Origin of the sequence: Cronobacter dublinensis subsp. dublinensis LMG 23823 (genome assembly GCF_001277235.1) — a bacterium.
GTDB classification, from domain to species: Bacteria; Pseudomonadota; Gammaproteobacteria; order Enterobacterales; family Enterobacteriaceae; genus Cronobacter; species Cronobacter dublinensis.
The window spans coordinates 1,147,725-1,204,814 of the sequence record NZ_CP012266.1 but is presented as its reverse complement, the minus strand read 5'-3'; the positions used below and the strand labels follow the sequence as shown (position 1 = coordinate 1,204,814).

Annotated in this window: 51 protein-coding genes and 1 other annotated feature (2 of these 52 running past the window's edge); of the genes, 25 read left to right on the top strand and 26 right to left on the bottom strand. The window is 60.3% G+C overall.

Going from position 1 to position 57,090, the window contains the following annotated elements:
- The 4 genes from sfbB to ybbA all read right to left on the bottom strand — a co-directional run.
- Window positions 1-660: the 5' portion of a virulence-associated ABC transporter ATP-binding protein SfbB gene (gene sfbB / locus AFK67_RS05495; protein ID WP_007710291.1), read on the bottom strand. The gene continues 354 nt to the left of window position 1, outside the view; 660 of the gene's 1,014 nt are visible here — the first part of the coding sequence; its start codon is at window positions 658-660; its stop codon lies off the left edge, out of view.
- A 63-nt stretch (window positions 661-723) separates the two neighbouring features.
- Complete coding sequence (locus tag AFK67_RS05490; RefSeq protein WP_007710289.1) at window positions 724-1,554, bottom strand: MetQ/NlpA family ABC transporter substrate-binding protein; 831 nt, start codon at window positions 1,552-1,554, stop codon at window positions 724-726.
- Window positions 1,555-1,801: 247 nt separating this feature from the next.
- Window positions 1,802-4,216, bottom strand: coding sequence for a putative ABC transporter permease subunit YbbP (ybbP, locus tag AFK67_RS05485; protein ID WP_038884048.1), 2,415 nt, complete (start codon window positions 4,214-4,216; stop codon window positions 1,802-1,804).
- Window positions 4,213-4,899, bottom strand: a complete 687-nt coding sequence (ybbA, locus tag AFK67_RS05480; protein WP_032967364.1) for a putative ABC transporter ATP-binding protein YbbA — start codon at window positions 4,897-4,899, stop codon at window positions 4,213-4,215. Before ybbA ends, ybbP begins: the two co-directional genes overlap by 4 nt.
- Here ybbA and tesA point away from each other — a divergent pair.
- The 7 genes from tesA (at window position 4,867) to AFK67_RS05445 (ending at window position 11,622) form a co-directional block, all read left to right on the top strand.
- The gene (gene tesA / locus AFK67_RS05475; RefSeq protein WP_038884127.1) at window positions 4,867-5,496 is read left to right on the top strand and encodes a multifunctional acyl-CoA thioesterase I/protease I/lysophospholipase L1; all 630 of its coding nucleotides are present in this window, start codon (window positions 4,867-4,869) and stop codon (window positions 5,494-5,496) included. The genes ybbA and tesA overlap by 33 nt on opposite strands.
- Before the next feature lie 28 nt (window positions 5,497-5,524).
- Window positions 5,525-6,295: an SDR family oxidoreductase gene (locus AFK67_RS05470; protein ID WP_007724746.1), complete on the top strand. Its 771-nt coding sequence runs from the start codon at window positions 5,525-5,527 to the stop codon at window positions 6,293-6,295.
- 58 nt (window positions 6,296-6,353) lie between these two features.
- Window positions 6,354-7,208 carry a co-chaperone YbbN gene (locus AFK67_RS05465; protein ID WP_007755764.1) on the top strand — a complete coding sequence of 285 codons (855 nt, stop codon included), beginning with the start codon at window positions 6,354-6,356 and terminating at the stop codon, window positions 7,206-7,208.
- Between the two features lie 110 nt (window positions 7,209-7,318).
- Entirely contained in the window at window positions 7,319-8,236 is a 918-nt protein-coding gene (locus AFK67_RS05460; protein ID WP_007724736.1) for an SPFH domain-containing protein, read from the top strand.
- Window positions 8,233-8,688 carry an NfeD family protein gene (locus AFK67_RS05455; RefSeq protein WP_007724733.1) on the top strand — a complete coding sequence of 152 codons (456 nt, stop codon included), beginning with the start codon at window positions 8,233-8,235 and terminating at the stop codon, window positions 8,686-8,688. The genes AFK67_RS05460 and AFK67_RS05455 overlap by 4 nt, the downstream gene beginning before the upstream one ends.
- 91 nt (window positions 8,689-8,779) lie before the next feature.
- A complete protein-coding gene (locus AFK67_RS05450) occupies window positions 8,780-10,933 on the top strand; it encodes a PA5441 family protein (RefSeq protein ID WP_038884050.1) in 2,154 nt (717 codons plus the stop codon).
- The gene (locus AFK67_RS05445) at window positions 10,903-11,622 is read left to right on the top strand and encodes a DUF3142 domain-containing protein (RefSeq protein ID WP_007724725.1); all 720 of its coding nucleotides are present in this window, start codon (window positions 10,903-10,905) and stop codon (window positions 11,620-11,622) included. The genes AFK67_RS05450 and AFK67_RS05445 overlap by 31 nt, the downstream gene beginning before the upstream one ends.
- Before the next feature lie 3 nt (window positions 11,623-11,625).
- Here the strand turns inward: AFK67_RS05445 and cueR are convergent, their stop codons facing one another.
- Window positions 11,626-12,036, bottom strand: coding sequence for a Cu(I)-responsive transcriptional regulator (gene cueR / locus AFK67_RS05440; RefSeq protein ID WP_038873705.1), 411 nt, complete (start codon window positions 12,034-12,036; stop codon window positions 11,626-11,628).
- A 173-nt stretch (window positions 12,037-12,209) separates the two neighbouring features.
- The gene (locus tag AFK67_RS05435) at window positions 12,210-12,437 is read right to left on the bottom strand and encodes a hypothetical protein (RefSeq protein ID WP_032967362.1); all 228 of its coding nucleotides are present in this window, start codon (window positions 12,435-12,437) and stop codon (window positions 12,210-12,212) included.
- Window positions 12,438-12,738: 301 nt separating this feature from the next.
- On the opposite strand from AFK67_RS05435, the gene copA reads away from it, so the two are divergent.
- From copA to ybaK, 3 genes are all read left to right on the top strand, one after another.
- Window positions 12,739-15,246 (top strand): copper-exporting P-type ATPase CopA, encoded by a 2,508-nt coding sequence (copA, locus tag AFK67_RS05430; RefSeq protein ID WP_007724717.1) that lies wholly within the window; start codon window positions 12,739-12,741, stop codon window positions 15,244-15,246.
- Window positions 15,247-15,373: 127 nt separating this feature from the next.
- Entirely contained in the window at window positions 15,374-16,171 is a 798-nt protein-coding gene (locus tag AFK67_RS05425) for a TraB/GumN family protein (protein ID WP_007724709.1), read from the top strand.
- 201 nt (window positions 16,172-16,372) lie between these two features.
- Window positions 16,373-16,852, top strand: coding sequence for a Cys-tRNA(Pro)/Cys-tRNA(Cys) deacylase YbaK (gene ybaK, locus AFK67_RS05420; RefSeq protein ID WP_007724706.1), 480 nt, complete (start codon window positions 16,373-16,375; stop codon window positions 16,850-16,852).
- Window position 16,853: 1 nt separating this feature from the next.
- Here the strand turns inward: ybaK and ushA are convergent, their stop codons facing one another.
- Window positions 16,854-18,506, bottom strand: coding sequence for a bifunctional UDP-sugar hydrolase/5'-nucleotidase UshA (gene ushA / locus AFK67_RS05415; protein WP_038884053.1), 1,653 nt, complete (start codon window positions 18,504-18,506; stop codon window positions 16,854-16,856).
- Between the two features lie 522 nt (window positions 18,507-19,028).
- On the opposite strand from ushA, the gene ybaL reads away from it, so the two are divergent.
- A complete protein-coding gene (ybaL, locus tag AFK67_RS05410) occupies window positions 19,029-20,711 on the top strand; it encodes a YbaL family putative K(+) efflux transporter (RefSeq protein WP_007724694.1) in 1,683 nt (560 codons plus the stop codon).
- Window positions 20,712-20,826: 115 nt separating this feature from the next.
- On the opposite strand, the gene AFK67_RS05405 is transcribed toward ybaL, so the two are convergent.
- The 12 genes from AFK67_RS05405 to AFK67_RS05350 form a co-directional block, all read right to left on the bottom strand.
- Entirely contained in the window at window positions 20,827-22,131 is a 1,305-nt protein-coding gene (locus tag AFK67_RS05405; RefSeq protein ID WP_007713718.1) for an inosine/guanosine kinase, read from the bottom strand.
- Between the two features lie 63 nt (window positions 22,132-22,194).
- Window positions 22,195-23,157: a ferrochelatase gene (gene hemH / locus AFK67_RS05400; RefSeq protein WP_007713721.1), complete on the bottom strand. Its 963-nt coding sequence runs from the start codon at window positions 23,155-23,157 to the stop codon at window positions 22,195-22,197.
- Between the two features lie 120 nt (window positions 23,158-23,277).
- Window positions 23,278-24,432: a glycerate kinase gene (locus tag AFK67_RS05395; RefSeq protein ID WP_007713725.1), complete on the bottom strand. Its 1,155-nt coding sequence runs from the start codon at window positions 24,430-24,432 to the stop codon at window positions 23,278-23,280.
- A 10-nt stretch (window positions 24,433-24,442) separates the two neighbouring features.
- Complete coding sequence (locus tag AFK67_RS05390) at window positions 24,443-25,708, bottom strand: GntP family permease (protein ID WP_007713728.1); 1,266 nt, start codon at window positions 25,706-25,708, stop codon at window positions 24,443-24,445.
- 120 nt (window positions 25,709-25,828) lie between these two features.
- Window positions 25,829-26,962: a sugar diacid recognition domain-containing protein gene (locus AFK67_RS05385; protein WP_038884056.1), complete on the bottom strand. Its 1,134-nt coding sequence runs from the start codon at window positions 26,960-26,962 to the stop codon at window positions 25,829-25,831.
- A 146-nt stretch (window positions 26,963-27,108) separates the two neighbouring features.
- Complete coding sequence (adk, locus tag AFK67_RS05380) at window positions 27,109-27,753, bottom strand: adenylate kinase (RefSeq protein WP_007713731.1); 645 nt, start codon at window positions 27,751-27,753, stop codon at window positions 27,109-27,111.
- 311 nt (window positions 27,754-28,064) lie between these two features.
- Window positions 28,065-29,939 (bottom strand): molecular chaperone HtpG, encoded by a 1,875-nt coding sequence (htpG, locus tag AFK67_RS05375; RefSeq protein WP_038884058.1) that lies wholly within the window; start codon window positions 29,937-29,939, stop codon window positions 28,065-28,067.
- A 159-nt stretch (window positions 29,940-30,098) separates the two neighbouring features.
- Window positions 30,099-30,704, bottom strand: a complete 606-nt coding sequence (recR, locus tag AFK67_RS05370; RefSeq protein ID WP_007713735.1) for a recombination mediator RecR — start codon at window positions 30,702-30,704, stop codon at window positions 30,099-30,101.
- 177 nt (window positions 30,705-30,881) lie between these two features.
- Complete coding sequence (locus AFK67_RS05365; RefSeq protein WP_004386900.1) at window positions 30,882-31,214, bottom strand: YbaB/EbfC family nucleoid-associated protein; 333 nt, start codon at window positions 31,212-31,214, stop codon at window positions 30,882-30,884.
- An 81-nt stretch (window positions 31,215-31,295) separates the two neighbouring features.
- Window positions 31,296-33,281, bottom strand: a complete 1,986-nt coding sequence (gene dnaX / locus AFK67_RS05360; RefSeq protein WP_032966587.1) for a DNA polymerase III subunit gamma/tau — start codon at window positions 33,279-33,281, stop codon at window positions 31,296-31,298.
- Window positions 31,899-31,963: a sequence feature (DnaX frameshifting element), on the bottom strand. It overlaps the preceding gene by 65 nt.
- A gap of 89 nt (window positions 33,282-33,370) precedes the next feature.
- Window positions 33,371-33,922 carry an adenine phosphoribosyltransferase gene (gene apt, locus AFK67_RS05355; protein WP_007713738.1) on the bottom strand — a complete coding sequence of 184 codons (552 nt, stop codon included), beginning with the start codon at window positions 33,920-33,922 and terminating at the stop codon, window positions 33,371-33,373.
- Window positions 33,923-34,073: 151 nt separating this feature from the next.
- A complete protein-coding gene (locus AFK67_RS05350; RefSeq protein WP_007713740.1) occupies window positions 34,074-34,451 on the bottom strand; it encodes a DUF454 family protein in 378 nt (125 codons plus the stop codon).
- A gap of 66 nt (window positions 34,452-34,517) precedes the next feature.
- Here AFK67_RS05350 and priC point away from each other — a divergent pair, with 66 nt between their 5' ends.
- Window positions 34,518-35,033 (top strand): primosomal replication protein PriC, encoded by a 516-nt coding sequence (gene priC / locus AFK67_RS05345; RefSeq protein WP_007713742.1) that lies wholly within the window; start codon window positions 34,518-34,520, stop codon window positions 35,031-35,033.
- 27 nt (window positions 35,034-35,060) lie between these two features.
- Window positions 35,061-35,213 carry a pleiotropic regulatory protein RsmS gene (gene rsmS / locus AFK67_RS21580; RefSeq protein ID WP_007713744.1) on the top strand — a complete coding sequence of 51 codons (153 nt, stop codon included), beginning with the start codon at window positions 35,061-35,063 and terminating at the stop codon, window positions 35,211-35,213.
- Between the two features lie 40 nt (window positions 35,214-35,253).
- Here the strand turns inward: rsmS and mscK are convergent, their stop codons facing one another.
- Window positions 35,254-38,628: a mechanosensitive channel MscK gene (mscK, locus tag AFK67_RS05340; protein ID WP_193352262.1), complete on the bottom strand. Its 3,375-nt coding sequence runs from the start codon at window positions 38,626-38,628 to the stop codon at window positions 35,254-35,256.
- 116 nt (window positions 38,629-38,744) lie between these two features.
- Entirely contained in the window at window positions 38,745-39,410 is a 666-nt protein-coding gene (gene acrR / locus AFK67_RS05335; protein WP_007713747.1) for a multidrug efflux transporter transcriptional repressor AcrR, read from the bottom strand.
- 144 nt (window positions 39,411-39,554) lie between these two features.
- Between acrR and acrA the strand changes: the two genes are divergently transcribed.
- The 6 genes from acrA to AFK67_RS05305 all read left to right on the top strand — a co-directional run bounded on the left by acrA (window position 39,555) and on the right by AFK67_RS05305 (window position 46,466).
- On the top strand, window positions 39,555-40,757 hold the full coding sequence (gene acrA, locus AFK67_RS05330; RefSeq protein ID WP_007713748.1) for a multidrug efflux RND transporter periplasmic adaptor subunit AcrA: 1,203 nt from the start codon (window positions 39,555-39,557) through the stop codon (window positions 40,755-40,757).
- A gap of 21 nt (window positions 40,758-40,778) precedes the next feature.
- Window positions 40,779-43,928, top strand: coding sequence for a multidrug efflux RND transporter permease subunit AcrB (acrB, locus tag AFK67_RS05325; RefSeq protein ID WP_007713749.1), 3,150 nt, complete (start codon window positions 40,779-40,781; stop codon window positions 43,926-43,928).
- Window positions 43,929-44,446: 518 nt separating this feature from the next.
- Window positions 44,447-44,821: an Hha toxicity modulator TomB gene (tomB, locus tag AFK67_RS05320; RefSeq protein WP_007713750.1), complete on the top strand. Its 375-nt coding sequence runs from the start codon at window positions 44,447-44,449 to the stop codon at window positions 44,819-44,821.
- 26 nt (window positions 44,822-44,847) lie between these two features.
- The gene (locus tag AFK67_RS05315) at window positions 44,848-45,066 is read left to right on the top strand and encodes a hemolysin expression-modulating protein Hha (RefSeq protein ID WP_007713751.1); all 219 of its coding nucleotides are present in this window, start codon (window positions 44,848-44,850) and stop codon (window positions 45,064-45,066) included.
- Window positions 45,067-45,285: 219 nt separating this feature from the next.
- Entirely contained in the window at window positions 45,286-45,837 is a 552-nt protein-coding gene (maa, locus tag AFK67_RS05310; RefSeq protein ID WP_038884059.1) for a maltose O-acetyltransferase, read from the top strand.
- Between the two features lie 119 nt (window positions 45,838-45,956).
- The gene (locus AFK67_RS05305) at window positions 45,957-46,466 is read left to right on the top strand and encodes a YlaC family protein (RefSeq protein ID WP_007713753.1); all 510 of its coding nucleotides are present in this window, start codon (window positions 45,957-45,959) and stop codon (window positions 46,464-46,466) included.
- Between the two features lie 29 nt (window positions 46,467-46,495).
- Here AFK67_RS05305 and ykgO read toward each other — a convergent pair whose 3' ends face one another.
- From ykgO to AFK67_RS05295, 3 genes are all read right to left on the bottom strand, one after another.
- The gene (gene ykgO, locus AFK67_RS21575) at window positions 46,496-46,636 is read right to left on the bottom strand and encodes a type B 50S ribosomal protein L36 (RefSeq protein WP_007713754.1); all 141 of its coding nucleotides are present in this window, start codon (window positions 46,634-46,636) and stop codon (window positions 46,496-46,498) included.
- A gap of 3 nt (window positions 46,637-46,639) precedes the next feature.
- Entirely contained in the window at window positions 46,640-46,900 is a 261-nt protein-coding gene (locus AFK67_RS05300) for a type B 50S ribosomal protein L31 (protein WP_007713755.1), read from the bottom strand.
- A 141-nt stretch (window positions 46,901-47,041) separates the two neighbouring features.
- On the bottom strand, window positions 47,042-48,943 hold the full coding sequence (locus AFK67_RS05295) for a methyl-accepting chemotaxis protein (protein ID WP_007713756.1): 1,902 nt from the start codon (window positions 48,941-48,943) through the stop codon (window positions 47,042-47,044).
- Between the two features lie 355 nt (window positions 48,944-49,298).
- Between AFK67_RS05295 and AFK67_RS05290 the strand changes: the two genes are divergently transcribed.
- From AFK67_RS05290 to AFK67_RS05270, 5 genes are all read left to right on the top strand, one after another.
- Window positions 49,299-50,336, top strand: a complete 1,038-nt coding sequence (locus AFK67_RS05290; RefSeq protein ID WP_007713757.1) for an isopenicillin N synthase family dioxygenase — start codon at window positions 49,299-49,301, stop codon at window positions 50,334-50,336.
- Window positions 50,337-50,360: 24 nt separating this feature from the next.
- Window positions 50,361-51,164 (top strand): MetQ/NlpA family ABC transporter substrate-binding protein, encoded by an 804-nt coding sequence (locus AFK67_RS05285; RefSeq protein ID WP_007713758.1) that lies wholly within the window; start codon window positions 50,361-50,363, stop codon window positions 51,162-51,164.
- Window positions 51,161-51,952, top strand: coding sequence for a methionine ABC transporter ATP-binding protein (locus AFK67_RS05280; RefSeq protein ID WP_007713761.1), 792 nt, complete (start codon window positions 51,161-51,163; stop codon window positions 51,950-51,952). Before AFK67_RS05285 ends, AFK67_RS05280 begins: the two co-directional genes overlap by 4 nt.
- Entirely contained in the window at window positions 51,949-52,608 is a 660-nt protein-coding gene (locus AFK67_RS05275; protein WP_007713763.1) for a methionine ABC transporter permease, read from the top strand. The genes AFK67_RS05280 and AFK67_RS05275 overlap by 4 nt, the downstream gene beginning before the upstream one ends.
- A 162-nt stretch (window positions 52,609-52,770) precedes the next feature.
- Window positions 52,771-54,327 carry a cyclic di-3',5'-guanosine monophosphate phosphodiesterase PdeB gene (locus tag AFK67_RS05270; RefSeq protein ID WP_007713765.1) on the top strand — a complete coding sequence of 519 codons (1,557 nt, stop codon included), beginning with the start codon at window positions 52,771-52,773 and terminating at the stop codon, window positions 54,325-54,327.
- Here the strand turns inward: AFK67_RS05270 and AFK67_RS05265 are convergent.
- Together AFK67_RS05265 and yczE are read right to left on the bottom strand one after the other, a co-directional pair.
- A complete protein-coding gene (locus tag AFK67_RS05265; RefSeq protein ID WP_007713767.1) occupies window positions 54,320-55,147 on the bottom strand; it encodes a GNAT family N-acetyltransferase in 828 nt (275 codons plus the stop codon). The genes AFK67_RS05270 and AFK67_RS05265 overlap by 8 nt on opposite strands.
- Before the next feature lie 57 nt (window positions 55,148-55,204).
- The gene (gene yczE / locus AFK67_RS22500) at window positions 55,205-55,822 is read right to left on the bottom strand and encodes a membrane protein YczE (RefSeq protein WP_007713769.1); all 618 of its coding nucleotides are present in this window, start codon (window positions 55,820-55,822) and stop codon (window positions 55,205-55,207) included.
- An 86-nt stretch (window positions 55,823-55,908) separates the two neighbouring features.
- Between yczE and yczR the strand changes: the two genes are divergently transcribed.
- Window positions 55,909-57,090, top strand: the 5' portion of a protein-coding gene (gene yczR, locus AFK67_RS05255; RefSeq protein ID WP_007713770.1) for a MocR-like transcription factor YczR. The gene runs 243 nt beyond the window's last position; only the first 1,182 of its 1,425 coding nucleotides appear in the window; the start codon lies at window positions 55,909-55,911; its stop codon lies off the right edge, out of view.

The window sequence follows — 57,090 nt, the reverse complement described above, 5'->3', positions numbered from 1 at the left end:
CACCACCTTGCCGCCGGACATCACCGCCACGCGATCGCAAATCGTCTTGATAACGTTCATCTCGTGCGTGATCAGCACGACGGTGATCCCAAGGCGTGCGTTGATCTCCCGCAGCAGCGCCAGGATGGTGGCGGAGGTTTCCAGATCCAGCGCCGAGGTAGGCTCGTCGCACAGCAGCACATCCGGGTGGTTAGCGATGGCGCGGGCGATGCCGACGCGCTGCTTCTGCCCGCCGGACAGCTGCACCGGATAGCGGCTGGCTTTATCGCTAAGCCCCACCAGGTCGAGAATTTCCGCCACGCGCGGGCCTATTTTCGCCCGCTCCCAGCCCGCCGCCTTCAGGCTGAAAGCGACATTCTGCGCCACGGTGCGGGTATGCATCAGATTGAAGTGCTGGAAAATCATCCCGATACGCTGGCGCGCGGTGCGCAGCGCCGCGCCGGAAAGCGCGGAGATTTCTGTGCCAGCGACGGTGACGCGCCCCTGCGACGGTCGTTGCAGGGCGTTCAGGGTACGCAGCAGCGTGCTTTTCCCGGCGCCGCTGGTGCCGACTATCCCGAAAATCGTGCCGCGCGGGATTTGCAGGGTAACGTCGTCAACCGCCCGCGTGCGCTGGCCGCCCGTCGTGAAATCGACGCAGACGTGAGTGAGTGTAATCATGATAACCCTCTGAAAAACGCGCGCGGGCAGGCACCAGGCCCGCCCGCGCGGCAATACCGACCATTATTTTTGCGCCGCCGTCATCCAGTCAGGCTTCTGAAACGCGTTAAAAATATTTTTCGGATCGTTAATCACCGCGGCATAAGCCGGCGATTTCACCGCCGCCACGATATCCTTCGCAAAGGGCTTGTCGGCGTCTTCGCTGCGGACCGCGATGATGTTTTTCAGGTTTTCATCAAGCTGCTCCTGCTTTAACGCAGAAGAGAGGTCAAGGCCCGCCGCGATAGCGAAGTTGCCGTTAACCAGCGCCGCCGTCACGCTGTCGAGCGTGCGCGGCAGCTGCGCCGCTTCAAGCGGTTTAAACACCAGCCCTTTCGGGTTAGTGGCGATGTCGCGCTCGGACGCTTTGGTCGGGTCGATATTCGGCTTAATGGTGATTAAGCCCATCGACTGCAAAAAGCGCAGCCCGCGCGCCAGGTTGGTCGGGTCGTTAGAGAGCGTAATGATGTCGCCCTTTTTCAGCGCATCAATGCTTTTCACTTTGCGGGAATAGAGGCCCATCCCGGCGGTCGGCACGGTCAGCAGTTTCGTGAGCTTAAGACCCTTATCGGCGGTGAATTTTTCAAAATAGAGCGAGTGCTGGAACAGGTTAGCGTCGATGCTGCCGTTGGCGAGCGCCATGTTAGGCTGCACGTAATCGCTGAATTCGCGCACCACGACCTTATAACCCTTCTCTTTAAGCGACGGCGCGATAGCCTGTTTCACCATGTCGCCGTAAGGCCCCGGCGCCACGCCGAAGGTGATGGTTTGCGGGTCACCCGCCTGCGCGGCCTGCATGCCGCCTGCCAGAAGTAATGCGCCCGCAAGCGTGCGCCAGCCCTTAAGCAATCCCATGAGGATCTCCCTTTGATGAAGTGTGTCAGTGCGTAGCGGCGGTATACCGCCTGATTATTGTGATCGCGCGCACGCAGAGTGCGGCACGTTAAGATGGCATATTCGCAGGCGACGGGTAATTGAAAATATTTCATTCAGTGGCGTGCAGGAGTGCGCAGCGTGTCGCGCTAACGCTATGAAAGATAAAATTAAAAAAAAACGCCTCGGGCGATAAAACCCGAGGCGCATAAGACTATGCGAAAATTCGCTAAGCGCTGAACTGGCGAAACAGCGCCTTGCTGCGGAGCAGCCTTACGCCGAGCCAGCCGCCGCACAGTGACAACAGCAGCGCGCCGCACAGCGGCAGCGTCACCCACAGCCGCCAGTCGGGCTCCCACGGGAAGTCAAACACGCGGGTCTGCAACACGCCGAGCGCCACTTCCGCCCCAATGGCCGCCACAAGCCCGGCGACCAGCCCCAGCAGCGCAAACTCGCTCCAGAGCGTGGCGCGCAGCAGCGTTTTCTGCGCGCCGAGCGTGCGGTAGACCACCAGCTCCTGGCGGCGCTGATGCATCCCGACCTGCACCTGCGCCAGTAACAGCAGCACGCCGCAGGCGGTCACCAGCACCACCATCACTTGCAGCGCGCGGCTTACCTGTTCCAGCACCTGGCCAATCTGTTTCAGGATAGCCCCGATATCCAGCACGCTGACCGTCGGAAACGCGCGGTTCAGCTGCGTCAGCATCGTGTCGGCGTTATCGGCCCGAAAGCTGGTAAGGAAGCTTTGCGGCTGTCCGTCCAGCGCCCCCGGCGGGAAAATAAAGAAAAAGTTAGGCCGCAGGCTTTCCCAGTCCACTTTACGCAGGCTGGTCACTTTCGCGGTAAACGCCTGGGTGTCGCCGGTGAACGTCACGCTGTCGCCGGGGGCGATATTCAGCCGCTGCGCCAGCCCTTCTTCCATCGATACCTCGCCCGGCCCCGGCGGCCAGCTGCCTGCGGTGATCGGGTTATGCTCGGGGCGTTCGGCCTGCCAGGTGAGGTTAAGCTCGCGGTTAAGCGCCTCGTCCTCATTACCCGCCGTGGACTTGCCGTTCATCTGCGTCAGGCGCGCACGCACGATGGGGTAAAACGTCTGCGGGATAATCTGATGCTCCGCCAGGAACCCTTTCACCGCATCGCGCTGTTCCGGCGCGATATTAATCAGAAAGTAGTTCGGGCTTTCCGGCGGCAGTTGCTGCTGCCAGCGATCAAGCAGATCGCCCCTTAATACCAGCAGCAGCGCCAGCAGCATAAAGGAGAGCGAAAACGTCGCCAGCTGGCTCAGGGTTTGCCACGGCTGGCGCAAGAGGCGGTTCACCGCGAGGCGCAGCGCAAGCGAGCGCAGCGGCAGCCGCTTAAGCGCCCACAGCAGCGCCCAGCCCGCCACGCCGCACAGCGCGGCCAGCGCCGCCGCGCCCGCGAGCACCGCCCAGAGCAGCATCCGCCCGCCCATCAGGCCAGCCAGTAGCGCCACGACGATCAGCGCCATCACCGGCAGATAGATTTTTAGCGGCCAGAGGTTCGCCACCGCGTCGCGGCGCAATACGCGCAGGGGCTGCGTCGCCAGCAGCAGGCGATACGGACGCAGTCCCACCAGCAGGGAGATAACCACCATTGACCCCACGGCCCAGAGCCACGGCCAGAAGCTCGCCTCCGGCAGCGTGGCGGGCAGCACCGGTTTGAGCAACTGCATGAGCAGCGCCTCAAACACCAGCCCCGCCGCCCCGCCGGTAATGGCCGCGAGCGCCAGCACCATCAGCCACTGGCCAATAATCAGCTTACGCAGCGCCGCGCGCCCGGCGCCGAGGGTTTTCAGGATAGCCACCAGATCGTAACGGCTGCGGCAGTAGTGGCTCATCGCCACCGCCACGGCGGCCACCGCCAGCAGCAGGGTCAGGAGCGCAGAGAGCAGCAAAAACTGCTGCGAGCGCTGGAGCGATTTACCGAGCGCGCTCTCGTCCTGCTCAAGCCCGGTCCAGCGATGCTCAGGCTGAAGCTGCGGCAATAGCCAGCGCTCGTAACGCGAAAGCGATTCGGGAGCGCCGGCGAACTTATAGCGCCAGGTAAGACGACTGCCGGGCTGCACCGCGCCGGTGCGCTCCGCATCCGCGAGGTTCATCAGGAGCCGCGGCGCCATCTGGAACGGGTTAAAGCCGCTGTCCGGCTCCTGGATGACCTCACCTGCCACCTTAAGCGTCGTGTCGCCCACGTCCACGTTATCGCCCGGTTTCAGGCCAAGCAGCGCCATCAGCCGCGGCGCCAGCAGCGCAGTGCCCGGCGCGGGCGAGAGACCCGGCGGGCGCGTCTGCAACGTGCCGTAGAGCGGATAGCGATCGTCCACCGCCTTCACATTCGCCAGCTGCGGGCGGTCGTCGGCGAAGGTCATGGTGGTAAAACTTAACTGGCGGGAGACCGTCAGCCCGTCGCTGCGCGCTTTATTAAGCCACGCCTGCGGCACCGCGCGGGAGCTCCTGAGCGTGCGGTCGCCCGCCATAAATTCGCGCGTCTGCTGGCTTAAGCCTTTTTCCATACGGTCGCTTATCTTGCCAAGCGCCAGTACGCAGGCCACCGCCAGACTTAACGCCAGCCAGACGATTAATAGCGACGGCGAGCGCCATTCGCGCCAGAACCAGCGGGCCGTCATGCTTCCTCCCACAGCTTGCCGTCGCGCAGGCGCAGGGTGCGATCGCAGCGGGCCGCCAGGGCAGGATCGTGGGTCACCAGGATAAGCGTGGTGCCGCTGTCGCGGTTTAAGGAGAAGAGCAGATCGGCGATGCGATCGCCGGTCTGGCGATCGAGGTTGCCGGTGGGTTCGTCAGCGAACAGCACCGACGGACGGCCACTGAACGCGCGCGCCAGCGCCACGCGCTGCTGCTCGCCGCCGGAGAGTTGCGCGGGCAGGTGATCGAGGCGTTTGCCAAGCCCCAGTTGCTCCAGCAGCGCCTGCGCCTGCTGGCGGCTGGCTTTGCCGCTCTCGCCGCGCAGCATCGCGGGCAGTTCGACATTCTCCAGCGCGTTGAGGGTTGGGATCAGCATAAATGACTGGAACACGAAGCCGACATCGCGCGCGCGCAGCCGCGCCCGCGCTTCTTCGTCCATCTGATGCAGCGGCTCGCCCAGCAGGCGCACCTCGCCGTCGGTGCCGTCGTCAAGCCCGGCGAGTATTGCCAGCAGCGTCGACTTGCCGGACCCGGACTCGCCCACCAGCGCGATGCTCTGACCCGGTTTGACAACCAGTTCAACTCCGGTAAGGATGGAAAGTGCGTGTTCCCCCTGACCGACGGATTTATTAAGATGATGAACTTCAAGAATGTTTTCCGCTGGCATTTCCCTTTCCTGTTACTGGCGTTATTAAGCTTTCGCGCCGCCGCGGCGGACACGTTACTGGTGCTGGGCGACAGCCTGAGCGCCGGTTATCGCATGGCGGCGGACGCCGCCTGGCCTGCGCTGCTTAACGATAAATGGCAGCAGCGCGACGTGCGCGTGGTCAACGCCAGCATCAGCGGCGACACCGCGCAGCAGGGGCTCTCGCGCCTGCCGGCGCTGCTCAAACAGCATCAGCCGCGCTGGGTGTTGATTGAGCTTGGCGGCAACGACGGCCTGCGGGGGTTTCCACCGGCGACGATCTCAGCCACGCTGACGAAAATCATAGAACAGGTAAAAACGGCGGGCGCGCAGCCGATGCTGATGCAGATTCGACTGCCCGCCAACTACGGGCGACGTTACAATCAGGCGTTCGAGGCGATTTACCCGACGCTTGCACAATCATCTTCCATCCCTCTGCTGCCCTTTTTTATGGAAGAGGTTTACCTCAAACCGCAGTGGATGCAGGACGATGGTATTCATCCCAATCGCGACGCCCAGCCGTTTATCGCCGACTGGATGGCGCAGCGACTGGCCCCTTTAGTTAAACACGACTCATAACCCTGCGGGGCGCTGAGCGGGTAAAGTTATGCAAAAATCACTCTTAATTACAGGATGTTCCAGCGGTATTGGTCTTGCCTGCGCGCACGAGTTGCGCCGTCAGGGTTTTCAGATCCTCGCGGCCTGCCGCAAGCCGGAGGATGTGGCGCGCATGAACGCGCTGGGCTTTACCGGCATTGAACTCGATCTCGATTCGCCGCAGAGCGTAGAGACGGCCGCGCAGGAGGTGATCCGCCTGACGAATAACCGTCTGTACGGCATTTTTAATAATGGCGGCTATGGCGTGTACGGGCCGCTCTCCACCATCAGCCGCGCGCAGATGGAGCAGCAGTTCTCCACCAACTTTTTCGGCGCGCACCAGCTCACCATGCTGCTGCTGCCCGCCATGCTGCCCCACGGCGAAGGGCGCATCGTCAACACCAGTTCTGTGATGGGATTAATTTCAACGCCAGGGCGCGGCGCCTACGCGGCCAGCAAATACGCACTGGAGGCGTGGGCCGACGCGCTGCGCATGGAGCTGCGCTACAGCGGCGTCAAGGTGAGCCTGATTGAACCCGGCCCCATCCGCACGCGCTTTAGTGAAAACGTGAACCAGACGCAGTCGGACAAACCGGTGGAAAATCCCGACATCGCCGCGCGATTTACGCTCGGCCCGGAGGCGGTCGTCGCCAAAGTGCGCCATGCTTTTGAGAGCCCAAATCCGCGCATTCGCTATCCGGTGACGCTGGTCACCCACGCCGTCGCCTGGCTGAAACGGCTGCTGCCGACGCGAATGATGGACAAAATTTTACACGGGTAAGTTGAAGGCGCGCGCCCTGCCCCCATGTAAAAAGAAAATCGACAACAGAGAGTGACTCATGTCCGAACAGTATATTATCAACCTTAGCGAAGCGAACCTGCACCAGGTCCTGGAGCAATCCATGAACGTGCCGGTGCTGTTCTATTTCTGGTCCGATCGTAGCCAGCACTGCCAGCAACTGACGCCGGTGCTCGACAAACTGGCGAACCAGTATCAGGGCCAGTTTATTCTCGCGAAAGTGGACTGCGACAACGAGCAGGCTATCGCCGCGCAGTTTGGTCTGCGCGCCATTCCCACCGTCTACCTGTTCAGCCAGGGCCAGCCGGTGGACGGCTTCCAGGGCCCGCAGCCGGAAGAAGCTATCCGCGCGCTGCTCGATAAAGTCCTGCCGCGCGAAGAAGAGCTGAAAGCGCAGGAGGCGATGGCGCTGATGCAGGAAGGCAAACACGCCGAAGCCCTGCCGCTGCTGAAAGAAGCCTGGCAGATGTCGAATCAGGCGAGTGAAATCGGGCTTCTGCTGGCGCAGACGCAAATCGCGCTTAACCGCACTGATGACGCCGAAGCGGTGCTGAAAACCATTCCGTTGCAGGATCAGGACACCCGCTATCAGGGTCTGGTCGCGCAGATTGACCTGCTGAAGCAGGCGGCGGACACCCCGGAAATCCAGCAGCTACAACAGCAGGTGGAGCAAAACCCGGATGACGCGCAGCTCGCAAGCCAGCTCGCGCTGCAACTGCATCAGGTAGGCCGCAACGAAGAGGCGCTGGAGTTGCTTTTCGCACATCTGAGAAAAGATCTGGGCGCCGCTGACGGCCAGGCGCGTAAAATGTTCCAGGAAATCCTGGCCGCGCTGGGTACCGGTGACGCGCTGGCGTCGAAATACCGCCGTCAGCTCTACTCCCTGCTTTACTGATCGCTACGCGGCAAGGACGCCGTGACCTTCCCCTGCCAGATTCGGGCGCTGCGCCCGGCGCCGGCAGGCGGTACAATGGTCGCTATTACTCACAACAGGAGGTTGGTTTAATGCTGTTTATTATCCCCGTATTTATTTTCGTGGCGCTGGTTGTCGTTCTCGCCTGCGTCAAAATCGTGCCGCAGGGCTTCCAGTGGACCGTGGAGCGCTTTGGCCGCTATACCAAAACACTGCAACCGGGCCTGAACCTCGTCGTGCCGTTTATGGACCGTATCGGTCGTAAAATCAACATGATGGAGCAGGTGCTCGATATCCCGTCTCAGGAAGTTATCTCCAAAGACAACGCCAACGTCACCATCGACGCCGTCTGCTTTATTCAGGTGATCGACGCCCCGCGCGCCGCCTATGAGGTGAGCAACCTTGAGCTCGCTATCATCAACCTGACTATGACCAACATCCGTACCGTGCTGGGCTCGATGGAACTCGACGAAATGCTCTCGCAGCGTGACAGCATCAATACCCGCCTGCTGCACATCGTCGATGAAGCCACCAACCCGTGGGGCATTAAGGTCACGCGTATCGAAATCCGCGACGTGCGCCCGCCCGCCGAGCTTATCGCCTCGATGAACGCCCAGATGAAAGCCGAACGTACTAAACGCGCCTATATTCTTGAGGCCGAAGGCGTGCGCCAGGCGGAAATCCTCAAAGCCGAGGGTGAAAAGCAGTCGCAGATCCTCAAAGCCGAAGGCGATCGCCAGTCGGCGTTCTTACAGGCGGAAGCCCGTGAGCGTTCGGCGGAAGCCGAAGCGCGCGCCACGAAGATGGTGTCGGAAGCGATCGCCGCCGGCGATATTCAGGCGGTGAATTACTTTGTGGCGCAGAAATACACCGACGCGCTTCAGCAGATTGGCTCGTCCAGCAACAGCAAAGTGGTGATGATGCCGCTTGAGGCGTCCAGCCTGATGGGCTCGATTGCCGGTATCGCCGAGCTGATGAAAGAGAGCGGCAACGAGCGTAAACGCCCATGATGACGCTTATCCTCTCTCATCCTCACGTTTTCTGGCTCTGCTTAGGCGGCCTGTTGCTGGCGGCGGAAATGCTCGGCGGCAACGGCTTTCTGCTCTGGAGCGGCGTGGCGGCGGTGGCGACCGGGCTGCTCGCCTGGCTTCTGCCGATGGGCTGGGAGTGGCAGGGCGTGAGTTTTGCGCTGCTGATGTTAGTGGCGGTCTGGCTGTGGTGGCGCTTGCTGTCGCGCCGGGCCGGTCCGCGTCCTGATAACGCCCTGAACCAGCGCGGCAATCAGCTGGTGGGCCAGCGCTTTACGCTGACGCAGGCGCTCATCAACGGGCGCGGTCAGCTAACCGTGGGCGACAGCGTCTGGCCGGTCATCGCCGACAGCGATCTTCCGGCGGGCACGGCGGTCGAGGTTGTCGCTATCGACGGCATTCGCCTGCGCGTACAGGCCCGCCAGACGGACTAACGATTTCTCGCCCGCCTACTGTTCAATAAAAGCCTGTTCGGGCATGATCCGGACAGGCTTTTTTACATTATTTTCACAAGGAAACGACGTTATGACGCCACGACTGACAGGGATCGCCCTCGCCCTCCTCGCGCTGCCGACACTCAGCGCGCAGGCCTCTTCCGATATCGAAGACTGTACCTGGGGCGCATCCGACTGCGTACTGCAAGGCGAGCCCTGGCTCGACGTAACCAACGACACCCGCGACAACCTGATGCGCCTTATCGGCGAGCAGAAACAGTTTGCGCTGCCGGTATATCCGCTGCCTGCCGACCTGCGCAACACCCGCGAGTATCACTTCGGCTATCACGCCGACGACGGTACGACGCCTGTCGAAACCCCCGCCGTCAGCGCGCCTGCGGCGGCCGCCCCGGATCCGCTCGCCACGCTGTTGACCGCCATGCATCTCGACCCGGCGGCGGCGACCGTCAACGATACCGACCGGGAAACCCGTTTCGTGTCTAATAATTCGCAGAGCGTTATCGCGTTTCTGACGGCGCTCAATAATGAGAAATCGCTCACCGACGCCCAGCGCCAGCACCTCGCGCAGGCCCGTCTGAGCCTTTATCAGGCGCCCGACAGCCAGCCTGCCAGCGTAAACGCGCCTCAGGGCACACCGGCCGCCGCGTTCGACGACTACCTCGCCGCCTCAACGGCCTTTTATCAGGGCGACTACCCCGCCGCCGCGGAACGCTTTAGCGCGCTGAAAGCCAGCCAGCAGCCGTGGGTCGCGCAAACCGCCGCGTACATGCTGATGCGCGTCGCGCTCAACCAGAGCACCGCCGGTGCCACCGATGATGAATACGGTCTGTTTGATACTACCAAAATCGACAAAGCGGCCGCGCGTCAGGCGCTCGCCTTTTCTGAGGATTACCTGAAATCCTGGCCGACAGGCGATTACGCCGACTCCGCGCGCGGTATGCAGCGTCGTATTTACTGGTATCTGCAGGACTGGGACGCGCTGGCGCCGCGCTACGAGCAGGCGCTGAAAGCCGCTTCTGACGCCGATGCCCTGCGCGCGCTGCTGATCGAAAACGACAGCAAGCTGCAAAGCAAAGACGCCAGCGGCGAGAGCTGGTTCGTCAGCAGCCCCGACGCGCCGCTCCTCACTTTTACCCAGACGCTGCGCTGGCTGCGCGAGTATGAACGTAAAGGTGAGAAAAACCCGCACGTCACGCGCCAGATGCTCGACGACTACAAACCCATTTATGAAAAAGCGGGCCTGATGCCGCTGTGGAATTACCTGCAAAACGCCTGGCTGTTCTGGCAGCAGGAGGATTACGCGGCGGTGACGGCGGCCATTAAGCCCGCCGACAGCCTGCCGCAACACGATATTCTCGCCCTCAGCGAACAGGTGCTTTACGGCGACGCGCTGGGCGCGCAAAAACAGTGGGCGGCGGCGCGCGACCACTGGCAGCGTTTGCTTAAATCCGCCAAACCGGGCGCAGAGCAGCAGCTGTTGCAGATGAAGCTTGCCGCAGCGCTTGTTGAAAACAACGAGACGGCGGCGATTTTCGCCCCGGAAAGCCCGGTCACCGGTCTGCGCTATCGCTCGCTGGTGCTGAAAACCAAAGCCTCCCCTGAACTGCTTAAGGCAGAGGCGCAGCACGGCATGAACAACGAAGAGCGCACCATCGCGCTGCACACGCTGCTCACCCGCCATCTGATCGCGGGCCGCTATCAGGATTACCTCAACGATAAAGCGTTGGCGAAGGATCTCCGGCCGCTCGATGAGAAAACGTTCGGTGACGTGAACCTTCAGATCTTTAACTGGAAAGGCGATGACGTGGCGGAAGGCTACGGCTGTCCGACGCTCGACGACACCGCGAAAACGCTGGCGGGCCGCCCTGATGACAGCCATGCGCTGAACTGTCTGGGTGAGTTTTTCCGCCTGACGGACGCGCGCGTGAACCGCTGGGGCGACAGCGGCGGCAACAGCACGCTCGATAGCGCCACCGACATCGATCATGCCGACGGCCAGCCCGATCGTCAGCATTACTATCAGCAGGTGATCGCCAACCCCAAAGCCGAGCCGGAAGATAAAAGCTATGCGCTCTACCGCGCCGTGATGTGCTACGCGCCGTCAGGCTATAACGACTGCGGCGGCAAAGAGGTCGACAAAGCGATGCGCAAAGCCTGGTTCGGGCAGCTTAAGAAAAACTGGCCGGGAAGCCCATGGGCGCAGCAGCTCAAATATTACTGGTAAGCCTGCTGCTGGCCGCCACGGGCGCGTGGGCGCAGGCGACACGGGCGAATGACGCCGACTACCGGGCCTTCTGGCTCTGGTCCGGCGTCAGGCCGCCCGCCGCGCTGCGCCAGGCGCAGGTTATCTATCTGCATCAGGGCGAGGTGGTGACGCGCCGGGGCGCGGCGACGTTCGTGCGTCTCGGCCAGCCCGTCGCCCGGCTGCGCGCGCCCGCTATCTGGGTCACCGTGCGGCTGGAGCGGCTCGATCTCACGGATGAAATGCTCGATACGCTCGTCCGCCTGCCAGAACGCTGGGCGAAGGCCGGGAATCGGGTGACCGGGTTGCAGATTGATTTTGACGCGGCCACGCGCCGTATTGACGACTACGACCGGTTCTTAACGCGGCTGCGGGCGCGGCTGGATGCGCGCTTCGCGCTCGGCGTCACGGGGCTGCTCGACTGGGCACAGACCGGCAGCGTCGCGCGACTCAACGCCCTGCCGGTGGATGAACTGGTGGTGCAGACCTATCAGGGCCGCCATACCGTGCCGGGTTACGCCCGCTATCTGCCTGCCCTGATGGGGCTGCGTATTCCTTTTAAAATTGGCATCGCGCAGAACGCACAATGGGATAACGCCGAGGAGGCGAAGCTCGCGGCCTCGCCCTGGTATCGCGGCGCAGTGATCTTCGTGCTTAACGGCGCCCGCTAAGCCTTACGCCCCGGCGCGCCGGTGGCAGCAGCCGGAGAGATTATCGATAATCGGGCAGTCGGCGCTGTCGTCGCCCGGACACGCGGCGGCGAGATCCAGCAGCTGCTGGCGCATCGCCTGCAGGGTCTCGATATGGTTTTCGATTTCCGCCACCTTTTGCAGCGTGCGCGCTTTAACGTCCGCGCTGTGGCGCGCCGGATCGTTAAACAGATGCACCAGCTCGCGGCACTCTTCCAGGTTAAACCCCACCAGACGCGCCTGACGCAGCAGCGTCAGCTCGTCGATATGCCGCTGCGAATACGTGCGGTAGCCGTTATCCCCACGCAGCGGCGGCGTCACCAGCCCTTTTTCTTCGTAAAAACGAATCGCTTTGCTGGTCAGCCCCGTTTTTTTCGCCACATCGCTGATATTCATGTTTCCCCCTTGATGGAAGGTTTAAATGACGCCGTGCCGTAACGCTCATGGCTAATCGACCGGGTTACGCGCTTCATCGCTCCGAACACTGTTCACCCCGGATCCCGGCATTCATTAAGGGATGATAACGCACGACGCCCCATACAGGCTGGCAGAAACTATCACGCGCGACTTCAATGCGCCCCGATCGCCTTTTTTCCCAGAAACCAGCCAGCTAACGCGCCGAGCAGGGCCAGTAACGGGGTTCCCACCAGAAAGATAAGAAAGTTTTGCGACATTTGATCTTCCCCATACACGGGGCCAACCACTAACCGACATACCACAGGCAAAATCAGCAGCATTAGCGCTGCGCCGCATACTGCCCCGATCACAGCAAAAAGCGATAATTTCAGACATTTCATAACATTTTCCAGAACCTGATTTTCGGTGAGGGGCAGCCACGCCGCTATGTCGTCATACTAACGCCTGAAAACACCCCGGCGGAATGATTCAACGCTACCAGAAAAAACCACACGCTTTAGCGTGATTTTGTCAGGCTATTGACTGAATTTCCCAAATTCAGGCGCTGATTTACGCATCCCGTCCTGTCCGCAATTTAAATCCTTGACCTTCCCCTTGATGGAAGGTTTACGCTGAATAACAGTAGAACGAATACGATTTTCTGGTCAACCTGAGGCTGACCGTTTACCGAGGAGACAACGTATGTCGAACACCATCGAACTGGCCCTGGACGGGCTTTCCTGCGGGCACTGCGTGAAACGGGTGAAAGAGAGCCTGGAGCAACGCCCGGACGTGGAGCGCGCTGACGTGACCATTGAACATGCCAGCGTTACTACCAGCGCCTCTGCGGATGCGCTTATTGAAACGGTGAAACATGCCGGCTACGACGCGGCGCTCGCACACCCAAAGGCTAACCCGCTGACAGAGTCATCAACCCCGTCGGAAGCACTGACAGCGGCGCAACCTGAGCTTCCGGCAGCGAATACCGCGGATGAGGACGACAGCCGACAGCTGCTTATCAACGGCATGAGCTGCGCCAGTTGCGTGAGCCGCGTTCAGAACGCCCTTCAGGGGGTGACGGGCGTCACGCAGGCGCGGGTCAACCTGGCGGAGCGCACGGCGCTGGTGATGGGCCATGCGTCCGCCGATGAACTGATTGCGGCCGTAGAAAAAGCGGGTTACGGCGCAGAAGCGATTGATGACGACGCCGAACGCCGCGAGCGCCAGCAGCAGACCGCGCAGGCGGCGATGAAGCGCTTTCGCTGGCAGGCGGCGCTTGCCCTCGTCGTCGGCGTGCCGGTGATGATCTGGGGCATGGTCGGCGACAACATGATGGTCACCGACGCCAACCGGTCGCTGTGGCTGGTCATCGGCCTTATCACGCTCGGCGTGATGATTGTCGCAGGCGGGCACTTCTACCGCAGCGCCTGGAAAAGCCTGCGCAACCGCAGCGCGACAATGGACACGCTGGTCGCGCTTGGGACCGGTACGGCGTGGCTCTACTCTATGAGCGTTAACCTCTGGCCGCAGTGGTTCCCGATGGAGGCGCGCCATCTTTATTACGAAGCCAGCGCCATGATTATCGGCCTGATTAACCTCGGCCATATGCTGGAAGCCCGCGCGCGTCAGCGCTCCTCGAAGGCGCTGGAGCGGCTGCTCGATCTCACGCCGCCCGTCGCGCGCGTGGTCACGCCGGATGGTGAAAAAAACATGCCGCTGGCGCAGGTGACGCCGGGCATGACGCTGCGCCTTACCACCGGCGATCGCGTGCCGGTGGATGGCGACATCACCGACGGCGAAGGCTGGTTTGACGAAGCGATGCTGACCGGCGAACCGGTGTCGCAGCAAAAAGCCGCAGGCGACAGCATTCACGCCGGCACGGTGGTTCAGGACGGCAGCGTGCTGTTTCGCGCCGCCGCGGTGGGCAACCACACCACGCTGTCGCGCATTATCCGCATGGTGCGCCAGGCGCAGAGCAGCAAGCCGGAAATCGGCAAGCTGGCCGACCGCATCTCGGCGGTCTTCGTGCCGGTGGTGGTGCTGATTGCGCTTTTCAGCGGGGCCGTCTGGTTCTTCGCGGGCCCCGCGCCGCAAGTAGTCTATACGCTGGTCATTGTTACCACGGTGCTTATCATCGCCTGCCCGTGCGCGCTGGGGCTCGCCACGCCGATGTCGATTATCTCCGGCGTCGGGCGCGCGGCGGAGTTCGGCGTGCTGGTGCGCGACGCCGACGCGCTGCAGCGGGCGAGCGACGTAGACACGCTGGTATTCGATAAAACCGGCACGCTGACCGAAGGCAAGCCGCAGGTGGCAGCGATAGCGACCACAGGCGGGCTGTCAGAGGCCGAGGCGCTGGCCCTTGCCGCCGCTCTTGAGCAGGGCTCCAGCCATCCGCTGGCGCGCGCCATCATCGAACGCGCCGAAGGGGCTTCCCTGCCCGCCATCAGCGGTTTCAGAACGCTGCGCGGGCTGGGCGTGAGCGGCGAGGCGCAGGGTAAAGGGCTGCTGCTCGGTAATCAGGCGTTGCTTGAGGAAAATGGCGTGGCGACCGACGCGCTGCACGAAGAAGCGCAACGTCAGGCGGGCCTTGGCGCCACGCCGGTGCTGCTGGCGGTGGACGGTACGCTTGCCGCCCTCTTCGCCATTCGCGATCCGCTGCGTGAAGACAGCGCCGCCGCGCTGGCGCGTCTGCATCGTGAAGGCTACCGGCTGGTGATGCTGACCGGCGACAACGCCGTGACCGCCAACGCCATCGCCCGCGAGGCGGGCATTGACGAGGTGATCGCAGGCGTGCTGCCGGACGGCAAAGCGCAGGCCATTAAGCAGCTCCAGCAGGCGGGCCGCAAGGTGGCGATGATTGGCGACGGCATTAACGACGCCCCGGCGCTGGCTCAGGCGGAAGTGGGTATCGCGATGGGCGGCGGGAGCGACGTGGCAATTGAAACCGCCGCTATCACGCTGATGCGCCATAGCCTGACGGGCGTCGCCGACGCGATGGCCATCGCCAAAGCGACGCTCGGTAATATGAAGCAGAACCTGCTGGGGGCCTTTATCTATAACGCGCTCGGTATTCCCATCGCGGCGGGGATCTTGTGGCCGCTCACCGGCACGCTGCTGAACCCGGTGGTCGCCGGGGCGGCGATGGCGCTGTCGTCGATTACCGTCGTGAGTAACGCCAACCGGCTGCTGCGCTTTACGCCAAAACCATAATGTCAGGCCCGCTCCGGCGGGCTTTTTTGTAGGGCGATCCCGCAATGGCGGGCAGCCCGGCCCCCCGCTCGTTTGCACCCGTCCCGTCTGCGCGTTAGCATGGCTTTTTTACTCAGGGAATGTGGTTATGGGCCTGTTACGTCGTCTGCGCACCTGGTTTGACAGCCTGCGTCCCGGTTATCCGTGGCCAGCGGTAGATATTACGCTGCCCGGCGGCCGCTACCTGCACCTGGTCGGCAGCATTCATATGGGCACGCCCGATATGTCGCCGCTGCCCGCCCGCCTGGTGGAAAAGCTAAAGCGCGCCGATGCGTTGATTGTCGAAGCCGATATCCGCGGCGACGCCTCGCCCTTCGGCGATCCGCCGCCCTGCCCGCCGCTGCGCGAGCGTCTCGACGAGGCGCTGTTCAGCCAGCTTGCAGCGCTGATTGATGACCTGGCGCTGCCGCTCTCCCGCCTCGACGACCTGCCGCTGTGGCAGGTGGCGCTGATTTTGCAGGCGCACCAGGCGCAGCGCCTCGGCCTGCGCCCCGATTTCGGCATTGATTATCAGCTGTTAAACGCCGCCCAGTCGCATCAGGTGGCAGTCAAAGAGCTGGAAGGCGCGCAAAGCCAGGTGGCGCTGCTGCGCCGTCTGCCGCAGGACGGCCTGGCGCTGCTGGAAGATACCCTGACCCACTGGCACACCAACGCGCGGCTGCTGCAGATAATGATTGGCTGGTGGATGGCGCGCTCGCCGCAGGCTGATAACGTCGCGCTGCCGAATACCTTCAGCGCCGAGCTCGGCGATATGCTGATGCAGCAGCGCAACCGCCAGTGGCACACGTATTTACTGACGCTGCCGCCGGGCCGCTATGTAGTGGCGGTCGGCGCGCTGCATCTCTATGGTGAAGACAACCTGCCGGCGATGTTCCGCGCGCCATAAAAAAGAAGGCCAGTATCGCTACTGGCCCGTCAAAGAGGAACTCTCGTTATTTTAATTATGCCGTTCGCGGCCGCGAACGGGTACAGCGATTGTCGCGCAATCCATACACGCTGCCAATATAATCCCGCAAGCTGGTACAATTTTTTCGGCCCTCACCGGCGCTATGCTGTGCCGACAGGCCACGGAAATGAGAAGGAAAAGATGACGCCCGCCGTTAATTTACTGGAAAAAAACAAGATACCTTTCACGCTGCACGCCTATGAGCACGATCCGGGTGAAACCAACTTCGGCGATGAAGTGGTGCGCAAGCTCGGACTCAACGCGGAGCAGGTCTATAAAACGCTGCTGGTGGCGGTGAATGGCGATATGAAACAGCTGGCGGTCGCCGTGACGCCGGTTGCGACGCAGCTTGATTTAAAAAAGGTCGCGAAGGCGCTGGGCGCTAAGAAAGTGGAAATGGCGGACCCGATGATTGCGCAGCGCACCACGGGTTATCTGGTGGGCGGCATCAGCCCGCTTGGGCAGAAAAAGCGCCTGCCGACGCTGATAGACGCGCCAGCCCGCGACTTCCCGGCCATTTATATCTCTGGCGGCAAGCGCGGGCTGGATATCGAACTGGCGGCGGCGGATTTAGCGAGGCTGCTGAACGCGCAGTTCGCTGATATCGCCCGCCGCGACTGAGTTACTGCCAGCTCACCTCGCCTTTCGGCTCGAAGGCGTTTACATCCAGCGGCGAGCTCTGCTGGATGTACTGTTTCAGCACTTCCGCATCCACAAATCCGGTGTTGACGTAGCCTGGCTTTTTATCGATGGGCGGATAACCGTCGCCGCCGGTGGCGTTAAAGCTGAGCGTCGCCATGCGGTAGGTTTTCGCCGGATCGACCGGTTCGCCTTTGATTTTCAGGTCATTGAGCGCGCCGCCTGACGCCGTAAAGCTCACATTGGCAAACTGCGGATAGGCGCCGGAATCGGGTTTTTTCTGCGCCACCGCCGTCAGGTACTCCACGACTTCTTTACCGGTCATATCGACATACACCAGCGTGTTGCCGAACGGCTGTACCTTGAGCACATCTTTATAGGTAATGTCGCCGCCTTCGATGGAGTCGCGAATGCCGCCGCCGCTCATGACCGCGAAATCGGCCCCGGTGCGCGCAATCTGCGCGTTAAGAATTAAGTGCCCCATGCTGGTCTGCACAAAGCGGACCTTGCTGCGGTCGCCCTCAAGACGCCCGTTGACGCTGCCGATTTTCACCATCAGCTGCGCCTGGCCCTTTTTCTGGAATGGCGTCAGCAGCGAGAGCATCTGCGGGTTCTCCGGGATCTGCGGCGTGTAAAGCACGCGCTCGCTCTCGCCGTTATCCCAGGTCACTTTTTTCTTCAGGTTGATGGGGATGAGCTGATAGCGCACCAGCTTCATTTCGCCGTTGCGGAACTGGAAATCAGCGCGGCCAACATATTTGCCCCATTCGTGGGCCTGGACAATCCAGGTGCCGTTTTGCCTGTCCGGCGCGCAGGGCGTGCCAGGCACGTAGTCGACCTGCTTTTTATTTTCCGATGCCATACAGACCGGATCCTGCGAGTGACCGCCCACTATCATGGTAAGCGCCCCCGGCGGCAGCGCGCGCGCCAGCTCGACATCCCCCGGCGCGTTAGAGCCGTGATCGCCGTTGTCGTAATGGCCCATGTGGGTGGCGGCGATAATCACGTCCGGTTTTTCATTCTGCTGAAGCTCCTGAATCACCAGTTTCGCCTCATCGGCAGGCTTGCGAAATTCGATATCGGTGAAAAACTCCGGGTTGCCGATTTTCGCCGTGTCGTCGGTCGTAAGCCCGATCACGGCGATTTTAATGCCCTGCGGTTTGAAAATAGCCCAGGGTTTGAAAAGCCGCTCATTGGTGCTTTTCTGGTAGATATTGGCGGAGAGCAGCGGGAATTTGGCCCATTTTTGCTGCTGGCGCAGGACGCTTAGCGGGTTGTCAAACTCATGGTTGCCGACGGCCATCACATCGTAGCCGATAAGGTTCATACCGCGAAAATCGGGCTCGGCGTCCTGGAGATCGGATTCCGGTACGCCGGTGTTGATATCGCCGCCGGAGAGCAGCAGCACGCTGCCGCCCTGCGCCGTCACCTCACGGCGCACGCTGTCGACCAGCGTTTTTTGCGCCGCCAGACCATATTCGCCATATTCGTTACGCCAGAAATGACCGTGATGATCGTTGGTGTGCAAAATGGTGATGTTATACGTTTTATCCTGCTCCCAGGCCGCTGCGCCGCCGCTCAGCAGGCTAAGCCCCGCCAGCAACGCGACAGCCAACCCTTTTCTGGCTAACCCCATGACAACTCTCCCTATCCGTAACGTGAAATGCTGAAATTACAGCGCCAGCCGAACATACTCAACTTTGTTTTCATATTTGCGACTTTCCTCAAAACCGCGTGTCAGCCAGCCGCCATGTTTACGCCTTATTCACAAAGCGGGCTTTTAGGCCGTTATCTGCAAAAAATCGCAGCCACGGGCTAAATCCTGATGATTGCTATCATCTTGCAGTCATGTCCCTGTCAAAAAATCATCATTTGGCGCGAAAAGCTCGCCATTGCAGCCAGGTTAACATTTTTCTGGCCTGAAAGACCTGCTTTCCTGAAAATAAAGCGAGACCTGTCCCGACCGCTCCCCCTCATCGCATCTTGGTTTTCTCAGGATAATATGCAGTTCTGCGGTCAATTCGCATTTTTTGCGGTTAACGGACGATTTAGGAAAGTTTTCGCTAATTTTTTACCCCGCGCTGCCGAAAATTGTCATAAACTGTTACGAGTTGCACACAAAACACCCGGTGTACCCCATTCAACGAAAGGAGACGGAATGCATCACGCCACACCGCTTATCACCACACTTGTCGGTGGCCTTGTTCTGGCCTTTATTCTCGGTATGCTCGCCAACCGGCTGCGCATCTCACCGCTGGTGGGATATCTGCTGGCGGGCGTGGTGGCCGGGCCGTTCACGCCCGGTTTTGTCGCGGATACGAAGCTTGCGCCGGAGCTGGCGGAGCTTGGCGTGATCCTGCTGATGTTCGGCGTGGGTCTGCATTTCTCACTGAAGGATCTGCTGGCGGTAAAGTCTATCGCCATACCCGGCGCAATTTTGCAGATAGCCGTGGCGACGCTGCTTGGCGTGGGGCTGGCCTCCTTCCTTGACTGGTCGCTGATGACCGGCATTGTTTTCGGTCTGTGTCTCTCCACCGCCAGTACGGTCGTGCTGCTGCGCGCGCTTGAGGAGCGGCAACTTATCGACAGCCAGCGCGGGCAAATCGCCATCGGCTGGCTTATCGTCGAAGATTTAGTGATGGTGCTGACGCTGGTGCTGCTGCCCGCCGTCGCCGGTATGCTGGAGAAAGGCGATCTGGGCCTCGCGACGCTGAGCCTCGACATGGGGATTACGCTTGGCAAAGTGATTGCCTTTATCGCGTTGATGATGCTGGTGGGCCGTCGTCTGGTGCCGTGGATCCTGGCGCGCAGCGCGGCGACCGGCTCGCGCGAGCTGTTTACGCTGGCCGTACTGGCGCTGGCGCTCGGCATCGCCTTCGGCGCGGTGGAGCTGTTTGACGTCTCCTTTGCGCTCGGCGCGTTTTTCGCGGGCATGGTGCTGAATGAATCCGAGCTCAGCCATCGCGCCGCGCACGACACGCTGCCGCTGCGCGACGCCTTCGCGGTGCTGTTTTTCGTCTCGGTCGGGATGCTGTTTGACCCGATGATTCTGGTCCAACAGCCGCTGGCGGTGCTCGGCACGCTGCTGATTATCCTGTTCGGCAAGTCGCTCGCGGCGTTTATCCTGGTGAAGCTGTTCGGCCACTCGCGCCGTACCGCGCTAACGATTGCGGTGAGCCTCGCGCAGATTGGCGAGTTCGCGTTTATTCTGGCCGGGCTCGGCATGGCACTGAATCTGCTCCCACAGGACGGGCAGAACCTGGTGCTGGCGGGCGCGATCCTCTCCATTATGCTCAACCCGGTGCTGTTTGTGCTGCTGGAGCGCTTTCTCTCGCGCCACGACGAGCTGGAGGAGCAGACGCTCGAAGAGGCGATGGAAGAAGAGCAGCAGAACCCGGTGGATGTCTGCAATCATGCGCTGCTGGTGGGGTACGGGCGCGTTGGCAGCCTGCTTGGCGAGAAGCTTATCGCCGAGGGGATTCCGCTGGTGGTGGTAGAGACCTCGCGCCCACGCGTGGAGGCGCTGCGCGAGCGCGGCGTTCGCGCGGTGCTTGGCAATGCGGCCAACGAGCAGACCATGGCGCTTGCGCACCTCGACTGCGCGCGCTGGCTGCTGCTGACTATCCCGAACGGTTATGAGGCCGGTGAAATCGTCGCCACCGCGCGCGAGAAGCGCCCGGATATCGAGATCATCGCCCGCGCCCATTATGACGACGAGGTGGATTACATCACCGAGCGCGGCGCGAATGTCGTGGTGATGGGCGAGCGCGAAATTGCGAGCACAATGCTGCGGATGCTCGATAAACCCGAGCAGGCGCAAGAGGTGTTGAGCCACAGTTGACGCAGTGGCGGCGGGTAAAGGTGGGTGCGCATTCGCTCACCCACCTTACGCAGAAACAGACGTCGGAGCCCCGTAGGGCGTGTAAGCGCAAGCGCACCCGCCGCTCCCGCTACACTTACCGCTCCCAGTACGCCTCTTCGAGGCTGTCCTCGCGCTCCGGCAGGCCGCGCGTGAGACGCGGCGAATGCTGGTTGAGCACCTGATAGCTCACACGGTTCGCGTATTTACACACCTGCGCCAGCGACGAATAGGTCAGCCAGATGTACTTATGCTTGCTGGAATTCGGCACGTTGGTGCGGTGGTAATTATTGGCGGTGATGTCATGCAGCAGCGCCGCCAGCGCGCCATCCCCTGCGCCGTTGGTGTTCATTATCTTCTCCGGCCCGCCCATGTACGGCGCGATATGGGAGAAAATACGCAGCGGCTGCTCGCAATCCTTAAAGCGCATCGCGCGGCTGAACTCATACTGGTTGAATTCCGGGATAGCGCCCGGCAGCAGCGGATGCTGCGTTTTGCGCTTGCCTTCGTCTTCGGTAAAGCCCGCCATGTAGAGCCCCACCGGCCCGGCGGTGCAGAGCACCAGATCCACCCAGTCGAGCGCCTTATTGGACGCCAGCAGCGGGTCGCTCTCGCCGGTCAGCGCCTCGCCCTCTTCTTCGTTCATCGCCAGAATCGACACATGCTCTTTGAGGAAATCGCGCCACCACTGCGGGTTATCGGCAATCACATATTTGGTGCCGAGCGTCAGCACGACCGGCACGTTATGTTTTTTGGCGTAACGGATGGCGGTCATGGTGGCTTCCGGCATCGGCTCGCCGGGTTTGCAGCGTACCAGATAAGAGGTCAGCACCAGCGCCGACGCGCCTGCGATGACGGCCTCGGGAATGCTTTCCGGGCGCAGCTGGTTCATGTGGCCCGGGCTGATGGCGAAGGTGCGCTCGCCCTGCTCGCTTATCAGCGTGAAGCAGCGGCCAATCGCGCCGTCCACGCCCTGCAGATAGTTGAGATCGGTACGGCTGGAGGTGTTGCAGAGATAACGATAGGCGTAGCTGCCAATCTGCACGTTATTGCACATGACGCCCAGCAGCACCGAGCGGTCGTCCGCCAGCACCGAGTAGTTGTGCATGGTGTTGCCAATGGTGCCCCCGGCGAACTGGTGGGTTATCAGGTTTTCGCGCACCAGCTCCTGATACAGCGCTTCGGCGATATCGTCTTCGATAACCAGCGAATGGCCGAGGCTCAGGCCGTAGCGTTCAATAAACGCGTCATCCACGCGGGCTTCGATATCCACCAGCGTCTGGTCGATACCCACCACCCAGGAGGCGCTGATGTCGCTTTCGGGTTGAATTTGTTGCAGGAGCGGATCGCGATCGCTGACGGGAAAATAGTGTTTGGACTTACGTTTGCCGGGAAATTTCATGGTCTTGCGTGCAGGTAACTATTCAGGCGGTGAATGTTAGCACACTCACCGCCCGCCACGCGATTAACGGTAACGGTCTACCAGTTCCTTCATCATCGCAATGTGCGCCGGTTCATCATTAAGCGCCGGAATGTATTCATACTTTTCGCCACCCGCCTCGATGAAAATTTCCCGGTTCTGTTCGGCGATTTCCTCCAGCGTCTCCAGACAATCCGAGGAGAAGCCCGGACACATCACCTGAATATGCTTCACGCCTTTTTCGCCGAGCATTTTCATGGTCTCGTCGGTGTACGGCGTCAGCCACGGCTCGCGGCCAAAGCGCGACTGGAAGGTCATCATGATTTTTTCCGGCGCGATGCCGAGGGCGGAGACCAGCTCGCGGGTCGTGTCACGACAGCGCTGCGGATAGTCGTCGCCCTCGTCGGCGTAACGCTGCGGAATGCCGTGATAGGAAAGCAGCAGCAGATCCGGCTCGCCATGTTTCTCAAACGAGCGCTGTACCGACTGTACCAGCGCGCTGATGTAAGTCGGCTCGCAGGCGTAATCGCGAATCAGCGTCATCGACGGCAGTTTACGATAGCGGGCGGTGATTCGCGCCAGCTCGTCCCACACCGCCGCGACGGTGGAGCAGGAATATTGCGGATAGAGCGCGAGCACGATGATGTGATCGACATGCTGGTCGAGCAGCTTCTGCACGGCGCTGTCAAGCGACGGCTGGCCGTAGCTCATGCCGAGCGCCACCGGCACGTCGCCGAGCGCCGCGCTCAGGGCTTTCTCCTGACGACGGCTGTAGACCATCAGCGGCGAGCCCTCTTCCATCCAGATGGATTGGTAGAGTTTCGCCACGCGCGGGGAACGCAGCGGCAGGATCACGCCGCGCAGCAGCGGCCACCAGATAACGCGCGGCACGTCGACGACGCGTCGGTCGCTTAAAAACTGTTTCAGATAACGCTTTACGGCTGAAGGCGTCGGCGCCTGCGGGGTGCCGAGATTGACTAATAAAACGCCGCTTTTCACTGACTGCATCACGGTTCCTCATTGATATCCGGCGCGGACGGCGCGCCTGACAGAGTCAGGCACACCGCTGCGAATGAAAATCATTGTAACGTAAAACGAATTTACCGGAACCGATAACAGCAAAAGGCGCTAGCGGTGGTTCTGCGCCATGCGCCAGAGCGCCGCCACGTTGCGGGCCGTCACGCGCAGGTTGCGCGCGGCGTCGTCCAGCGCCTCCTCCAGCGTGACGATACGATCCAGCACGGAGAATGCGGCGTCGATGCCGTGCTCGTGGACCACCTGATAATCGGGCGTCAGGCTACCGGCAATCGCTACTACCGGGCGCTGAAACTGCTTCGCGACGCGCGCCACGCCCACCGGCGTTTTACCATGAATGCTCTGGCTGTCGAGCCGCCCTTCGCCAGTAATGACCAGATCCGCGTCACGCACCGCCTGCGCGAGTCCCAGCGTTTCCGTGACAATATCAATACCGGGGCGCAGCTGCGCATTAAGCATACCGAGCAGCGCCGCGCCCATGCCCCCCGCCGCACCCGCGCCCGGCGCGCTGATGATGCTTTTACCGGTAATAGCTTCGAGCGTTACGCCAAAGCGGCGCAGCGCGGCGTCAAGCTGTGCCACCATTTCCGGCGTCGCGCCCTTCTGCGGCCCGAAGATAGCCGAGGCCCCCTTCGCGCCGCACAGGGGGTTATCGACATCGCACGCGACCGTAAACCGGGTATGCGCCAGCCGTGGGTCGAGCCCGGACATTTCTATATACTCAAGGGCGGCAAGCGACGCGCCGCCCGGCAGCAGGCCGCGCTGCTGGCTATCGAGAAAGCGCACGCCGAGCGCCTGCATCATACCCGCGCCGCCATCGTTGGTGGCGCTGCCGCCGATGCCGATGATAATCGCTTTTACGCCGCTATCGAGCGCCGCCAGGATAAGCTCCCCGGTGCCGAAGCTGGTGGTGATGCGCGGGTCGCGCTGCGCGGGCGGCACGAGATGCAGCCCGGAGGCCGCAGCCATTTCGATAACCGCCGTTTCGCCGTCGCCGAGCACACCATAGAAGCCCTCGACCCGGTTGCCGAGCGGCCCCGTGACCGGCACCTGGACGATATGCCCGCCGGTTGCGGCGACCATCGCCTCGACGGTGCCCTCGCCGCCATCGGCCATCGGCAGGCGTACATAGGTAGCCTGCGGGTAGATCTCGCGAAAGCCCGCCTCGATAGCCGTCGCGACATCCATAGCGCTCAGGCTTTCCTTAAATGAATCCGGGGCGATAACGATTTTATTCAGGGTTGTCATGGTTCATTCCTTAAGCAGCAACACCCAACACGCCAAACATCAGCGCCGACACGGTGGCAATGGTAAAGCCCACCAGCGTTTCATACGGTAAGAGTTTAAGACGTTCATGCACGGTCATCCCGACGCTGCCGCCGGTCGCGTGGAAAAAACTGCCATGCGGTAGATGGTCAAGCACCGTCGCGCCCGCATGGATCATCGCGGCGCCTGCCAGCCCGCTGACGCCGAGCTCAAGCAGCGTATGGCTGAAAACGGCAGACGCCACGGCGGTGCCTGCGGTGGTGGAGGCGGTCGCCATCGACATCAGCGTGCCGGAAAGCGGCGCCAGCAGCCAGGCGGGCAGCCCGGTATGGGTCAGCGTGTCGATAAGCACATCTTTCAGCCCGGAGTTGGCGATAATGCCCGCCAGCGCGCCGGTGCCGAGCAGCATAATCGCCACCGGCGCCATACGGCTTAGGCCGGAAACCATAAACGTGTTGCACTGGCGCAGACGCCCCATCAGCAGCGCGCCCGCAAGGCCGCCCGCCGGCAGCGCGATGAGCGGGTCGACGGCGATACCCGCAATGGGGCGCAGCGACAGCAAAAGAATCGCCACCAGCGGCGCGCTGATGGCCGCGGCGAAGCCCGGGCGCGGCCCGGTATCCTCAATCGGCAGCTCCTGCGCGCTGACACGGCTGCCTTTATGACTGAGACGGTTCGCCAGAAAACAGGCCATCGCCAGCCCGACCAGGCCCGGCACCACACCGGCCAGCATCACGGAAGTGAGCGGTACGTGGAAGTTATCCGCCGCGGCGATGGTATTTGGGTTCGGCGACATCACGTTGCCCGCTTTGCCGCCGCCAATCATGGCGAGCAAAATGGCGATACGCGAGATGCCCGCGCGCTGGGCGATAGAGAGCGCGATAGGCGCGACGGTGATCACCGCCACGTCGATAAAGACGCCGACCGCCGTCAGGATCAGCGTGGCGATAGCCAGCGCCAGCAGGCTGCGCTTCTCGCCCACTTTGCGCACGATGGTTTCGGCGATGGTATGCGCCGCGCCGGACTCAATCAGCACGCCCGCGAGCACGCCCGCCGCGAGAATGCGCAGCACGGCGTTAGTGATGCCCTGCGCGCCCTGGATCATCAGGCTGACCGTATGGACGAGATCCGCGCCGCCGACCAGCCCGCCCGCCAGCGCTCCGGCCAGCATGCCGTAGGCGGGCGGCACTTTACGCAGGATAAGAACAATCGCGACGACTAACGCCGTCAGCGCCCCGAGAGTGGATACTGTTGTCATTATTGTTTTCTCGTTGAGGTAAGAGTCAGGACAACATAGCGTCGCGAAAGGGGGAATGCCTGAGCGAAACCCACAAAGAACGCGCGCCGCTACCCCCTGTTGTTTGTGGGTTTCTACAAATTACGCCTGCGTGAGCATGCCGACGTAAAGCTGGAGACAGTCAGATAACTGATTGATTTTGAGGCCGGTTATCGCCTCGACGCGCTGTAGCCGGTAGCGCAGGGTGTTGACGTGAATATGCAGCGCGCTGGCCGTCTGCGCCTGCTCACAATTTCGGGAAAAATAGCCGCGCAGCGTCTGGCGCAGCACGCCTTTTTCATCGTGCTGCGAAAGCCGACGCCAGGGCGCGCCAAGCTCCTCCGCCCGCCAGTCGTCGCCGAGATCGCACAGCAGCGCCGCCAGCGGATTTTCATCATAGACCAGCGTTTTGTGGCGCAGCTTAAGGCGTCGCGCCATCGACTGGGTGGCGCGCGCCGCGCGCAGCGAACGGGACGGCCCGGCGTCGCCTGCGTAAAAGCCGCCGATAATCAGCCGCACGTTAAAACGCCCCTGCCAGAGCGCATGCAGATGTTGCGCCTGACGCCGGTCCTGCTGCTCGCTCCACTGCCCGCTCTCAAGGCTCGCCGGGCGCAGCATTACCATTTCGCTAAAGCCGGTCATGGCGAACAACGCCTCGCGCTCTTCGCGCTCCAGTTCGGCCAGCAGTTCGCGCATCTGCTGCGGATTGCCGTCCCGTAGTTCGATAATCCAGGCGATGCGCGGCACGTCCAGCGCGACGCCAAGCCACGCCGCCATCGATTCGCGCGCCTCGCGCTCGCCGCCGCCCGACAGCAGCTGGAGCGTGAGCTCTTCGCGATAACGCTTCTCCCACTGGCTTTGCTCAAGCAGCGCCGCCTGCTCGACCATCAGCTCGGCGGCCATTTTCACCAGCTCGCCGCTGGCGCGCACCTGCGCGGGTTCGCCTGAAATACCGATGACGCCAATCTGGCGCTGGCGAAAACAGAATGGCAGGTTGATGCCGGGGCGCACACCCTTGAGGTGGCGCGCGGTGGCGGCATCTATCTCCACCACACGACTTTCAGCAAGCGCCAGCAGCGCCCCTTCGTGGCGCTCCATCAGTCGTGCAGGATCGCCTGAGGCGATGATGACGCCATGGCTGTCCATCACGTTGACCGGATAATCGATGATGCTCATGGCGCGCCGGACAATCAGCCTTGCGGTGGACTCATCCAGCAGCGGAGTCTGTCTGAACATGCGGTGTTCCCTGTGTATTAACCCGCCCACGTTATACGCCGTCAGACGGAGAAATTTAAGGCGTGAGTGGAAAAAGCGCGGCGCAAAGGGAGGAGGCAGAAAGCAAAACGCCGGGCTCAGCCCGGCGTCAGTCATACGAAGGCGGTTTAGCCGAGGATTTTTTCCAGTTCGGCGCGCACGTCGCTCACGGCTTTGGTGCCGTCGACTTTGGCGTAACGGGTGTTGCCCGCTTCCGCTTCTTTACGGTAGTAGCCGATCAGCGGCTCGGTCATCTCATGGTATTCCACCAGACGCTTACGCACGGTTTCTTCCTGATCGTCTTTACGCGTGGTCAGTTCTTCACCGGTTACGTCGTCTTTGCCTTCCACTTTCGGCGGATTGAATTTGATGTGGTAAACGCGACCAGAGGCGGCGTGAACGCGGCGACCCACGATACGATCGACAATCAGTTCATCCGGTACGTCGAATTCCAGCACGTAGTCAACGTTGATGCCCGCGTCCTTCATGGCGTCCGCCTGAGGAATGGTGCGCGGGAAACCGTCCAGCAAAAAGCCGTTGCGGCAATCGTCCTGTGCGATACGCTCTTTGACCAGCGCAATGACCAGCTCGTCGGTAACCAGCTTGCCGGCGTCCATGATGTCTTTCGCCTGTTTGCCCAGCTCAGAGCCGGATTTCACTGCGGCGCGAAGCATATCACCGGTGGAGATTTGCGGAATGCCGTATTTCTCCATGATGAATTGTGCCTGAGTCCCCTTTCCTGCGCCCGGAGCGCCGAGCAGAATAATACGCATTGCGTAATTCTCCATACGTTTGCATTTTCACTACGTGATTGAAGCGAAAACCATACCATTAAAGGCGCTATCCCGACAACAAACGCGGCGGATGGTGAATGGTTTCACCGGGGCGTGGCATGCAGAAAATGGCGTATGCGATATAAAAAAGGCGGGCACGCGAGCGTGTCCGCCTTTTTATGGGTGATGGGATGAGGAGACGTTTTACGATGGCGGGTGCGCGTTGCTTACCCGCCCTACGCTAATACAATGCACTTGTAGGGTGGGTAAGCGTTAGCGCACCCACCTTTCCAGTCCCATCCCGACAGCTATCAGGAGACCAGCAGCTGGTTCATACGGCGGATAAACTGGTTCGGATCCTCAAGCGTACCGCGCTCGGCGAACAGCGCCTGGTCGAGCAGCAACTCTACCCACTCCTTGAACTGCGCCTCATCCTGGGTATCGGCGGTGCGTTTCACCAGCTGATGATCCGGGTTGAGTTCAAAGATGTATTTCACTTCCGGCACCGCCTGGCCCGCCGCGGCGAAGAGTTTCGCCATCTGGGTGCTCATCTCGTCGTTGTCGGTGGTGACAATCGCCGGCGTATCGGTAAGACGGTGCGTCAGACGCACTTCCTTCACGCGCTCGCCCAGCAGCGTTTTAACGCGATCCACGAACGGCTCTAGCGCTTTTTCCGCTTCTTTCGCGCTTTCATCCACCTCGTCGGCCAGTTTCTCCAGCGACTCGTCAGCTTTCGCCACCGACTGGAACGCTTTGCCGTCGAACTCGGTGAGATAGCTCATCATCCACTCGTCGATGCGATCGGAAAGCAGCAGCACTTCGATGCCTTTCTTACGCAGCAGTTCCAGATGCGGGCTGCTCTTCGCGGCCGCGTAGCTGTCGGCGGTGATGTAGTAAATTTTCTCCTGCCCTTCTTTCATGCGGGAGACGTAGTCTTCCAGCGATACGGTCTGCTCGGAGGAATCGGTATGGGTAGAGGCAAAACGCAGCAGTTTGGCGATAGCCTCCTGATTGCCATTGTCCTCCGCCGGGCCTTCTTTCAGCACCAGGCCGAACTGTTTCCAGAACGTCTGATATTTCTCAGCGTCGTCTTTCGCCAGTTTATCGAGCATCTGCAGTACGCGTTTGGTCAGCGCGCTGCGCAGGTTGCGGGTAATGGTACTGTCCTGGAGGATTTCACGCGAGACGTTAAGCGGCAGATCGTTGGAATCAATCAGACCGCGCACAAAGCGCAGATAGTTCGGCATGAACTGCTCGGCGTCGTCCATGATAAAGACGCGCTGGACGTAGAGTTTCAGCCCATGTTTATGGTCACGGTTCCACATGTCCCACGGGGCCTGCGAAGGGATGTACAGCAGGCTGGTGTATTCCTGCTTGCCTTCGACGCGGTTATGGCTCCAGGTCAGCGGGTCGGTGAAATCGTGGGCGATGTGCTTATAGAACTCGGTGTACTCTTCGTCTTTGATTTCGCCTTTGCTGCGGGTCCACAGCGCCTGCGCTTTGTTGATTTTCTCCCAGGAGACAACGGTTTCGCCGTCTTTCTCTTCGCGGGTTTCAATCTCAACCGGCAGCGCGATATGGTCAGAGTATTTGCTGATGATGGAGCGCACGCGCCAGTCGTTTAAGAACTCATCTTCGCCTTCACGCAGGTGCAGCGTGATCTCGGTGCCGCGATCCGCTTTGGTGATATCGGCAACGGTATATTCGCCTTCGCCTTCCGATTCCCAGAACACCGCTTCGTCGGCGCCTGCGCCCGCCGCGCGGGTGCGCACGGTGACTTTATCCGCCACGATAAACGCGGAATAGAAGCCTACGCCGAACTGGCCGATAAGCTGGCTGTCTTTCGCCTGGTCAGAGCCCATCGATTCGAGGAATGCTTTGGTGCCTGATTTCGCGATGGTGCCAAGATGGTCGATAACCTCATCGCGCGTCATGCCGATGCCGTTATCGGCGATAGTCAGGGTGCGGTTGTCTTTATCAAACGAGACGCGCACGCGCAGGTCGCCGTCGCCCTCATAGAGATCGGGGCTGGAAAGCGCGCGAAAGCGCAGTTTGTCCGCCGCATCCGAGGCGTTGGAGATAAGCTCGCGCAGGAAAATCTCTTTATTTGAATAGAGAGAATGGATCATCAGGTGCAGAAGCTGTTTTACCTCTGACTGAAAACCACGGGTCTCTTGTCCTTTCATAATGGTGATACCTCAACAAAACAGGCCACAGTGAACAAAAACGGTTGAGGCAGAGATGGGGATAGCGGGGAAACTTTTCAAGCGGCGGAAAAAACGGCATGTGTTAACTGGTTAAAAGCCGCGCAATGCGGCTTTGTGCAAAAGAGAAGATAAAACGGCTCAGAAGGTCATTTTGTGGCGGCCCGCCAGCGAGTGCGAGAGCGTGGTGCCGTCCACCATTTCCAGCTCGCCGCCCACCGGCACGCCGTGCGCGATGCGGCTGGCGTCAACGCCATACTGGGCGCAGAGCTCAGCGATGTAATTGGCGGTCGCCTCCCCTTCCACCGTCGGGTTGGTGGCGAGAATAATCTCTTTCAGCGTCTCCGTTTCCAGACGCTGCTCCAGGCGGTCAAGCCCGATATCGTCGGGGCCGATGCCGTCGAGCGGCGAAAGATGCCCCATCAGCACAAAATAACGGCCTGAGAACTGCCCGGTCTGCTCGATGGCATGAATATCCGCCGGGCTTTCCACCACGCAGATCTGTCCGTTTTCCTGACGACGCGGGTTGGTGCAGATATTACATTTTTCCTGCTCGGTGAACGTGCGGCAGTCGGCGCAGTGGCCTATCTCCGACATCGCGCGGGTCAGCGCCTGAGCCAGACGCATGCCGCCGCTGCGATCGCGTTGCAGCAGCGTAAACGCCATGCGCTGTGCCGATTTCGGGCCCACGCCCGGCAGGCAGCGCAGGGCTTCCATCAGTTGAGTCAGCAGAGGACTGGTCTGCATGAAGACATTCCTTAACAACGAACAAAGCGTGTAGATTACCACCTGCGCCTTTGTGCACGCACTGTAAACCTCATGGTAAAAGCATAGCCCAGAGGAGACGCACGGCGGGAAAACGAGAGTGGCGAGGAACTGCGCGGAAAAGCGGGACGACAGGAGAGCCCTGTCGTCCCGGGGGCATCAGAACGGCATCTTAAAGCCCGGCGGCAGCTGCATGCCGGAGGAAACGGAAGCCATTTTTTCTTTCTGCGTCTCTTCGATGCGGCGAGCGGCGTCGTTAAACGCGGCAGCGACCAGATCTTCCAGCATCTCTTTGTCGTCTTCGAGCAGGCTCGGATCGATCTCCACGCGACGGCAGTTGTGCGCGCCGTTGATGGTGACTTTTACGAGGCCCGCGCCAGATTCGCCCGTGACTTCCAGCTGAGCGATTTCTTCCTGCATCTTCTGCATTTTTTCCTGCATCTGCTGGGCCTGTTTCATCAGGTTGCCCAGACCGCCTTTACCACCAAACATAAGCTTCTCTCTTTGCTTCAGGTCGCTGACGGCAGGGCCGACAGCGAGGCCAGGGGTTACAACAGACAGCGATACTGCCTGTCAAAGGGGGCGAATACTCTCTTCATCCAGATCCGCGTCGAAGAAACGACGCAGCGTCTGGATATTGGCATCCGCGATAATCGCTTCTCTCGCCTGTGCGAGTTTCTCTTCGTAGATCGCCTGCCGCCATTCCAGCGGCGTCCGGTGCGCAAGATTATCATCTTCAATGATAGTCAGTTCAACCGGGGCGCCGTACAAAACGCCCAGCGCGTCGGCGAGGGTTTTCTGCGCCGACGCGGAGTTCAGGTGGCGCTGCGAGGGTCGCAGATGCAGACAGATTTTCGCGCCGTCCTGTTCTTTCCAGGCGTTAAGCGCGACTTGCTCCACCAGCTTCGGCACCTGTAAACGGCTCACTTCCGCCGCCCACGCGTCGCGCGTGACGGCCTCTTCGGCGAGCTTCGCGGCAAGTTCCGGGGTTTTCTCGTGCTCCAGCGCCTTTTTCAGCGCGCGCGGCGTGGCGACGGGGGCCTGCTGCGCCTGCGGCACGATATTTTTCGCTTTCCAGCGATACGCCTCTTTTTTAGCCGGCGTCTCGTCTTTCACGACCGCGGGCCGGGACTGCACGCGCTCGGTCACGGACGCCAGCCGCTCAAGCGCGCTGTTATTCACCGGCCGCGCTGTGGCTGGCGCTGCCGGTTCATTCTTTTTTGGTTTGGCCGCTCCCTGGGCGCGCTGCAGCTGGCTGCGCGCCTGTAGAAGCTGGCTTGTCGTGTCGGGCAGCGGCGTCTGCGCGGCGGGCTGAGACGGCGACTCGGGTTGAGGCGGCGCCTGATACTGCGCCACGGCCAGGTTCTGCACGGGCTGCGGCGGCTGAACCTGCGGTTGAGGGGCAGGTGTGGCGTTCACGACCGGGAGCACCGCCGCAGGCTGAACGTCGCGCTCAGGCTCCGGCAGCGGCGCGCGCGGGTGAAACGCCAGCGCGCGCAGCATCGTCATCTCAACGCCCATCCGGCGCTCCGGCGCCCAGGGCAGCTCTTTGCGTCCGATAAGCAGCGTCTGGTAATAAAGCTGAATATCGCCCGGCGGCACGGTGCGCGCGAGTTCGCGCAGGCGCTGCTCCAGCGGGGCCATATCCGCGCCAGGCGCTGACGGCGAGAGTTGTACCATCGCCACGCGATGCAGCAGGCCGAGCATTTCGACCAGCAGCGCCTCCCACTCGACGCCGCGCGCGGCGGCATCGTTGATTTGCTGCATCACGCGTTCGCCGTCGGCGGCGACCAGCGCCTCAATCAGGCTCAGCGCCTGATCGTCATCGAGCGTGCCGAGCATCGCGCCCACCGCCTGGGTAGTCACCTGGCCGTCGCCGCTGGCGATCGCCTGATCGGTCAGGCTCAGCGCGTCGCGCAGGCTGCCGTCGGCGGCGCGGGCCAGCAGTTGCAGCGCGCGCGGCTCGTGGCTGATGCCTTCCTGCGTCAGGATATGTTCAAGCTGCTGGCGGATTTGATCGGGATCGAGCGCCCGCAGATGGAACTGCAGGCAGCGGGAGAGGATCGTCACCGGCAGCTTTTGCGGATCGGTGGTCGCGAGCAGAAATTTCACATGCGCCGGCGGCTCTTCCAGCGTTTTCAACAGCGCGTTGAAGCTGTGGCGCGAGAGCATGTGCACTTCGTCGATAAGGTAAACTTTAAAGCGGCCGCGGGCTGGCGCGTACTGGACGTTATCCAGCAGATCGCGGGTATCTTCCACTTTGGTGCGCGAGGCGGCGTCGATTTCAATCAGATCGACGAAACGCCCCTGCTCGATTTCACGGCAGTTGTCGCACACGCCGCACGGGGTGGCGGTGATGCCGGTTTCACAGTTCAGCCCCTTCGCCAGAAGACGGGCGATAGAAGTCTTGCCGACGCCGCGCGTACCGGAAAACAGGTAGGCGTGGTGAATTCGGCCCAGCGATAAACCGTTCGCCAGGGCGGTGAGCACATGCTCCTGGCCGACGACGTCAGCAAAGGTTTGTGGGCGCCATTTTCGGGCTAAGACCTGATAACTCATGGGCAGGCTCTGAAACGCTTGAGTGGTGGATTCTGAAGGGGTCATGCTAACACAGCCCCACCCGATGGGCGAGGCTGCCGGGAAGAAGATCAGTGGCCCGGGAACGGCACGAGGCTGTAGCAGGTGATGCCCTGCTTATTGAGGCGCGCTTCGCCGCCGATGTCGAACAGATTAATAATGAACGCCGCGTCGGTGACCTCGCCGCCGAGACGACGGATGAGCTTCACGGTGGCTTCAATGGTGCCGCCGGTCGCCAGCAGATCGTCGACCACCAGCACTTTATCGCCAGGCTTAATCGCGTCGACGTGGATCTCCAGCTGATCGGTGCCGTACTCAAGCTCGTAGCTCTCCGCGATGGTTTCGCGCGGCAGTTTACGCGGCTTGCGCACCGGGACAAAACCCACGCCGAGCGCCAGCGCGACCGGCGCGCCGAACAGGAAACCGCGCGCTTCGGTACCCACGACTTTCGTGATGCCCGCGTTCTTGTAGCGCTCCACTAACAGTTCGATGCTCAGGGCATAGGCTTTGGGATCTTCCAGCAGGCTGGTGACGTCACGAAAGAGAATGCCCGGCTTCGGGTAATCCTGAATGCTTTTGATGCTGTTTTTAAGAAATTCAAGCTGCTGCGCAGTTGCGGTCATGGATGTATGCCTGATAAAAACGGTATTACTCACAGGTTGCCGGAGACGGTCGCAGGGAGAAGTTGTTTACCCTTTAACCAACGGCGCCTGTACTCGAAAACGCTCGAATTTACTGGCTGCGCGCGGCAATTGCAACCACTGCGGGTACGCTTTACGGGTTTTGTTGTTTTTCATCAACGACCGGGATGCGCCACATGAAAATCAGCAGCCCGCTTAAGATGACCAGCAGCATGACTCGCACCCAAAAAATCCTCACCATCCACAGTGAGATAGCGAAAGTCGCGAGGATAACGAGTATCGCGCGCGGCTTCGCGCCCGGCGGCATCGCCCGGTATTGCTGCCAGTGCCGCAAATAGCCGCCAAACCAGGAGCGATACAGCAGCCAGTGGTGAAAACGCGGCGAGGAGCGCGCGAAACACCAGGCGGCCAGCAGCAGAAACGGCGTCGTCGGCAGAAGCGGTAGCACCACGCCCAGCGTCGCCAGCACTACCGCCAGCCACCCGAGGATGAGTAAAATAGTCCTTTGCATAATCGTACTCGCGAAACCAGGTGAGTTACTGTAGCACAGCGCGCATGGCCTAACGCCCGGAGTCACATGAGAACCCCCCTATTATTGCAATCGCTTAAGGCTCGCGTCGAAAGCCTTCATCAGCAGCTTGGCCCGTTGGCCGGACAGCGTCACTTTTCGCCGCGCTTCGATCGCCAGCTGTTTTCACATGGCGGCACGCGGCTTGGTGATTATCTGACGGAAGCAGGCGAAAGCCTTGCCCATCTGGAAGCCGCAGTGGCGCAAGGCGATGCGGCGCGCGTGGCGTGGCTTGCCGAACGGCTCGTGCTGCAAATCGAAGCGTTACAGCGTGAGGCGGCCACCGCCGCGCTGCGCCGTCATGAGAACGCGCATCTGCCTGGCGGGCGGCTGCACGCACGTCTTGCGCAGTATCAGGAGTATGAGCGGCGCCTGCTGGCGATGAAAGCCGAACGCGAACAGCGACGCGCCGTCCATGATGACCCGCAGCTTCAGCGTGAAATTGAAGCCCTCGGCGAGCGTCTCGCACGCTGTCGTACCGCCATTACCCGTACGGAGCGGGCGCTTGAGCGTATTACACGCTAAACCTGTATCACTGAGAGGAGAGAAACGATGTCGCTTGAACAAGCCCCTGATGAAGTAAAGCTCGCGGTGGATTTGATTATGCTGCTGGAGAATCATGATATCGCGCCGCAGACGGTGCTGGCGGCGCTGGAGATCGTGCGTGACGACTTTCTGCGCAAGCTGCGCGAACAGGAGAAGTAAGCGCCCCCTCCTTTCTTCAGGGAGAAGGGCGCGTTACACGTCAGGCTTTAACCGCGTTCGCCTCGCCGTCGTCGTTGTCGTTACGCAGGTCGCGTTTCACTTCGGTATGCGTGTCGCCGTGGTTGTTGTGCAGATGCACTTCCAGCTGGTTAAACGCGATATTGATGTCATTTTCCCGGCACAGTTTGTCGATGGTGCGGTTCAGCTCATCCACGGTATAGCTGCGATCGCGCAGTTCACGCACGTAGAGGCGCAGCTCGTGATCCAGCGAGCTTGGGCCAAAGGTGGTGAAGAACACCGCTGGCTCCGGATCGTGCATCACTTTCGGGTGATCCATCGCCGCTTTCAGTAAGATCTCGCGCACTTTGTCGAGATCCGATCCATACGCCACGCCGAGACGGATCACCACGCGGGTGATGGTGTCGGTCAGCGACCAGTTGATAAGGCGCTCCGTCACAAACGCTTTGTTCGGAATGATCACCTCTTTGCGGTCGAAATCGGTGATCGTCGTGGCGCGGATGCGGATTTTGCTGACCGTGCCGGAGAACGTGCCGATGGTGACGGTATCGCCGATACGCACCGGGCGCTCGAAGAGGATAATCAGGCCCGAGACGAAGTTCCCGAAAATCTCCTGCAGGCCGAAACCGAGACCGACCGACAGCGCCGCCGCCAGCCATTGCAGTTTATCCCACGACACGCCGAGCGAGCCGAACACCGTCATGGCGCCCGCCGCGATAATCACGTAGTTGAGGATAGTGGTAATGGCGTAGGACGCGCCCTGGCGCATTTTCAGGCGCGAGAGCACCAGCACTTCCAGCAGGCCAGGCAGGTTGCGGATCAGCGCCCAGGCCACCATAAATGCCACGGCCGCGAACAGAATGCTGCCGAGCGTTACGTTTTTCGTCACCGCCGCACCCGCTTCGGTGCCGTTGTAGTGCCACAGCACGATGCTGTCGAGGTAAGCGAAGACGGTGATTAAATCAGACCAGATAGCCCAGAACACGACGCCGAAGAGCGCGAACATCACCAGCATAGTGATGCGTAATGTCTGCTGGTTGACCTGGTCGAGCGCGAGCGAGGTCTCTTCCACCGGCTCTGCGCCTTCCGCGCCTTCTTTCACCATATTCTGACGACGCGCCACAGCGCGGCGATACGCGATACGGCGCGCCGCAACGCTTAACCCACGCAACACCGTCTGATAGAGCAGGTTCCAGATGATCACCAGGTAGACGGTATCAATCCAGCGTCCGGCAAGACGCAGCGTGGTATAGAAATAGCCCGTCGCGGTCAGTACCAGCAGCGCGATGGGCACAAAAGAGAGTACCGTTACCGTAACCAGTCGCATGGTGTGCGACTCTTTATCACGCCAGCTGTCACGGCCCATCGGCCAGACCAGCGCGGTAATGAGCAGCAGGTTCAGGAAAATCATGCTCTGGCCGAGCACGTCGTCCATCAGATGCAGCGGCGACAGCTCCGCCAGCACCGACCAGAACAGCAGCGGCAACAGCGCCAGGCTCACCCGCACAATCTGGCGTCGCCAGTGGCTGGTCAGCGTGGCAGGCATATTAAAGTGGCTCACCGCCATGCCGTCTTTTTCCAGCACGCGCCAGCACAGCCCAAACACCAGCCAGAACATGGCCAGCTCTTTGCTGAATGCCCAGAGCAGATCGCTGATATTCAGCTGCATGACATAAAGAATCAGCCCCACCGCCAGAATGATCAGACAAACCGGCAGCGCGCGGATGAGGTTTATCAGGATTGCTTTCGGCGTATGCAGCTGGCTGTCGTTACGCAACTGGCCGACTTCGCCTGCCAGTTTATTCAGGTACTGGCGCATCCAGCGAAAACGCCAGCGGATCAGCCCCGCGATCAACAGCAATGGCAGCCCGGCGAGCAGCGCTTTTAACATCGCAGGCCAGGCTTTTTCCCAGTTAAAGGTAATTTTCATGGCCTTCAACTGGCCGTGTAGCGCCTGCGGGAAGGCTTTCACCCACTCCCAGTCCATCGGCTTGTTGCTGTTTACCCAGAAGATCTGTTGCGTGAGCATCTCCTGCAAATTGGTGCTGACGCTCATTAACTGCTGCTGGTTGATTTGCAGGTTAATCGCCATCATCAGCTGATTGCCGAGCTGTTTGTTGAGCTGATCGAGCAGCTCGCGGCGCATATCGACGACCTGCAACAGCGCGTCGTGCACATCGTCGTTGATGTCGCTCTTGTGGCCTTCTTCCAGTTTGGCGACAAACGCATCACTCTGGAACAGCGCGTCGCGTTGCTGGTTGACCTCAAACTGCTCAAGACGCAGATCCGCGATGCGGTTCGTCATGTCTTCCAGTTCATCGGCGGAAGGCAGCGTCTGTTGCTGCTGATACAGAATACGAGAAAGCAACAGACTGCCTTTTAGCACCGAGATCTGCTCTTTCAGGTTGCGCTCCGACTGCAATGCGCGGTCGAGCCAGTTTTTCACCCGGATATTCTGCTGAACCAGATTGTTGCCGCTTTGGGTCGAGTCGATAAGCCGCTGGCTGAGCTGATGGTTGATTTCCAGTTCCTGACGCACCAGCGGGTTGGTCTGAATGCTGGAGGCATCCTCCGGCGCAATCGCCTCCTGGGCGGTTTTCTCTGTCAGCGTCAGGCGCTTGTTGTTGACCGCCTCCTGCAATAACTGCAACTGGTGTTCGAGGCGGTTGATATGCGTGTTGGTGTAATCGCGCTGTTTCTGAAGTGCGTCCTGCAGCACCGTGTTGCCTTCAAGACTTTTACGCTGCTGCTCTATCTGTGCGTTCAGCAACGCCTGCTGCGCCAGCATCAATCCTTGCTGCGAAGGACGCAACGCTTCTTCACCTGGCGCGGTGCCGTTGAGGCGATTGCGGATCTGCTGAAGCTGCTGCGAGGCGTTGTACATCGCGTTCTGCACGCGCTCTGGCTGTGTCTGTAGTGACACTAACTGACTGTTAAACGTCGCCAGGTCGTTCTGCGCGGTTTGCAGATCGTCAAGCACTGATGCGACGCGCGATTCGAGCTGGCGCAGCGACAGGCTTTTTAATGTCTGGCGCACCACCTCATCGCTGTCCTGATTCTGTAACGCGTTGAGGTTGTCGGTCGCCTGGCGCATTTTTTCCGGCGCCTGCAACACCTGCTGGCGCAACTGCACCGTCTCCTGCTTCACGCGCTCGATTTTATCCAGCGTTTCAAGCGTCGCCGTCAGATCTTCGGTCGTCAGCTTATCCTGCGCGGAGTGGTTTTTTTGTTTGCCGAGCGTATCCAGCTGCGACTGCACTTCGGCACGCGACGGGAGTTCCCCGCTGGCAGACGCCGCCTGCGCCACGGCAGGCGAAAGCGCGCTGAACATCAGCAGGAGGGCAAAGAAAACAGCGGACGTCAGGCGCCGCGAAAGGGTTGTGTGCTGCATTGTCATTTGAATGAGATCATGGCCAGACCGCACGCGGAATGCCTGCGGGGATAGTGGAACGGCGCAGAGAATACCACGGCTCTGGCGCATGGAATAGCGGCCCGCCGGGCTTTAAGATAAATTCAGCGTGTCGCGTCCGCAGGCGCGGCGTCAGGGGTGTGGCGCAGGGACGGGCAGTATTGATACATCTCCAGCAAAATCGCCACCAGTTCGCGCGCTTCTTTTTTAAGATCAAACGTCTGTGGGGCGAAAAGCCAGTTCTCCATCAGCCCCGTAATATAGCTGCGCATCAGGATCGCGGCGCGGCGGGTCTGGAGGTTTTTTGGCAGCATACCGGAGTGCATACACTGCATCAGCGCCTGTTCGATACGGTCGTAACTTTCAAAACAGAGGCTGCGGTGCGCCTGCTGGACAACGGCCATTTCTCCAACAAACTCACATTTGTGATAAATTATTTCCATCATCAGACGGCGACGCTCTTCTGTCACCGTAGCTTCAAGTATATAAACGAGAATCTCCCGTAAAACAGAGAGTGGATCGTCTGGGAATTTTGCCCGATACTCATTTTCAAGATCGCCAATGCTGGCCTCTGATGATTCCCAGATTTCGCTAAATAAATCCGACTTGTTCCTGAAATGCCAGTAAATGGCGCCTCGCGTTACGCCCGCCGCCTGGGCAATGTCCGCCAGCGACGTGGCTGACACCCCCTGTTGCGAGAACAAGCGAATCGCCACATCCAGAATGTGTTGACGCGTCTCCAGGGCTTGCTGTTTGGTTTTTCGTGCCATATGTCGGTGAATTTACAGGAGTCAGATTTACATACATTTCTGTATGTATGTACCATAGCATGACGACACTATAAACGCAGCAATGGGTTTGCGGACTTTTGATCCATTGGTCATTTTTTGGAATCGGACACTCGAGGTTTAGATATGAACAAAAACAGAGGATTCACGCCTCTGGCGGTCGTTCTGATGCTTTCAGGCAGCTTAGCGCTTACAGGATGTGACGGTGAACAGGCTCAGCAACAAGCGCCCCAGGCGCCCGAAGTGGGTGTAGTGACGCTGAAAAGCGAACCTCTGCAAATCACAACGGAACTGCCGGGCCGTACCAGTGCGTATCGTGTGGCGGAAGTTCGTCCTCAGGTGAGCGGTATCATCCTGAAGCGTAATTTCGAGGAAGGCAGCGAAATTAAGGCTGGCGTGTCGCTTTATCAAATCGACCCGGCGCCTTATCAGGCTTCCTATGAAAGCGCCAAAGGCGATCTCGCGAAAGCGCAGGCCAGCGCCAACATCGCTCAGGTGACGCTCAAGCGTTATCAGAAACTGCTCGGCACGCAGTATATCAGCCAGCAGGATTACGACAACGCGCAGGCCGAGGCCCAGCAGGCGAACGCGGCCGTCGTCGCGGCCAAAGCCGCGGTGGAAACCGCGCGTATCAACCTCGCGTATACCAAAGTGACCTCCCCTATCAGCGGCCGCATCGGCAAATCCGCCGTGACGGAAGGCGCGCTGGTGCAAAACGGCCAGACGACTGCGCTGGCGACCGTCCAGCAGCTTGACCCGATTTATGTCGACGTGACCCAGTCCAGCAACGATTTCCTGCGTCTCAAGCAGGAGCTGGCGAGCGGACAGCTGAAGCAGGATAACGGCAAAGCAAAAGTGACGCTCTCCACCGCTGACGGTCTGAAATATCCACAGGACGGCACGCTGGAGTTCTCCGATGTGACCGTGGATCAGACGACCGGCTCCATTACGCTGCGCGCTATCTTCCCGAACCCTGACCACACGCTGCTGCCGGGCATGTTTGTCCGCGCCCGTCTCGAAGAAGGCGTCAACCCGAACGCGATTCTGGTGCCGCAGCAGGGCGTAACGCGTACTCCACGCGGTGATGCAACCGTGATGGTGGTCGGCGAAGGCGACAAAGTCGAAGTGCGTCCGGTCACTGTTGGCCAGGCAATGGGCGACAAGTGGGTCGTTACTGACGGCGTGAAATCCGGCGATCGCGTGATCGTAACCGGGTTGCAGAAGGTTCGTCCGGGCGCGCAGGTGAAAGCGCAGGAAGTGACTGCAAACCAGCAACAGCAGAAATCCGGCGCCGCTGGTCAGACGCAGTCACAGCAACCGCAGTCTTGAGTTAACAGGAGCCGTTAAAACATGGCTAAGTTTTTTATCGATCGCCCCATCTTCGCGTGGGTGATCGCCATCATCATCATGCTGGCAGGTGGCTTGTCCATTATGAAACTGCCCGTGGCGCAATATCCTTCGATTGCGCCGCCAGCGGTGACGGTTAACGCGACCTACCCGGGCGCGGATGCGAAAACGGTGCAGGATACCGTGACGCAGGTTATCGAACAGAACATGAACGGTATCGATGGCCTGATGTACATGTCCTCCACCAGCGACTCCTCGGGCACCGTGCAGATAACCCTGACGTTCGAATCTGGCACCGACGCGGATATCGCGCAGGTACAGGTGCAGAACAAACTGCAGCTCGCGATGCCGCTGCTGCCGCAGGAAGTGCAGCAGCAGGGCGTGAGCGTCGAGAAATCCTCCAGCTCGTTCCTGATGGTGTTGGGCCTTATCAACACTGACGGTTCGATGACCCAGGAAGATATCGCCGACTACGCGGGCGCGAACATTAAGGACCCGGTCAGCCGTACGGCCGGCGTGGGCGACGTGCAGCTCTTCGGTTCGCAGTACGCGATGCGTATCTGGCTTGACCCGAACAAGCTGAATAACTTCCAGCTGACACCGGTCGACGTTATCAGCGCCATTAAAGCGCAGAACGCCCAGGTCGCGGCAGGCCAGCTTGGCGGTACTCCGCCAGTTAAAGGCCAGCAGCTTAACGCCTCTATCATCGCGCAGACCCGTTTAACGTCCGCCGAAGAGTTCAGCAAAATTCTGCTGAAGGTGAACCAGGACGGCTCGCAGGTGCGCCTGAAAGACGTGGCGAAGGTTGAGCTCGGCGGCGAAAACTACGACGTTATCGCCCGCTATAACGGCCAGCCGGCGGCAGGTCTCGGTATCAAACTCGCGACCGGCGCGAACGCGCTGGATACCGCGGAAGCGGTGCGCAAGACCATTGCGGATCTGCAACCGTTCTTCCCGGCCGGTCTGAAAGTGGTTTACCCGTACGACACCACGCCGTTCGTGAAAATCTCCATTTTCGAAGTGGTGAAAACGCTGGTTGAAGCTATCGTGCTGGTGTTCCTGGTGATGTACCTGTTCCTCCAGAACTTCCGCGCGACGCTTATCCCAACCATCGCCGTACCGGTCGTTCTGCTCGGTACGTTTGCGATACTGGCGGCGTTTGGGTACTCGATAAACACGCTCACCATGTTCGGGATGGTGCTCGCCATCGGCCTGCTGGTGGATGACGCCATCGTCGTGGTGGAAAACGTCGAGCGTGTGATGGTGGAAGAAGGTCTGCCGCCCAAAGAAGCGACCCGTAAATCAATGGGTCAGATTCAGGGCGCGCTGGTCGGTATCGCGCTGGTGCTCTCGGCGGTATTTATCCCAATGGCCTTCTTCGGCGGCTCGACCGGCGCTATCTATCGTCAGTTCTCGATTACTATCGTTTCCGCGATGGTGCTGTCGGTCATTGTGGCGATGATCCTGACGCCGGCGCTGTGCGCCACCATGCTTAAGCCCGTCGCCAAAGGCGATCATGGCGAAGGCAAAAAAGGCTTCTTCGGCTGGTTTAACCGCATGTTCGACAAGAGCACGCACCACTACACCGATAGCGTAGGCAACATCCTGCGCAGCACCGGTCGTTACCTGCTGCTCTATCTGCTGATCGTCGTGGCGATGGCGTTCCTGTTCATCCGCCTGCCGAGCTCCTTCCTGCCGGAAGAAGACCAGGGCGTGTTCCTGACGATGGCGCAGCTCCCGGCGGGCGCTACCCAGGAGCGTACCCAGAAGGTGCTTGATGAGGTGACGGATTACTACCTCAACCAGGAGAAAGACAACGTTAACTCCGTCTTTACCGTTAACGGCTTTGGCTTCTCGGGTCGCGGTCAGAACACCGGTCTGGCGTTCGTCTCGCTGAAAAACTGGGATGAGCGTCCGGGCGCGGAAAACAAAGTGCCTGCGATTACCGGCCGTGCGATGGGGCGTTTCTCGCAGATTAAAGATGCGATGGTCTTCGCCTTTAACCTCCCGGCGATTGTGGAACTGGGTACGGCGACCGGCTTCGACTTCGAACTTATCGACCAGGGTAACCTTGGCCATGAGAAGCTGACGCAGGCGCGTAACCAGCTGCTCGGCGAAGCGGCGAAACACCCGGATCTGCTCTCGCAGGTGCGCCCGAACGGTCTGGAAGATACGCCGCAGTTCAAAATGGATATCGACCAGGAAAAAGCGCAGGCGCTGGGCGTCTCGCTGAGCGATATCAACACCACGCTTGCCTCCGCGTGGGGCGGCAGCTACGTCAACGACTTCATCGACCGTGGTCGCGTGAAGAAGGTGTATGTGATGTCACAGGCGCAGTACCGTATGCTGCCGGGCGATATCAACAACTGGTACGTGCGTGGCTCAAACGGGCAGATGGTGCCGTTCTCCGCCTTCTCGACCTCCCACTGGGAATACGGTTCGCCGCGTCTGGAGCGTTATAACGGTCTGCCGTCCATGCAGATCCAGGGCCAGGCGGTGGAAGGTAAGAGTACCGGTGAAGCGATGGCGATGATGGAAGAGATTGCCAGCAAGCTGCCGACCGGTATTGGCTATGACTGGACCGGTATGTCCTATCAGGAACGTCTGTCGGGCAACCAGGCGCCTGCGCTGTACGCTATTTCGCTTATCGTGGTGTTCCTGTGTCTGGCGGCGCTCTATGAGAGCTGGTCGATTCCGTTCTCGGTTATGCTGGTGGTGCCGCTCGGGGTTATCGGCGCGCTGCTGGCGGCATCGCTGCGCGGCCTTAACAACGACGTTTACTTCCAGGTGGGCCTGTTGACCACCATCGGCCTGTCGGCGAAGAACGCCATATTGATTGTGGAATTCGCCAAAGATCTGATGGAGAAAGAAGGCAAAGGGCTTATTGAGGCGACGCTGGAAGCCGTACGTATGCGTCTGCGTCCTATCCTGATGACGTCGCTGGCGTTTATCCTCGGCGTTATGCCGCTGGTTATCAGCTCCGGCGCGGGCTCCGGCGCGCAGAACGCGGTAGGTACTGGCGTCATGGGCGGGATGGTGACCGCGACTATCCTGGCTATCTTCTTCGTGCCGGTGTTCTTCGTGGTGGTCCGCCGCCGCTTCAGCCGCAAGAGTGAAGATATCGAGCACAACCATCCGGTTGAGCACCATTAATCGGTAAAGCAACGTGTATAAAAAAGGCCGCTGATGCGGCCTTTCTTTTTTGTCCGGCTTTCTCCGGTTTTCTCTGACGCAGACCGTCTGGCCTGTCGCCCTTCCGCTTTTTAAAACACCGTGCAAAAAACCATCACCTCGCCCCTGTGCGCCGTTTTTTTTCATTAAAATAATTTTATTGGGATTAATCCGATGCAGAAAAAGACTTTATTACAGAATATTCTTCAGGCGCGAATAAATAAAAGTTTTAAACTAAGGTAAATCTAAGCCTTAAAGGTTAAGTTTTCTTTCTCAATGCCTCAACGTTCTTTGCCTTTATTGACTCGCGTAAAAGTGTCGGCGTCGATGCGCGATTAAAAGCGGAAATGTAATTTTTCGTAATCGTGCCAGGAAAAAATCCCCAGGGTGTTTTATAGTAAAAGTAGATTAAAAAGGGAGCGTAAAACCTCCTGGTAGCGTTGTGTATCTGCCCCTGCGGTGCTGTTGACTAAAAATTTTCGCTAAAAAGGGGATACGTTATGGACGAATACTCACCAAAACGGCATGATATGGCGCAGCTTAAATTTCTGTGTGAAAGCCTGTATCATGATTGCCTCGCCACGCTCGGCGAAAACCAGCATGGCTGGGTTAACGACCCCACATCCGCCGTTAACCTGCAACTGAACGATCTGATTGAGCACATTGCCAGCTTCGCGCTTAATTATAAAATTAAGCATGAAGAGGATGCCGCTCTCATTGAACAATTGGATGAATATCTGGACGATACCTTTATGCTTTTCAGCAATTACGGTATCAATGCGCAAGATTTGCAAAAATGGCGCAAGTCCGGAAACAGACTTTTCCGGTGTTTCGTAAACGCCAGCCGGGAGAATCCTGTGAGCTTGTCTTTTTAAAAATAGAACAATCACTTAGGTGTATTATGACGACCAAACCATTAACCAAAACCGATTATTTAATGCGACTGCGACGCTGTCAGACAATTGATACGCTTGAGCGTGTGATTGAAAAAAATAAATATGAATTGCCCGACAACGAACTGGCGGTATTTTATTCAGCAGCGGATCATCGTCTGGCTGAACTGACCATGAATAAGCTTTACGATAAAATCCCAACGTCCGTGTGGAAATTTGTTCGTTAATCTCCCGTTATTTTGTACGTGAATATCATCACTGATGATGCTGGCGCCATGTTAGTGTCGAGCGATTCGGGTTGTGCGTGCCACACCGAATAAGTCCTCCGTTAGCATGGCCCCTTCCCCTCTCCTTTTGTCGCCCTCCCCCTCTGAAATGCAGTGAATGGTCAGTCGCGCATTTAGTGGCTAGTATCAGGTCTTACTGTTAACGGAGTGATATACGCCATGAGCGAAGAGAAACGCAAAATGATTGCGGGCGAGCTGTATTGCCCGAGCGACCCACAGCTGCGTGAGGATCGTCTGCGCGCCAGACATCTGCTGCATGAATACAATCACAGCGCGCCGGATGCGAAAGCGCGCCGCCAGGAGATCCTGGAAACGCTGTTAGGCGCGGCGGGAAATGCGTACATTGAGCCCACGTTCCGCTGCGATTACGGTTACAACATTTATCTCGGCGAGAACTTCTACGCCAATTTCGACTGCGTGATCCTCGACGTCTGCCCGGTGCGGATCGGTGATAACTGTATGCTGGCACCCGGCGTGCATATTTATACCGCCACGCATCCGCTGGACCCGACCGAGCGCAACAGCGGGCTGGAGTTCGCGAAGCCGGTCACCATCGGCAATAATGTCTGGATTGGCGGGCGCGCCATTATCAATCCCGGCGTCACGCTTGGCGACAACGTCGTCGTCGGCTCCGGCGCCGTGGTGACGCAGTCGGTGGAAGCCAACTGCGTCGTGGTCGGTAATCCGGCGCGCGTTGTTCGCCGCCTTTGAGCGCCGCTGCGGTTAACTGTTATGGTTTTTTGTTGGCCGTCTGTTACTTTTTTCGCGCGCGGCGGCCTTCTAAAATGCCCTTTCCCGCGCACGCGCGACACAGATTCTGAAGGTTTTGCATGACTGAAATCCAGCGACTGCTGACGGCCACCATTGACCGACTCAACAAAGAAGAGAAGCGCGACAACCGTCCGCGCTTTAGCATCAGCTTTATCCGCAAGCATCCGGGGCTGTTTATCGCCATGTACCTGGGGTGGTTTGCGACGCTTGCGGTGATGCTCCAGTCGGAAACGCTGGCAGGCTCGGTCTGGCTGCTGGTGGTGCTGTTCGCGCTACTGAACGGCTTTTTCTTTTTCGACGTCAACCCACGCTATCACTACGAAGATATCGACGTTCTCGACCTGCGCGTGTGCTACAACGGCGAGTGGTATAACACCCGCGACGTGCCGGAGAGCCTGGTGAGCGAGATCCAGACCTCGCCGCGCATCACCCCAGAGCAAAAAGCGCAGCTTGCGAAAATGCTGGCCCGCAAAAAAACGCTCTCGTTCTATGACATCTACTCGCTCGATAAACACGCGGGTAGCGCCACAACGCCCGTGAAGACCGCCACAGCGTCACAGGCGCACTAAAACAAACGCCCTCTTATGAGGGCGTTTGTTTATCTTCTTTTCTTCCTGCCCTGCACCGCTTTAAAGCGCGGATTGGATTTGCAAATCACATATAACCGGCCTTTGCGTCTGACTATCTGACAGTCAGGATGGCGCGCTTTCGCGCTGCGCAGTGAATTGAGCACCTGCATGGTTTACGCCTTTTTATCGTTAAAGAAACGGCCAAAGCGCTGCTGGAAGCGTGCGGCGCTGCCCTCGGTGGTGATGGTCTTCTGGCGCCCGGTGTAGTACGGGTGCGAGGCCGACGACACATCAATCGTCACGTACGGAAACGTCTCGCCGTCGAGCTCGATTTCGCGCTCGGTTTTAATGGTCGAGCCTACTTTGAAATATTCGTTGGCGCTGGTGTCGTGGAAGACCACGGTGCGGTAATGGGGGTGGATTGCTGGTTTCATCATTCGCCCTTTGAGATATGTTATAACGTAACAATATCGTAAAGCGGCCGGGATGAAATTGCAAGTGGTCGGGTAAAGGGTGCGGGTAAGCGATAAAAAAGCCGGCGCATCAGCGCCGGCTTTTCAGCGGTGAGCGTTAACTTACAGGCGGAAGCCTGCCACCACGCGGTCAAGCTGCTGCGTCTGCTCGCTCATCGAGTGAGACGCCGCCGACACTTCCTGCACCAGCGCCGCGTTCTGCTGCGTCGCGCTGTCGAGCTGGTTAATCGCCAGGTTCACCTGCGAGATGCCCGCGCTCTGCTCGCGGCTGGAGGACATTATCTCGCCCATCAGCGTCGTCACGTTGCGCACGCCGTTCAGCAGCTCATCCATCGTCGCCCCCGCTTCATTCACAAGCTTCGTGCCGACGTCGATATTGCTGGCAGAGTTTTCGATAAGCTGTTTGATTTCACGCGCCGACTGCGCGGAGCGCTGCGCGAGGCTGCGTACCTCGGAGGCGACCACCGCGAAACCGCGCCCCTGCTCGCCCGCACGCGCCGCTTCCACCGCGGCGTTCAGCGCCAGAATGTTCGTCTGGAAGGCGATGCTGTCGATCACCGCGATAATATCCACGACCTTGCCGGACGAACTCTGGATGGCGTTCATGGTGCTCACGACGTCGCGCACCACATTACCGCCCCGCTCCGCGACCTGCGAAGCCTGGTGCGCCAGCTCGTTGGCATGCGCAGCGTTATCAGCGTTCTGACGCACCGTGCTGGTCAGCTGTTCCATCGAGGCCGCCGTCTCTTCAATAGAGCTTGCCTGATCTTCGGTACGCGCCGAGAGATCCTGGTTGCCGCCTGAGATCTGCTGCGAGGCCGACGAGAGCGCGCGTGCGCTATCGCTCACCTGGCGCAGCATGGTTTGCAGATAGTCGATAACGCCGTTGAAACTGTCGATAATCGCGTTGAATTCCGGGCTGCTGGTCGGCTCAAGGCGCTGCGTAAGATCCGCACCGCCGGCGGAAAGACGACTAATGTTACGGTTAAGATCGGCGAGTTTGCCCATCAGCGAGCGAATAAACAGCACCAGCACGCCCAGCAGCAGCAGCATCATCGGGATCTGCACCATGCTCAGGCGCGCCAGAATGGTATTGGTCTGCGCCGTCAGCAGCGCGGTCGGCAGATCGACCGCGATAATCCACGGGCTGCCTTTGATGGACTGCAACATCACGGTATGCGATTCGCCATCCTGGTCATACTCCTGCTCGGTTTTCTCGCCCGCGCGAAAGCGCGACAGCGCGTTTTGCACCGTCTGCGCCATCGGGTCGCCGCCGAGATCGGCAAGCTTTTTCAGGCTGGCGGTTTTCCCGACCTGGCTTGCGTCGCCGACGATTTTGCCGTCCGCTTCGACGATCAGCACGCGCCCGGAGATAGCGTCGTTCATCTGCTTCGCCAGCTGGTTAAAGAAGCCCAGCGTCACGTCGATGGTCGCCACCCCCCACGGCTGGCCGTCTTTCGTGATGACCATCGCACAGTTGGTGCGCGGCTGCGGGCTGGCGTCATCCTGATACGCGTTCGCCCAGGCGCACTGGCTGGCGGGCGCGTTCAGTCCGGCTTTATACCAGACCTGCTCGTAGTAGTTCGGCGCCGCGTCAGAGTTCCAGTACGTGTTCACTTCCAGCTGGTTACTGGCGTTACGGGCAAAGAAGGTGCTGAATTTATTGCGCCCCGCCTCGCGTTTTTCCGGCAGCGGCCAGATGCCCCCGCCAAACACGTTAACATCCTGATACTGATCCACCAGCGCCGGCAGCAGACGGTCGATATCATCGCTCTGCATGTTCGCCACGCTCTGCGTCACGCTGCGCATTTGCGCCTGCACGCGGTTCATCTGCTCGACGATGCTGAACGCCACGGTATCCACTTCATAACGAATAAGACGCGTCTCAGTGCGCTTAATTTCCGGGGTGACAAAAAAGTGGATCACCAGCGCGGTAATGCCGCTGAGCGCGGCAAGAAAGAGACAGAGTAAAAAAATAAATCTGGCTTGCGTTGTTTTTAGCATTGTTATTTTCCTAAGAAGGATCAGAGGGCATTTCTCAGGACAACGGCAGCGCAGCGGCAAACTTGAACGTCGAATACATGTTAAAAAATTAACAAAAATTTAACCCATTGACGGATAAAACAAATCCCGATTTTCCGGAAACATTTTGAAATAATTACTTATGCGCCACGCGAAAATCCATTTCACCCCCCGCCGTTATAAATCAGAAAAGAACGATATTGGGCGCGCAGGCGCTTTTCAGGCACCGTGACGTCATAGAGCCAACCTAAGGAGATCCCCATGCGTCTGCGTTGTTGTTGTGCCTGCCTGTTTGCTGATAACCGACTGTTATTTTCTTTTGCTAACGGAGCGCCCCATGAGCACAGCTTTACCCCCTACCCTGCCCATACTGGACCTCGCCAGGCTTAACCAAAACCCGGCCGATCGCGCCGCGTTTCTGGACCACCTGCGCTACGCCGCCCGCGACATCGGTTTTTTCTATATCGTCAATCACGGCGTCGATACCCGCCTGCTGGAAGATGTCCAGTCTGAGGCGCGCCGGTTCTTCGCCCTGCCGGAAGAGGAAAAAGCGCGGGTCGCGATGATCCATTCGCCGCACTTTCGGGGTTATAACCGCGCCGCGGCAGAGCTGACGCGCGGCCAACCGGACTGGCGCGAACAGTTTGATATCGGGGCCGAGCGCCCGGCGCTCACGCTATCCGCGAACGCCCCGTCGTGGCGTCGCCTGCAGGGGCCGAATCTCTGGCCCGCGGCCCAGCCGACGCTTAAACCCACCCTGCTGCGCTTTCAGCGCGACATGGCGCAGATGGCGCTGCGGCTGCTGCGCGCGTTCGCAGAAGCCCTGCATCTCGCGCCCGACGCCTTCGACACGCTCTACGGCGAGCAGCCCAACGAACATATCAAGCTCATCCGCTACCCCGGCCAGCAGCATACGCAAAGCGCTCAGGGCGTGGGCGCGCATAAAGATTCCGGCTTCCTGAGCTTTCTGTTGCAGGATCAGCAACAAGGCCTGCAGGTGGAAGTGGCGCCCGATGAGTGGATTGACGCCGCCCCGCTGCCCGGCAGCTTTGTGGTCAACATCGGCGAACTGCTTGAGCTCGCCACCAACGGCTACCTGCGCGCCACGGTGCATCGCGTCGTGTCGCCGCCCGCCGATAAAGAGCGCCTCTCCATCGCGTTCTTCCTGGGCGCGCGGCTCGACGGCGTGGTGCCGGTCTACCCGCTCCCACCGGGGCTTGCCCGCGAGGCGCAAGGCCCGCAAAGCGATCCGCGCAATCCGCTGCTGCGCGATGTGGGCTGGAACTATTTAAAAGGCCGCCTGCGCTCGCATCCTGATGTCGCCGAGCGCTACTACCGCGACGTGCTGCGCGACAGCCACGAACTCATTGCCTGACCGTCACTTGCAAAGGAAAAGATCATGAATAAAGCCACACTGACGCTGGCAGGGCTGGCGCTACTGGTAGCAACGGGCTTACAGGCCGCCGAACCGCTGCGCATCGCCGCCGATCCGGTGCCGCACGCCGAAATCCTTAACTACATTAAAAAACTCGATCCGAAGCTCGATCTGAACGTGGTGGAGCTGACGAGCGGCGTAAACGCCAATGAACTGCTGGCGAACGGCGACGTCGACGCCAACTATTTTCAGCATCTGCCCTATCTGAAGGATCAGGAAAAAGCGCTCGGCAAAACGTTCGCGGTCGCGGCGACAGTACACGTCGAGCCGCTCGGCATCTATTCGCACAAATATAAGGATTTCAAAACGCTGCCGGAGGGAGCGACGGTCGCGGTGCCGAATAACGTCACCAATCTCAGCCGCGCGCTGTTTTTACTGCAAAAGCAGGGGCTGATCACGCTCAAAGCGGCCTTTAACGATCCAGCGAGCAGCCTCGCCACGCCGAAAGATATCCAGGATAACCCGAAAAAACTTAAGATCCTTGAAATCGAATCTCCGCAGATCCCGCGCTCGCTGGATGATGTGGATCTGGCGGTGATCAACGGTAACTATGCGCTGGAAGCCGGGCTGACGCCAGCTAAAGACGCTCTCGGCCTTGAGAGCGCCGACCATAACCCTTACGCCAATCTGCTGGTGACCAACCCGAATCTGGTAAACGACCCGCGCATTAAGGAACTGGCGAAGGATCTGCAGTCGCCGCAGGTCGCGGAATTCATCCGCCAGCACTATAACGGCTCGGTGATCCCGGTCGCGGTCCCGCAGTCATGATAACGCTGGAAGGGCTGAGCAAAACTTACGCCGGAGAGGGCCGCCCGGCGCTGGACGACGTCTCGCTCACGGTTCCCCAGGGCGCGGTATACGGGATACTCGGGCGCAGCGGCGCGGGTAAAAGTACGCTGCTGCGCTGCCTGAATCTGCTGGAGCGGCCCACGGCGGGCCGCATCCTGATGAATGGCGCGGATATCACGCGCCTTGACGACCGCGCGCTGCGCCAGCACCGTGCGCGCACCGCGATGGTGTTTCAGCACTTTAACCTGCTGCATGCCCGCACGGTGGCCGACAACGTAGCGGTGCCGCTGGAGATAACCGGCGTGCCCCGCTCTGCGCGCCGCGAGCGTGTCGCGGAATTGCTGGAGCTGGTCGGGCTTGCCGATAAAGCGGACGCGTTTCCCTCGCGGCTTTCCGGCGGGCAAAAACAGCGCGTCGGCATCGCCCGCGCGCTGGCCGCGCGCCCGCAGGTGCTGTTGTGCGACGAAGCCACCAGCGCGCTGGATCCCGACACCACGGCGTCTGTCCTGGCGCTGCTGGCCGACATCAACCGCCAGCTCGGGCTGACCATCGTGCTTATCACGCACGAACTGGAGGTGGTGAAAGCCATCTGCGATCACGCCGCGCTGCTGGAGGACGGACGGCTGGTGGAGAGCGGCAGGCTCGCGGATCTTCTGACCGCGCCGTGGTCGGTGCTGCGCCAGACGCTGGTGCGCGATAACGCCGCCTGGCAGGCATTTTTACATCGTCACGGCGTGGAGGGCAGAATACTGTGCGAAGTCGCATGAGTTTTGACGATCTCTGGCCGCTGCTGGCCCAGGGCACGCTGGAGACGCTCTATATGGTAGGGCTGGCGGCGCTCTTTACGGTGCTTATCGGCCTGCCGGTCGGCGTGGTGCTGTTTGTCACCCGCCGTGACGGCGTACTCCCGCAGCCCCGGCTCAATGGACTGCTGGGCGGCGTGATAAACGTCGGTCGGTCGCTGCCGTTTATCGTGCTGCTGATTGCGCTGATCCCGCTGACGCGCGTGATTATCGGCACCACGCTCGGCAGTACCGCCGCCGTCGTGCCGATTACCATCGGGGCGTTTCCCTTCTTCGCCCGCGTGGTGGAAAACGCGCTGGATGAAGTCGACAAAGGACGCGCCGAAGCGATTATCGCGATGGGTGGCAATGCGTGGCACGTTATCAGTAAAGCCCTACTACCGGAGGCGCTGCCCGCGCTGCTGGCGGGCATCACGCTGACCGTGGTGATGCTGATAGGTTTCTCGTCAATGGCGGGCGTCATTGGCGGTGGTGGGCTTGGCGATCTCGCTATCCGTTACGGCTACCAGCGCTTTAATAATGAAGTGATGGCCGCGACGGTGGTGATTCTGGTGGTGCTGGTGCAGGGCGTGCAGACGCTCGGCGACCGGCTGGTGCGCCGCCTCGCGCATCGCCGCTGACCTTGCGCTTTTTGGCGCAGCCTGCGCGGCTGCGCCCCCCTTCCTTTTTTTGCCATAACCCTAAGCAAAATCAATGCAGCGCACCGTCGCAAAAGCGATCATCCCCCACTACGCTAAAGAGACTCCGGCACTCATTCCTTCATCTACTGGCAGGCAACCATCGTGACCATCGCAAGACTGATAAAGATAGTGACAGCCGTGCTGTTACTCAGCGTTTTGCTGCCCGTCGCTTTCAGTCTCTGGCTCGCCCGCCATCAGGCCGAAGAGCATTTTATGGTGGAGCTGAACGCTTACACGGAACGCACGCTGACCCGCACCGACAACATTATGCAGCAGGCAAAAGCGGCGCTGACGCAGATCAATCGCTTCCACGGCGAGCCGTGCAGCGAGGCGCATTTGCAGGCGATGCGACGCACGTCATTCGTTTTCCGCCACGTTCAGGAAGTGGTCTATTTGCAGGGAATGACGCCGCTCTGCTCGTCACTGGTGGGCCGCAGTACTTCAAAACCTCTGCCGCCGCCGACGTGGGTCAACGAATCCAACTACCCCATCTGGTTCAGCACGCAAAACGATATCGGGCTGCCGACGCCGATGATCATGGTCGGACACGCCTCGCATATCGTCCTGCTCGATCCCAGCTCGTTTATCGATCTGATCCCGTTCAGCGCCTGGCCTATCAACACCACGATAATCGGATTGAAGCGCAACCGGATCCTCGCCAGCAGCGCCCCGTTTGATATGACCGTCTGGCGTAAAGCACGCGAAAGCGGGGCTGATAAAATCGAGTACCGGGGCAATATTTATCTGATACGACGTATGCCGCGCTCCGGGGCGGCGGTCGTCGCCTGGGCGTCACTGGCGCCCCAGACGGCGGAAATCCGCAAGCTCCAGCTCATCTGGCTGCCGGCGGGGATTTTAATCAGCCTTGCCGCAGCGTTTTGCCTGCTGCGCCTGTTAAGACGGTTACAGTCGCCGCGCTACCGCTTGCAGGACGGGATTAAAAACAATGAACTGGTGGTGCATTATCAGCCGATTATTCGCCTGGCGGATGGTAAACCCACCGGCGCCGAGGCGCTGATCCGCTGGCCGCAGCCGGACGGCAGTATGCTGACGCCGGACATTTTCATTCCTCTCGCCGAACAGACCGGGCTTATCGGGCCGCTAACGCGTCAGCTGGTGCATAACGTCCTGCACGATCTCGGCGACTGGCTGCGCACGCACCCGCAGCAGCACATCTCGATTAATATTTCGGCCTTCGACCTGCATGAGCCGCAGTTTGTCGATATGTTCAGCGAGGCGCTGGCTGAGAACGGCGTTGCGCCGTCACAGCTGGCGCTGGAAATCACCGAGCGCGGCTTTGCTGACCCGAGCGTAAGCGGCCCGGTTATTGAGCGGCTGCGCGCGGCGGGCCATGCGATTTATATCGATGATTTCGGCACCGGCTACTCGAGCCTGAGCTATCTCGAAGATCTGAACGTCGACATCCTGAAAATCGACAAATCGTTTGTCGATGCGCTGGAGTACAAAACCGTCACGCCGCACATCATCGAAATGGCGAAAACCCTGAAGCTTGAGATGGTGGCCGAAGGCGTGGAAAACGAAAGCCAGGCCCAGTGGCTGCGCGAGCACGGCGTGCAGTACGCGCAGGGCTGGCTCTACAGTAAAGCCCTGCCCGCAGAAGCCTTTATCGCCTGGTGTAAAGACCACGGCGTCAGATAAGGGAGTGGCGCATCTCGTACTGGCGCACAGGCTGAATGCGAAAGCCGCTCTGCTCAAAAAGCGGTGCCAGGCGCAGGTCGATCGCTACTGGCGTCATCAGCCCCGGAAAGCGCTCATGTAACAGCGATAACAGCTGCCGGGCGCGACCTTCGCGCCGCGCTTCGGGCGTTACCCACAGCGCGCGCAGCTGCGGCTGGGCATAGCAGGTGGCGACAATCGCGAACGCCTGGCCGTCCAGCGAAAACCCGGTTCCCGGCAGCGCCTGCGCGGTTTCGGGCATGACCAGCCACGGCAGGTCATCCGCCTGCGCCGCGATGCGGCGCGCCACATTAAGCGGATCGCACGGCGTCAGCGCCTGGGTATCGACAAACGTCGCCGGGCTGTGGGCCTGAAAGCCGACCAGCGTTTTTTCGCAGACAAACCCCACCCGCTCATACAACCCCTGCCCCGCGTCGTTGCCGACAATCACCTCAAGCGTCATGCTGCTGTCGCCGCGCTCGTGCGCCTCGTCAAGCAGCTGCATCATCAGCATTTTACCGAGGCCTTTACCGCGCCACGCCGGGTGAATGGCGAACGCGGCCAGGCGGCTGTGCCAGCCGCGCCGGGCCATTAACGCCAGCGCGACCACGTTATCGCCCTCAAGCCAGACGCGGCTCGTGTTCAGGCAGACATTCTCTGCGCCGAAGCGCTGTGCGAAGACCGCGCCGTCAAGCTGAAACGGCACCAGATAGCCGTCAAAACAGCGGCACAGCATGGCGGCAAGCGCCTCGCTGCTCCAGTGGATAGCGGGCAGCGCACGCAGTGATTCCATGTTTGACATCGCAGTTCCTCGCAAGCGGAAACGTTCAGCATACCGCAGCGCCGCCAAAAGACGATCTTAACCTTTCTCAACCGCCGGGACGCCCGGCGCTGCAGGCTTTACGCGCCGCACCTGTAACCACGGCAGGCAGAGCTGAATAAGCGGCCCGATCGTAAGCGCGTACACCACGGTGCCGATGCCGAGCGTGCCGCCCATCGCCCAGCCCGCCAGCAGCACCGACACTTCAATCGCGGTACGCACGCTGCGCACCGACCAGCCGGTGCGAGCGTTAATGCCGGTCATCAGGCCGTCGCGCGGGCCCGCGCCGAAGCCCGCGCCGATATACATGCCCGTTGCGAGCGCGTTGACCACTACGGCCGCCACCAGTAGCACGCTGCGTACCGCGAGCGACGACGGCGCAGGCAGCACGGCAAGCGCCGCATCCGCCGCAAGACCTATCATGATGACATTACTGATAGTGCCAAGCCCCGGCTTCTGGCGCAGCGGCACCCAGAGCAGCAGCACCAGTACGCCAACGCCGATAATCACCACGCCAATATTCAGCGACAGCAGCCGCGCCAGGCCCAGGTGAAACACGTTCCACGGATCGGTGCCGAGATTGGACCGCACAAACATCGCGGTCGACACGCCATACAGCGCGAGCCCGACATACAGCTGAAGTAAACGACGCCACATACTTTTATCCTCGCCAGTAAATTGGCTACTACTTTAAAGCCAGCGGGCCTAAGATTAAGGTCCAGTTTCAACAAAGTGGACTGCTTATGAATACGCGTCGCACCGGCTCGGCCTCCCTGCTGCGCCTGCTTGGCCGCTGGCAGCAGGAGCATTCCCGCCTGCCGGTTTATCGTCAGCTGGCGCAGGCGCTGCGGCTGGTTATCCTCGACGGGCGGCTGCCGCTCGCCAGCCGTCTGCCGGGCGAGCGCGAACTCGCGGGCGCGCTTGGCGTCAGCCGAACCACCATCGCCAGCGCGCTGGGGCTTCTGCGTGATGAAGGTTTTTTGATAAGCCGCCACGGCGCGGGCTCCGCTATCGCCCTACCGGCGGGCAGCGCCTCGGTGCCGACGCTCACCGGCAGCGGCGGCGCGCTCGATCTCTCCACCGCCGCGCTCAGCGCCGGGCCGGAGGTGCTGGAAGCCTGCCAGCGCGCGGTCGCGCAGCTCCCCGATTATCTTAGTCATACGGGCTACGATCCGCACGGACTGCTGCGGCTGCGCGAGATTATCGCCGCCCGCTACGGCGCTCGCGGCCTGCCCACCAGCGCCGATCAGGTAATGCTGGTCAACGGCGCGGTGAGCGGGTTCGCGCTTGTGCTGCGGCTGCTGACCGGCCCCGGCGACCGGGTGGTGGTCGATAACCCCACCTATCCGCTCGCCATCGCCGCCATTCGCGGCGCGTCGTGCCGCCCGGTGCCGGTGTCGATGACAGCGCAAGGGTGGGACCCGGACGGCCTCGCGGCCACGTTTGCCCAGACGTCGCCGCGCCTTGCGTATCTCATTCCCGATTACCACAATCCGACCGGCTGCTGCATGGATGCCGCGACGCGCGAGCGCGTGGCCGCCGCTGCCGCCGCCAGCCGCACAACGCTGGTGGTGGACGAGACGATGGTCGACCTCTGGTATGAAAACGCCCCGCCGCCGCCGCTTGCCGCGTTCGGCGCAGAGCATGACGTCATTACGCTCGGGTCGGCGGGTAAAAGCTTCTGGGGCGGATTGCGGCTTGGCTGGATACGCGCCAGCGCGCGCACTATCGCCTCGCTGGTTCAGATGCGCGACACGCTCGATCTCGGTTCGCCGCTGCTGGAGCAACTCGCCGTCGCCACGCTGATGGAAGATTCCCCGCGCTTCCTGCCGCCGCGCCGTGCCGCGTTAAAAGCGCGTCGCGACGCCTGTCTCGACGCCATGCAACGCTATTTTCCGCAGTGGCGGAGCCAGCGGCCTGAAGGC

Coding starts and splice junctions, on each gene's coding strand:
- AFK67_RS05265 (WP_007713767.1), bottom strand. CDS start 55,147: ATGTCAAACATGGAATCACTGCGTGCGCTGCCCGCTATCCACTGGAGC.
- AFK67_RS05490 (WP_007710289.1), bottom strand. CDS start 1,554: ATGGGATTGCTTAAGGGCTGGCGCACGCTTGCGGGCGCATTACTTCTG.
- AFK67_RS05365 (WP_004386900.1), bottom strand. CDS start 31,214: ATGTTTGGTGGTAAAGGCGGTCTGGGCAACCTGATGAAACAGGCCCAG.
- AFK67_RS05295 (WP_007713756.1), bottom strand. CDS start 48,943: ATGCTAAAAACAACGCAAGCCAGATTTATTTTTTTACTCTGTCTCTTT.
- tomB (WP_007713750.1), top strand. CDS start 44,447: ATGGACGAATACTCACCAAAACGGCATGATATGGCGCAGCTTAAATTT.
- recR (WP_007713735.1), bottom strand. CDS start 30,704: ATGCAGACCAGTCCTCTGCTGACTCAACTGATGGAAGCCCTGCGCTGC.
- AFK67_RS05305 (WP_007713753.1), top strand. CDS start 45,957: ATGACTGAAATCCAGCGACTGCTGACGGCCACCATTGACCGACTCAAC.
- AFK67_RS05465 (WP_007755764.1), top strand. CDS start 6,354: ATGTCCGAACAGTATATTATCAACCTTAGCGAAGCGAACCTGCACCAG.
- AFK67_RS05435 (WP_032967362.1), bottom strand. CDS start 12,437: ATGAAATGTCTGAAATTATCGCTTTTTGCTGTGATCGGGGCAGTATGC.
- AFK67_RS05300 (WP_007713755.1), bottom strand. CDS start 46,900: ATGAAACCAGCAATCCACCCCCATTACCGCACCGTGGTCTTCCACGAC.
- ybbA (WP_032967364.1), bottom strand. CDS start 4,899: ATGCCAGCGGAAAACATTCTTGAAGTTCATCATCTTAATAAATCCGTC.
- maa (WP_038884059.1), top strand. CDS start 45,286: ATGAGCGAAGAGAAACGCAAAATGATTGCGGGCGAGCTGTATTGCCCG.
- AFK67_RS05385 (WP_038884056.1), bottom strand. CDS start 26,962: ATGTTCAGACAGACTCCGCTGCTGGATGAGTCCACCGCAAGGCTGATT.
- acrB (WP_007713749.1), top strand. CDS start 40,779: ATGGCTAAGTTTTTTATCGATCGCCCCATCTTCGCGTGGGTGATCGCC.
- cueR (WP_038873705.1), bottom strand. CDS start 12,036: ATGAATATCAGCGATGTGGCGAAAAAAACGGGGCTGACCAGCAAAGCG.
- AFK67_RS05275 (WP_007713763.1), top strand. CDS start 51,949: ATGAGTTTTGACGATCTCTGGCCGCTGCTGGCCCAGGGCACGCTGGAG.
- AFK67_RS05390 (WP_007713728.1), bottom strand. CDS start 25,708: ATGACAACAGTATCCACTCTCGGGGCGCTGACGGCGTTAGTCGTCGCG.
- AFK67_RS05280 (WP_007713761.1), top strand. CDS start 51,161: ATGATAACGCTGGAAGGGCTGAGCAAAACTTACGCCGGAGAGGGCCGC.
- dnaX (WP_032966587.1), bottom strand. CDS start 33,281: ATGAGTTATCAGGTCTTAGCCCGAAAATGGCGCCCACAAACCTTTGCT.
- ybaL (WP_007724694.1), top strand. CDS start 19,029: ATGCATCACGCCACACCGCTTATCACCACACTTGTCGGTGGCCTTGTT.
- yczE (WP_007713769.1), bottom strand. CDS start 55,822: ATGTGGCGTCGTTTACTTCAGCTGTATGTCGGGCTCGCGCTGTATGGC.
- AFK67_RS05450 (WP_038884050.1), top strand. CDS start 8,780: ATGACGCCACGACTGACAGGGATCGCCCTCGCCCTCCTCGCGCTGCCG.
- AFK67_RS05350 (WP_007713740.1), bottom strand. CDS start 34,451: ATGCAAAGGACTATTTTACTCATCCTCGGGTGGCTGGCGGTAGTGCTG.
- ybaK (WP_007724706.1), top strand. CDS start 16,373: ATGACGCCCGCCGTTAATTTACTGGAAAAAAACAAGATACCTTTCACG.
- AFK67_RS05290 (WP_007713757.1), top strand. CDS start 49,299: ATGAGCACAGCTTTACCCCCTACCCTGCCCATACTGGACCTCGCCAGG.
- ybbP (WP_038884048.1), bottom strand. CDS start 4,216: ATGACGGCCCGCTGGTTCTGGCGCGAATGGCGCTCGCCGTCGCTATTA.
- AFK67_RS05445 (WP_007724725.1), top strand. CDS start 10,903: ATGGGCGCAGCAGCTCAAATATTACTGGTAAGCCTGCTGCTGGCCGCC.
- AFK67_RS05315 (WP_007713751.1), top strand. CDS start 44,848: ATGACGACCAAACCATTAACCAAAACCGATTATTTAATGCGACTGCGA.
- AFK67_RS05470 (WP_007724746.1), top strand. CDS start 5,525: ATGCAAAAATCACTCTTAATTACAGGATGTTCCAGCGGTATTGGTCTT.
- apt (WP_007713738.1), bottom strand. CDS start 33,922: ATGACCGCAACTGCGCAGCAGCTTGAATTTCTTAAAAACAGCATCAAA.
- AFK67_RS05395 (WP_007713725.1), bottom strand. CDS start 24,432: ATGACAACCCTGAATAAAATCGTTATCGCCCCGGATTCATTTAAGGAA.
- priC (WP_007713742.1), top strand. CDS start 34,518: ATGAGAACCCCCCTATTATTGCAATCGCTTAAGGCTCGCGTCGAAAGC.
- hemH (WP_007713721.1), bottom strand. CDS start 23,157: ATGCAGTCAGTGAAAAGCGGCGTTTTATTAGTCAATCTCGGCACCCCG.
- acrR (WP_007713747.1), bottom strand. CDS start 39,410: ATGGCACGAAAAACCAAACAGCAAGCCCTGGAGACGCGTCAACACATT.
- tesA (WP_038884127.1), top strand. CDS start 4,867: ATGATGAACTTCAAGAATGTTTTCCGCTGGCATTTCCCTTTCCTGTTA.
- mscK (WP_193352262.1), bottom strand. CDS start 38,628: ATGACAATGCAGCACACAACCCTTTCGCGGCGCCTGACGTCCGCTGTT.
- AFK67_RS05455 (WP_007724733.1), top strand. CDS start 8,233: ATGATGACGCTTATCCTCTCTCATCCTCACGTTTTCTGGCTCTGCTTA.
- ykgO (WP_007713754.1), bottom strand. CDS start 46,636: ATGCAGGTGCTCAATTCACTGCGCAGCGCGAAAGCGCGCCATCCTGAC.
- rsmS (WP_007713744.1), top strand. CDS start 35,061: ATGTCGCTTGAACAAGCCCCTGATGAAGTAAAGCTCGCGGTGGATTTG.
- htpG (WP_038884058.1), bottom strand. CDS start 29,939: ATGAAAGGACAAGAGACCCGTGGTTTTCAGTCAGAGGTAAAACAGCTT.
- adk (WP_007713731.1), bottom strand. CDS start 27,753: ATGCGTATTATTCTGCTCGGCGCTCCGGGCGCAGGAAAGGGGACTCAG.
- AFK67_RS05460 (WP_007724736.1), top strand. CDS start 7,319: ATGCTGTTTATTATCCCCGTATTTATTTTCGTGGCGCTGGTTGTCGTT.
- AFK67_RS05405 (WP_007713718.1), bottom strand. CDS start 22,131: ATGAAATTTCCCGGCAAACGTAAGTCCAAACACTATTTTCCCGTCAGC.
- copA (WP_007724717.1), top strand. CDS start 12,739: ATGTCGAACACCATCGAACTGGCCCTGGACGGGCTTTCCTGCGGGCAC.
- ushA (WP_038884053.1), bottom strand. CDS start 18,506: ATGGGGTTAGCCAGAAAAGGGTTGGCTGTCGCGTTGCTGGCGGGGCTT.
- acrA (WP_007713748.1), top strand. CDS start 39,555: ATGAACAAAAACAGAGGATTCACGCCTCTGGCGGTCGTTCTGATGCTT.
- AFK67_RS05425 (WP_007724709.1), top strand. CDS start 15,374: ATGGGCCTGTTACGTCGTCTGCGCACCTGGTTTGACAGCCTGCGTCCC.
- AFK67_RS05285 (WP_007713758.1), top strand. CDS start 50,361: ATGAATAAAGCCACACTGACGCTGGCAGGGCTGGCGCTACTGGTAGCA.